The sequence below is a fragment of the [Actinomadura] parvosata subsp. kistnae genome, assembly GCF_900323885.1.
Classification (GTDB): domain Bacteria; phylum Actinomycetota; class Actinomycetes; order Streptosporangiales; family Streptosporangiaceae; genus Nonomuraea; species Nonomuraea composti.
Genome location: NZ_OOHJ01000025.1, coordinates 1 through 43,809 on the forward strand (window position 1 = coordinate 1; position 43,809 = coordinate 43,809).

The window sequence follows — 43,809 nt, forward strand, 5'->3', positions numbered from 1 at the left end:
GGCGCGTCTCCGGCGGCAGCGACTCCAGCAGGTGGAAGGCCACCTCACTGGCCCGGCTCGTCGCGTCCACCCGCGCGATGAGGTGCTCCGCCATCCGCCGATGCAGTGTGAGCCGCTCGGCCGTGGGCACTTCCAGCCGCGCGGTCTCCCGGATCAGATCATGCCCGAACCACAGCCCCGCGCCTTGTGCCGCCCCGCCGACCCTCACCGCCCCGCCGACCCTCACCGGCCCGCCGGCCCTCCGGCAGCCCTCACCGGCCTCACGCCAGCCCCTCCGGCGGCCCCCACCTGCCCGACGGCACCTTCGACGGCCTCACGCGAGCTTGCCGAACTCGCCGAGCCGACCGGAGCGCCGGACGCCCCCGAGCCAGCCGGGCCTACCGGAGCGCCGGACGCACCCGAGCCGGCCGGGCCGATGAAGACCCCAGCCGGACCTGGACCGGTGAAGGGCCCGCTCGCACCCGGGCCGGTGAAGGCCCCAGCCGGACCCGGGCCGGCGAAGACCCCGGTCGCACCCGGGCCGGTGAAGGCCCCAGCCGGACCCGGGCCGGCGAAGACCCCGGTCGCACCCGGGCCGGTGAAGGCCCCAGCCGGACCTGGGGCGGTGAAGGCCCCGATCGCAGCCGGGCCGGTGAGGATTCCCGCCGCCACCGCCTCGTCGAGTGCGTCCAGCACCCGGGTCAGCTCCCATCCGGCCGCCGCTGCCAGGGCGGGCGGGTCCACGGTGGAGCCCAGTACCGCCGCCGCCGACACCACCCTGCCGCACCACGCCGACAGCCGCCCGAGCCGTCCCCGGACGGCGTCGCGGATGCCCTCCGGCAGCTCCGCCGCGTCCCCCTGCTCCCCGCCGAGCAGCCGGGCCAGTTCCGTCACGAAGAACGGGTTGCCCCGCGTCCGCCGCCGCACCGCGCTGATCACCGAGCCGGGCGCCGGCCATCCGGTGACTCCCGCCAGCAGGTCGCCCACCTCCGCCTCGGCCAGCCCGTCCAGTCGCATCCTGGTCACCGACGCCTCCCCCGCCAGTGACGCCAGTGCCCGCCGCAGCGGTTGCCCTGCCTCGGTGTCGCGGTAGATCGCCAGCACCGCCAGCCGCGCTCCGCCCATGCCCCGCGCCAGGTGCACCAGCAGCCGCAGTGACGCCTCGTCCGCCCACTGCAGATCATCCAGGACGACGAGCAGGCCCCCCGGCTCGCCGCCGACCGCCAGCAGCTCGCGCACCTCCTCGAACAGCCGGAACCGCTGCTCGGCCCATCCGCGCCCGCCATCACCGGCCCACCGGCCTCTGGGACGACCACCCCCGCCCCTGCCCGCCACCGACCTCCGCGCCCTGCTCCCCACCGACCTCCGCGCCCTGCTCCCCACCGACCTCCGCGCCGTGTCCACCGCCGACCCCCGCGCCCTGCTCTCCGCCGACCGCCGCGCCGGGTCCGCCGCCGACCCCCGCGCGCCGTTCCGTACCCTGGTCTGCGCCCGCGCCTGGGCCGGCAGTGCCCGGCGGCGGGCCGGCCCGGTCGAGGGCCGACAGGACCTGGCGGAACGGCCAGTACGCCGGGTTGCCCTCCTCGTCGGTGGCCCGCCCCCAGCAGCACCGCATGCCGAGCCGCGCCGCCACCCCCGCGGCCTCCCGGGCCAGCCGGCTCTTGCCCGCCCCCGGCTCCCCGGCCACCAGCACCACCTGCCCGGCCCCGCCGGCGGCCTGCCGGAGCCGGTCGGCGAGCAGCGCGAGCTCACGCTCCCGCCCGACGAACCCAGCCTGCTCCTGTCGCGTCGCCCCTCCACTCCTTCACCGGCCCACTCCATCGGTAATCGTCCGGACCCGGCCCCGCGCAACGCCGCCCCTCCAACAGGCGCCCGACGACGGGGCGCCGGGCGCCCGGTGGCGTCGGCATCGGAGTGTGGGCCGGCGGGCCGCTGCGGAGGGCCGGGTGGCGTCGGCTTCCCGCCGTGAAGGCCGGCGTCACGGAGTGAGGACGACCTTGTTGCACTCGTCCTGCTTGTGCTTGAACAGGTCGAACGCGTGCGGCGCCGCGCTGAGCGGCATCCGGTGCGAGATGACGAAGCTGGGGTCGATCTCGCCCGCGCGGATCCGTTCCAGCAGCGGCTCGGTGTAGCGCTGCACGTGGCACTGGCCGGTGCGGATGGTGAGGGACCGGTTCATGACGGTGCCCATCGGGAACTTGTCGACGAACCCGCCGTAGACGCCGATGACGGACACCACGCCGCCGTTGCGGCAGGCCATGATGGCTTCGCGCAGCGCGTAGGGGCGTTCGGTCTCCAGCCGGGCGGCCTGCTTGGTGCGGTCGTAGGCGTACATGGCCGGGGTCGGGTGGTGGGCCTCCATGCCGACGGCGTCGACGCAGGCGTCGGGGCCGCGCCCGCCGGTCATGTCGCGCAGCGCGTCCAGCACGTTCACCTCCTCGTAGTCGAGGATCTCGGCGCCGGTGCGCCGGGCCCGCTCGAGCCGGTACGGGTAGCGGTCGATGACGATGACCCGGTCGGCGCCGAGCAGGAACGCGCTGGCCGCGGCGAGCTGCCCGACCGGCCCGGCGCCCCAGATCGCGATGGTCTGGCCCGGCTTGATGTCGCACATCTCGGCGCCCATGAAGCCGGTGGGGAAGATGTCGGACAGGAACAGCACCTGCTCGTCGGTCAGGTCGTCGTCGATCTTGACGGGGCCGACGTCGGCGAACGGGACGCGCACGTACTCGGCCTGCCCGCCGGGGAAGCCGCCGAGCATGTGGGAGTAGCCGAAGATGCCGGCGGGCGCGTGGCCCATCAGTTTCTCGGCCATCCCGGCGTTGGGGTTGGAGTTCTCGCACAGCGAGTACAGGCCGTCCTCGCACGCGAAGCAGGCGCCGCAGGCGATCGGGAACGGCACCACGACGCGGTCGCCGGGGCGCAGGTCGCGCACGCCGGGGCCGACCTCGACGACCTCGCCCATGAACTCGTGGCCGAGCACGTCGCCCTTCTTGACGGTGGGGATGTAGCCGTCCACGAGGTGCAGGTCGGAGCCGCAGATCGCGGTGGAGGTGACGCGCACGATCGCGTCGCGGGCGTTGAGGATGCGCGGGTCGGGGACGTCCTGGACCTCGAGGCGGTTGCGGCCCGCCCACACGACGGCCTTCATGCCCGTCCTCCGATCGGTTGTGCGGGACGCTGGCGGAGCTGGCGCAGGGCGCGGTGGCCTTCGGGGCTGCCCTCGGAGCGGACCACCTCGCCGGTCTCCATGACCTGCTTGAAGCGGCGCAGGTCGTCGCGGACCTGCTGCTCGGGGTGCTCGCCGAGTATCCGGGCGACGGCGGCGGCGAGCTTGCGGCCGGGCGCGCCGTACTCCAGGGAGACGTCCACGACGGTGCCGCGCCCGCCGGGGCCGTCGGTGAAGCCGACCAGGCCGGCGGTGGGGACGCCGGTGCCGGGGACGGAGCGCCAGGCGATGAGGTCGCCCGCCTGCTCGTCGATGATCTCGGCCTCCCACTCCAGGTCGGCGATCGGGCCCTTGGCCTTCCAGCGGGAGCGGCGCTGGTCGAGGGTGCGGACCGAGTCCAGGTGGACCATGAAGGAGGGCAGGTTCTCCAGGTCGCGCCAGAAGCGGTAGACCTCCTCGCGCGGCTTGTTGACGGTGATGGTGGCGCGTACCTGCAGCGGGCCCTTGGCCTTGGCGGTGCCGCGCCGGGCGCAGGCGGCGTCGAGCGCGGCGATCCCGGCGACGGCGCCGAGCGCGGCCAGCGCGCGGGCGCGGCGGGCGCCGGTGCGGTGGGCGGCGGCCCGGCCCAGGACGCCGAGGTCCATGGTGTCGCCGGCGACCCTGGTCCACGCCCACGGGGCCGGGTTCTTGGCGCCGAGCAGCAGCGCGGCGTGCAGGAGCTCGCGCCCGCCGACGAGCCGGGCGACGGCCGTGGCCCCGGGCGCGTCGTCGACGCCGCACAGGCGGGTCACGGCCCGTGGTGCCGCCAGTTGCGCCATGCCCAGCGCGAGGCTGGTCCACCCGAGCGCGCGGGCGAGTTTGTCGGTCATCATGCGTCCTAACCGGTGAGGTGTGCGTACGCCGCGGGCGGCCTGCGATCCGCTGACGCCCCGCGTCCCGCGTCCCGCGTCCCTTGCCCGTGACACGACGGATGACACCAGCGGATCCCGGTACCCGGGGGCCGCGCGGAAGGCCCGCCCGGTTCAGGCCGGGCCCGGCTCGTCGCGGGCGAAGTACGGTTCGGCCGCCTCCAGCCGTGGTGCCGCGACGCCCAGCCGGCGGGCTTCGGCCAGGGTGTCCCGGCAGATCTCGCGCGGTTCCTGGGCCTCGGGGTCGGAGTGGGCGGCGAAGTTCGCGCGTACGGGCGTGACGTGGGCGGTCAGCCAGGCGAGGGCGGGCGCCGTCAGGCAGGTGGGCGCGCGGAAGGGCAGCACACTGCCGCGGTGCCGGCTCAGGTCGACGCCGCGCGCCTCGACGAGCGGGAGGAGCTCGCGGGTGGTCCGGAACGCCTCGCGCAGGTCGCCCGTGGCGCCCACCAGGTCGGCCAGCGAGCCGCGCCGCAGGCCCTGCGCGTGCAGGCCGGCGTTCGCCACGAAGTGCAGCCACAGCCAGCCGCGGAAGTCGGGCCGCTCCTTGACCCGGAAGCCGGCCTGGCGGAACGCCTGGCGCGCGGCCCGCTCGCGTCCGGACGGGGGCCGGCCGAGGGTGCCGAAGACGACCGAGGGCAGCAGGGTCCCCCGCAGCACACCGTCGTCGCCGAAACCGCCGCCGGCCTGGGGGGAGCCCCACGCGACCCGGGCGGGCGGGAGGTCGCCGATCGCGGCCAGAGGCTCGGACCAGAGGCTGCCGAAGACCAGCACGGTGGCGTCGCCGAGGCGTGGCGTGAGGAAGGCCACCGCTTCCGGGAGGCGGTGGTGCGGCACGCTCAGCACGATGAGGTCGAAGTCGTGGCCGGGCGGCAGCGTCTCGCGGTAGCGCACCGGCCACGAGCGGGCGACGCGGTGCCCGCGCAGCCGTCGCCGCAGGTCGAGCAGGTCGAGGTCGATCGCGTCGCCGTACGCGGCGGCGCGGCCGGGCCGGACGTAGAACTCGACGTCGTGGCCCGCCTGGTGCAGGGCCCAGCCGTAGATGCCGGCGATGACGCCCCGGCCGAACATGAGGATCTTGATGGTGCACCTCGTGGGGTACGATTCAAGTGGAGATCATCTCCACTTATGCGAAAATATGGAGATTGTCTCCACTTGTCAATATGAGGTGCCTGTGACCGCCGACAAGCCGCTGCGCGCCGACGCCCGGCGCAACCGCGACGCCCTGCTCGCCAAGGCCCGCGAGCTCTTCGACGCCGGAGACTTCTTCGACCTGCGCTTCGACGACTTCGCCCGCCTCGCAGGCGTGGGCGTGGGCACGCTCTACCGCCACTTCCCCACCAGGGAGGCTCTGGCCGAGGCGGTCTACCACGAGGAGGTCGCCGCGCTGTGCGAGCGCGCCCGCCGGCTGCGCGCCACGCTGCCCGCCGAGCAGGCCCTGGCGGCCTTCCTGCGCGGCTTCGTCGACCACGTGCACGCCCACCGGGGCCTCGCCCGGACGCTGGCGACGCTCATGACCACCCGCTCAGGGGCGCTCGCCGAGGGCGGCCGGGCGCTGGAGCAGGCCGTCACCGAGCTGATCGACGCCGCCGTGGCCGACGGCGCCGTCCGCGACGACGTGGGCGCCGGCGCCGTCATGATGGCACTGCACGGCATCGGCGCGGCGCACGACCGCCCCGGCTGGCGAGCCGAGGCCGACGGCGTCATCACCCTCGTGCTGGACGGCCTGCGCCGCCCGCACCCCACCGGCCTCAGACCGTAGGACCTTCCGGCCAGCTACCCCGGGCGACGGGCCAGGACGAGGCGGCCGCGCGCAAGGCCGTCCGCGCGGCGGCCCAGTGCCGTCAGCGGCACCGTGGTCATGGTGAAGCCGGCCGCGGTCAGCTCCTCGCGCAGCGCGCCCAGCCGGCTGGTGCCGTAGTACATGACGAACGGCGGGCGCCACACGGCGTTGCGTACTCGCATGGCCAGGTCGAAGCCGGACAGCGCCCAGTACCAGGCCGACCCGACGGGCGGCGGCGTGCCGAGCGGGAAGGCGAGCAGGCCGCCGGGCCGCAGGGCGCGGTACACGCCGGCGAACAGGGCGGGGCGTTCGGCGGGCAGGAAGTGGCCGAGCGCGCCGAAGGTGACCGCGAGGTCGAAGGACTCGGTGAACGGCCCGGTGCTTGGCAGGGCGCGGGCGTCGGCGCGTACCCACTCGGCGTGCGGGTGCGCCCGGCGCGCCTGCTCCAGCATGCCCGCGCTGAAGTCGACCCCGGTGACCTGCTCGCGGCACAGCGGGCCGAGGACACGCAGGCTGGCGCCGGTGCCGCAGCACACGTCGAGGCCGCGGCCGAACGGGCCGAGCGGGCGCAGCGCTTCTGCGGTCGCGTCGAGCACGGCGGCCGGCGTGCGGAAGGGCGTGTGGTCGAACTTCGGGGCGAGCAGGTCGTAGCCGCGCTCGACCGACGACAGCGCCTGCACGGCCAGCTCCCGCAGCGACGGGCCTTGGGGCGAGAACACCAGCCCAGCGTACGGTCAGTTCTTGATGCCGGTGAGCGTGACCCCCTCGATGAAGTAGCGCTGCAGGAAGAAGAACAGGGCGATGATCGGGGCGATGACGGCGGCGGAGGCGGCCATCAGGTAGCCCCACTGGGTGAGGTAGACGCTCTGGAAGGAGGCCAGGCCGAGGGAGAGGGTGTACTTCTCCTCGTCGCTGAGGTAGAGCAGCGGGCCGAGGAAGTCGTTCCAGGTGCCGATGAAGGTGAAGATGGTGACGACCACGACGGCGGGCTTCGACAGCGGCATGACGATCGTCCAGAACACCCGCCACGGTGAGGCGCCGTCGATGTAGGCGGCCTCGTCCAGCTCGAACGGGATCGTCAGGAAGAACTGCCGCAGCAGGAACACGTTGAACACCCCGCCGCCCGCGCCGGCGAACCAGCTCGGCACGGTGAGCGGGAGGAACGTGTCGAGCGCGCCCAGCTCCTGCCACATGACGAAGGTGGGGATGAGCGTCACCGCGTACGGCAGCATGACGGCGCTGAGCAGCACCGCGAAGGTGAGGTCGCGGCCGCGCCAGCGCAGGCGGGAGAAGCTGAAGGCGGCGATCGAGCAGGTCAGGACGGTGCCCAGCACGCTGATCACCGCGATGACGACGGTGTTGACGAAGTACAGCCAGAACGGCTGGGCGGTGAGCGCCTCGGTGAAGTTCGACCACTGGAAGGGCGAGGGGATCCATTCGGGCGGCGCGACGAACATCTGCGCGTCCCGCATGAGCGCGCTGCGCACCAGCCACACGAATGGCAGCAGCGTCGGCACCGCCCCGGCGGCCAGCGCCAGGTAGACCAGGGCCTTGCCGTAGCGGCGGGGTCTGCGCGAGCCGGCCGCGGGGGCCACCCGTCCCGTGCGCGGCGGCGCCTCGGTCACGGTCATCGCGCACCTGCCATCTCGTAGTAGACCCAGCGGCGGGCGTTCCTGAACAGCAGGAACGTGACCACTACGATGATCATGAACATGACCCAGGCGAGCGCGCTGGCGTAACCCATCTCGCTCTCCCTGAACGCCATCCGGAACAGGTAGTAGACGTAGAACAGCGTGGCGTTGTTCGGCCCGCCCTCGGTCATCACGTACGCCTGGTTGAACACCTGGAACGTGCCGACCACGCCCACCACCAGGTTGTAGAAGATGGTCGGCGTCATCATCGGCAGCGTCACGTGCCAGAAGCGCCGCCACGGGCCGCCGCCGTCGATGGAGACCGCCTCGTACAGGTGCCGCGGCACCCCTTGCAGCCCGGCCAGGAAGATCACCATGGTGTTGCCGAAACCCCAGGTGCTCATCACGATCAGCGAGGGGATGGCCGTCGACTCGTCGTAGATCCACTGCCCGGCGGGGAGCCCGGCCTGGCGCAGCAGCGAGTTGAGCAGCCCGAAGTCGGGGTTGAAGATCCAGATCCAGAGCACCACGTTCGCGATGGCCGGCACGAGCGTCGGCAGGTAGAAGATGGTGCGCCAGACCGCCAGGCCGCGCACCTTCTGGTTGAGCAGCATGGCCACCGCGAACGACACGATCAGCACCAGCGGCACCGCGCCGAGCGTGTAGTAGGTGGTGGCGCTCAGCGACGTCCAGAACAGCTCGTCGCGGGCCAGCTCCGCGTAGTTGCCGAGCCCGATGTACGCGGGCGTGCCGCCTACCTGCCAGTCCGTCAGGCTGAACACGAACGAGGCCACCATGGGCCCCGCCGTGAAGATCACGAAGCCGAGGACGGCCGGGAGCGCCATGAGCAGGCCCCAGCGCCGCTCCATGCGGCGCTGCCCGGACAGTCGGCCCGGCAGCCCGGTCTTGCGGGCGGGCATGTCACGGCTCCTGCGTGTGCTGCCACCCCTGCAGCATGCCGGTGATCTTGGGGGTGACCGCCTTGAGGATCTCGGCGGCGGGCCGCTTGCCGGACTCCAGCTCCTGCAACGCGGGGGTGAGCACGTCGCTGGAGATGGCGGACAGGTTCTTGACGCGGTTGCGCAGGTCGGGGACGCCGTGGTCGCGGCCGTAGTCGACGACCGCGGTGCGGAACTCGGGCGGGTGGGCGTCGTTCTTCGTCCAGGAGTCGATCGCGGCCTGGTCCTCGTAGTACTTCTTCTCCTGCGGCATCCACAACCCCTGCTTGTAGAGGTCGACGTAGCGGGGGTCGATGTGGAAGGCGAACAGCTCCACCGCCTCCTCCACGTGCCTGGTCCCGGCGAACACCGAGGAGGCGCCGGCGACCTGGGAGGTGGTGAACGGCTCGCCGTACTTCGGCAGCACGCCGATGCCGTAGTCGACCTTGCTCTCGTTCATGTCGAGCAGCGCCCAGTGGCCGTCCACCACCATCGCCACCCGCTTGGTCTTGAGCAGGATGTTGGTGCCCGGCACCTCGTCGCCGGTGGCGGCGAGCTGGCCGGGCCGGGGGCGACGCGGTGCTTGTAGATGAGGTCCTGGAGGTTCTGGAACACCTGGACGGCCTCGGGGGTGTCCAGCAGGCACGTCCTGCCGGTCTCGTCGGCGAAGTCGGCGCCGTTGCTGCGCAGGAAGCCGTACCAGGCGGCGGCGTAGGTGATGCTGATCGAGACGCCGAACTGGCGGACCTGCCCGGGGTCGAAGCCCGGCTCGTCAGGGTGCCTGCCGTTCTGGTCCACGGTCAGCTTGTACGCGTTCTCGACGAGCTGGTCCCACGACCAGGCCGAGGCGGCCACCGCCGGGGGCGGCGAGATGCCGGCGGCGGCGATGGCGGACCTGCTGTACCACAGCAGCTCGATCTCGTTGGCGGTGGAGACGCCGTGCAGCTTGTCCTTGCCGTACCAGAGGTAGGCGTCCGGCAGGTAGCCGGCGAGCTGCGGGTACTTCTGGAGGTAGGGGAAGAGGTTGACGAGGTTGCCCTGCTCGGCCAGGCGGAACGACATCGACATCGGCACGTAGCCGAGGTCGGGGGTGCGGCCGCCGGCCACGAGGCTGTTGAGCTTGACCTCGTACTCGTCGGGGGTGAAGACGGGTTTCACCTTGATGTCGGGGTTCTTCTGCTCGAAGGCCCTGAGCATCTTCTCGACCGCGGCCTTCTCGAACGTCGAGCCCCAGTACATGAACTGCAGCGCGGTGGTGCCGGCGGCGCCCGTCCCGCCGCCCGAGCCGCAGGCCGCCCCGGCCGCGCCCAGCGCGGCCAGGCCGCCCATCCTGAACAGGTCTCTTCTCTTCATGGGGGGTTGTTCCTTACTCGAAGGACTCAGGCGTGCTTCGTCAGGCGAGCGGGATCCAGACCCGCATGACGCCGCCGTCGCGGTTGTCCCACTGGTAGTAGGGGACGGCGGTGAGGGTGGCGGGGGCGACCGGGGCCGGGTCCGCGCCGGTCGTGTACGGCAGCCCGTGCGCCGGCGCGGGCGGCAAGCGGACGGCGTCGGCCTCGATGAGCACGGTGGTGCCGATACCCGGCAGGTCGCGCTCGACCGTGCGGAGCGCGGCGCCGGGCATGAGGGCCAGGTCGTCGAGGCCGGCGTCCTGGTCGACCTGCTCGAAGCAGTAGACGAGCGGGCCGCGCTCGATCGCCGCGCAGCCGCGCAGCGCGTCGATCCTGCGGTGCGGGCGGACGATGCGCGGGGTCAGGTCGAGGCCGAGAGTGAACGTGTCCCCCGCCCGCCACTCACGGCGGATCGCGGCATAGCCGTCGGGGCCGGGATCATGCGTGGTGGCGGTGCTCCAGGCGGGGATGCGCAGCTTGAGCGTCCACGGGCCGCCCGGCGCGGAGCGGACGGTGAAGCGCACCCGGCCGTCCCACGGGTAGCCGGTCTCGACGTCGAGGACGACGCCGCCCGCGCGGATCACGCCCGGCACGTACTGGTGCACCGAGACGCCCTCGTCGTCGGTGGTGGCGACGTAGTGGCCGAGCGAGGAGACCAGGCGCATGATGTTCGGCGGGCAGCAGGCGCAGGCGAACCATTCGCGCCGCCGGCCCAGGTAGGCGTCCTCGAACAGGTCGGCGCGGCGCTGCAGCGGGTTGACGTAGAAGAAGCGGGTGCCGTCGGCGCTGGTGGAGGCGGCGAAGGCGTTGTAGAGGGTGCGCTCGATGAGGTCGGCGTAGCGGCCGTGCCCGGTGGCCAGCAGCAGCCGCCAGTTCCAGTGGATGCTGGCGATGGCCGCGCAGCTCTCGTTGTAGGCGCGGTCGGGCGGCAGCTCGTACCGCTCGCCGAACGCCTCGCCGTCGTGGCGCGAGCCGTGGCCGCCGGTGATGGAGGTCTTGGTGGCGACCAGGTCCTCCCAGCGGCGGACGGAGGAGGCGAGCAGGTCCGCGTCGCCGGTCTCGACGGCGACGTCCACGACGCCCGCCTCCAGGTAGAGCTGGCGCACGGCGTGCCCGACGGCGGTGTCGGCCTCGCGGACGGGCAGGTGGTCCTGGGCGTACAGGGGGCCCATGCCGGTGCTCTTGATCAGGCCCTTGCCCCGGTTGTCGATCAGCTTGCGGGCCAGGTCGAGGTAGGGGCGTTCGCCGGTGAGCCGGTACAGCTCGACCAGGGCCGTCTCCACCTCCGCGTGGCCGTCGATGCCGTCGTCGCCGTCCACCAGGAACCGCCGGACGAGCAGGTCGGCGAAGCGGCGGGCGACAGCGAGCAGGTCATCCCCCAGGCCGGCGCGGGCCGCGGCCACGGCCGCCTGGAAGAGGTGGCCGGCGCAGTACATCTCGTGGCTGTACTCCAGCTCGGCGAAGATGCGGTCCGGCTTGACGACCTGGTAGTGCGCGTTCAGGTATCCGTCGGGGCGTTGCGCGCGGGCCAGCAACGCGGCCGACTCCGCCACGAACGCCCGGTGGGCGCCGTCGGGCTCCGGGTGCCGGCAGTGCTCCCAGGCGACCGCCTCGAGCTGCTTGTACAGGTCGGAGTCCTGGAACCGGTAGCCCTGGAAGGACCCCTCGCCCTCCCCCGCCGCCAGCCGCAGGTTGGGCACCGCGCCCGACTTCTCCATCTGCTCGAGGCCGAGCGGGATGCTCGCCTCCCGGTTGATCCGCTGCCACCGCCCGAGGGGGCCTCCGTGGATCTCGACGTCGTCGATGCTCAGTGGCCGCTGGACGGCGGTGGAGGGCGCCAGCGGGCCGCGGACGCGGCCCGTGAGGTCAGACATCGTGCTCCCTGGGATCGGGAATAGGTTTTCCTCGCCCGCAATGTAAGATGTGATACAGCACTCGTCAAGGGACCGGCAGGTGCGCGAACGCCCCGGCAAACGGTTGCCCTCCCTTGCTCCCCCACGACACGCCGGCTCGCACCTCCGCAGGCCGAAAACCTTTTCTTCGTTATCGGAACGTTGCATTGCTGCAAGCCGCGCAGCACGCCCTTGACAGAAGCCGACGGCTGCGTTTTGCTTCCGAAAACCTTTTAGCTCTTTCGCCCTCCCGCCTCCGGGCGGGCCCCGCGCACCCCCTAGCGAAAGGTTTCCGCCATGCGCCGACTGGCCGTCCTGGCCGCCCTCCTCCTCACGTCCTTACTCACCTCCCTGCTCACGGGCCCGTCCGCCCCCGCGTACGCCGCCGGGCCCGCCCAGCTCATCGACATGTTCGGCAGGACCGTCAACTCCTACGGCGTCAAGCTCGTGGACTGGCAGGGCTACCTCGCCAACCCGTACATCGAGCTCACCGTCAAGCCGCCGGCCGACATGCGCTTCCCGCTCACCGTCGACCTGAAGGCCGAGGGCACGTCCCGGCTGATGATGGACCTGCCCAGTCAGCTCACCGCGACCGGCGCCACCAAGACCCTGACGTTCGCCAATGCCTCCGAGCAGAAGAACTTCCGCCTGGCCATCCACTCCAAGCGCGGCCCCGGCGCCGATGAGCAGCACACGCTGCGGCTCTCCATCAGGGACGCGGGCGGCGCGACGTACCAGCACAGCCTGCCCATCTACGTGCAGCAGGACGAGAAGACCGCGCTGCAGCCCACCATCCCGATCACCTTCGACTACCGCTACGACACGATCACCGGCTACTTCTCCGACCCCGGCGTGCGCACCGCCGCCGAGGAGGCCGTCAAGGACTGGTTCCGCTTCTTCGACCTGCAGCCGTTCGACACCGTCGCGGCCGGCGCCGAGCCGAATCACCTGCCGGGCAACGACTGGCAGAACACGATCAACGTGACGAACCAGACCGCCTACACCGGCATGTACGTCTTCTTCCGCGGTATCCAGACCCCGTACTCGACGGGCTACCCGCGAACAACGGCCGCTACAGCACCCGCGGCGGCCAGCAGGTGCCCGGCCCGCTGCACCGCTCGACCGCGATGATCCTCGAGTACGACGAGGCGAACAAGCAGCTGTTCACCTCACTCGCCGACGAGGACTGGTACAAGACCGACATCGCCGGCTCGGTGCTCGACGTGCACGGCCTCGTCATGCACGAGTACGGCCACGCCGTCGCCTTCCACAGCGACTGGGCCGGCATGCGCTCCTACGTCTCCGGCGGCGGCACCGACCCCGACGTGGTCGAGTACCAGGGCCGCGCCGTCCCGCTCGACAGCAGCTACCACATCCCCGGCGACCAGCCGAACTGGGACCGCATCAGCGGCCAGAGCGGCGGCTGGACCCACCTGTTCCCCACCCGCCGGTGGATGCTCACCAAGCTGTCCCTGCTCATCGCCGAGAACGCCGGGTGGAAGCTGAACCGCGAGCTCACCCCGTTCCTCAAGCCGTCCATCACCACCACCTCGCTGCCGCAGGCCACGCCCGGCACCGCCTACCGGCAGACGCTGGCCGCCAGGGGCGGCGTGCCGTTCTACGACTGGCAGGTCACCGGCGGCTCGCTGCCCGCCGGGCTCACCCTCGACCGCTTCACCGGCGCCATCACCGGCACCCCCACGACGGCCGGCACGTCCACCTTCACCGTCCAACTCAGGGACTACGACCGGCTCAGCACCCCCGTGACCAGGACCTTCACCCTCACCGTCGGCGGCGGCACCCCCATCACGAACCTGGCCACCTCCGCCACCCCGTCGGCCTCCTACACCTCCCCCTGGGAGAGCGTCGCGGCACTCAACGACGGCATCGACCCGCCCGCCTCCAACGACACCGTCAACCGCCGCTGGGGCACCTGGCCGCAGACCGGCACCCAGTGGGCCGAGCTGACCTGGCCGTCGGCGCAGACGCTGCGCTCGGCCGAGGTGTACTTCTTCGACGACGACGGCGGGGTGCGGGTGCCGGCGTCGTGGAAGCTGCAGTACTGGAACGGCAGCGCGTACGCGGACGTGCCCGGCACGTACCCGACAGCGCTGAACGCCTACAACCGCGTGACGTTCGGCGCGGTGAGCACCACCAGGCTCAGGGTCTCGCTGCAGAGCGGGGCCGGATCGGTCGGCCTGCTGGAGGTGAAGGCGTACGCCTGACGCCCCGGGAAGGCGGCGTCAGCTCGCGCCGGCGTCGCCGCCCGTTCCTCCGCCGACCGCCGAGGACGGCAGGGGGATGGCGGGGAACGGGTTGTCGGGCAGCAGGATGACCCGGCGCGGCTGCTTGGCCTGGGTGGCGGCGTCGAGGTGGAGCAGGGCGGCGCCGATGCCGGCCGCGCCCACCATGTAGCCGGTGTCGGCCGTCACCTCGCCGGGCCGCAGCCGCCGGTACGCCTGGTACCAGCGGTAGCCGCGGCTGTCGGGGTCGGTGGCGCGGCCGATGAGGTCGGTGGCCAGCGTGCGGGCGTAGTCGAGGTGGGAGCGGTCGCCGGTCGCCGCCCACAGGCCGACGAACAGCTCGACCAGGCCGGCCGCGCCGCAGCACTGGCAGGCGACGTTCCAGTAGCCGGCGGTGCGGTGGCGCGGCACGCCGCTGCGGACGATGCCGTGCGCCAGCCGCTCCACCCACTCCAGGTCGCCGGGGTCGCCCGCCACCCGGTGCAGCTCGTAGAACATCCGGGCCACGCCCGCGGAGCCGGAGCAGAAGCCGAGGTAGTGCAGGCCGCGCGCGTGCGGCACGTGGTGCGGGACGACCGCGCACGCGCCGGTGACGACGCTGATCTCGCGGACGAAGGCGGCGCCGCTGCGGGCGGCGTTCAGGAACTGCTTGTCGCCGCTCACGCCGTACAGGCGGGCCAGCAGGAACGCGGTGCCGGCCGTGCCGGCGAGGAAGCCGGGGGTGACGGCGTCCACGGGCAGGTCGGCGCAGTCGCCGAAGCGGTGACCTGGCACGGGCAGGCGGGCGATGCGCAGCCCCGCCTCGATGGCCGCCTCCTCGTAGGCCGGCGCGCCGAGGTGGGCGGCGGCGCGCAGCAGCCCGAGGATGATGCCGCCCTCACCGCGCTGGGCCGGGTCGCGCGACCACGTCACGCCGTCGCCGCCGGCCCGGCCGCGCGCGACGATCAGGTCGGCGATGGCGGCGGCCTCGGCCTCGAACCCGGCCTCGCCGAGTGTCCAGCCGGCCTCCATGAGGGCGATCATCACGCCGGTCAGCCCGTGGTAGAGCGACAGGTCGTCCTGCTCGCGCCAGGTGGCGGCCAGGCGGCGGGCGCCCGCCCTGGCATCCTCCAGGTACGCCTCGTGCCCGGTGGCGGCGGCCAGCTCCAGGAAGAACAGCACGACGCCGGCCGCGCCCGAGTAGAGGGACCAGGGCTCGGCGGTGACCGCCGACGTGCCGCGCGCGTCGGGGTTGGCCTGCCATCGGCGTCCGTGCTCGTCGTCGATCGCCGCCGATCGGATCCACCGGCCGGCCAGGATGGCGGCGGTCAGCGGGGAGTCGGCACGCGCGCTCGACGCGCGCATCTCGTCCAGGCTCATGCCGCCATTTTCCCATACGTTTGGTAGGAATACTCTGAATTTGCCACATCAAATCCGCTGAATTTCCGCCGTTCCAGTATGACGGCATCGCGAGCCCCAGGGGGCGTGGCAGGCGCGGCACGATTCCGTACGCTGTGCCGGTGATCACCATGGTGGAGTGGACCCGGCTGGAGCCCTGGCGGGTGGCCCGCGCCCGCACCGACCGGGGCGAGAGCGTGATCGTCAAGTGGGCGGGGCCGCACCCCGACCGCCGGTACAGCGAGGAGTGGCGGCTGCGCACGGAGGTGGCCGCGCTCCGCTTCCTCGCGGACGACCTGGGGGTGCGGCTGGCGCCCCGGGTGCTGGCCGAGGACCTGGCCGCGGGACAGGTGGTGCTGGAGGACCTCGCGCCGCGCACCGCGCTCGACGGGCTGCTGCGCCGCGACGGCGCCGCCGCGCACCTGGCGCGGCTGACCGCGTTCGCCCGGATCCGGGGCGAGCTGGGCGCGGTCACGGCGGGGCACGCGAGCCGGTACGAGCGGCGGCGCCGCGCGCTCGGCCCCGTTGACGCCGCCGCCGACCTGCTCGGGCACGCCGCGCCGATCCGCACGTCAGGCGTGCCCGAGGCCGGACGGCTCGGGGTGCCGCTCCGGGGCGGGGCCGAGCGGGAGCTGGCGACCGCGCTGGACGAGCTGGCCGATCCCGGGCCGTTCCTCGTGCTCAGCAACGGCGACCCGGAGGCCAACAACGTCCTCGTGCACGAACGCGGGCCGGTCGACGCGCGCTTGATCGACTTCGAGTTCGCCGCGTTCCGGCACGCCCTGCACGACGCGGTCCCCCTGCACGTGCCGGGGCCGGCGTGGATGTGGGTCACGGCGGACGCGCTCGGCGAGCTCGGGGACGTCTACCGGCGGGCGCTGGCCGCCGGGGTGCCGCAGGCCGAGGACGAGCGGCGGTACGGCCTCGGGCTGACGGCCGCGTGCGTGGCCTGGGCGCTGACCCGGCTGCGGCGGCTGCCCGCGCTCGACACCCGCCCCGCCGGCGACACCAGCCGGGCCCAGCTCGTGGCCACCCTGGAGGCGGCGGCGCGCACCGCCGACGCCTGCCGGGCGCTGCCCCGGCTGGCCGGATGGTGCCGCCACCTCGCCGACGCCCTGCGCCTGCGCTGGCCGGACGCCGACCTCGACGTGACCGCCCTGGCCCCGTACACACCCCGCCGCCCCTGACCGCCCCGCCCCTGACTCCGCCACCCAGGACCGGAACGGCGGGGACTAGGGACATCCCCTGGTCCGTCCCGGACGAGAGCGGGCCCCCGCCGTACCTATCCTGCGGCCGTGAGCGCAGAATCCGACGCGGCCGACATCAGCGAGCTCGGCCGGATCGTCATGCGCTACGAGCTCGCCGACCTCAAGGACCTGGCGGACTTCGACCGGTACGTCCGCGCGGAAGGCCGCCTGGAGAACCACCTCATGCGGGTCGCCGAGCGGCTGAGCAGCTTCTACGACATCGAGGGCGCCTGCCGGCTGCTGGACCAGGTGCTGGCGTTCAACCAGACGCTGCGCAGGAAGATCGACGACGCGCTGCCGCTGCACGAGGACGACCGGCGCGCCAGGGCCGAGCTCGGCGGGTGGCGGGACGAGGCCGACGGGGTCATCCTGCTCATCGAGGGCATGAAGGCGATGTTCCGGGCCCAGGAGCACACGCTGAAGGGCCACGTACGCGACGCCGAGCGGCTCCTGTCCGGCGCCCGCGCCAACTTCGAGCGGCTGCGCACCCGGGGGCCGGGCCCGCTGGCGGAGGCGGGCGCGTTCCGGCACGCGCTGGCCGGCGCGCACCTGCAGCTCAGCAAGGGCGTCGCCAAGCTCCAGTCGGGCGACACCACCGACGCGACCGAGCGGTTCGCGCGGGCGCACATCGGCTTCGCCCGGCTGCTGGACGACCCCGAGCGGGCGGCCGCCCACGGCGACGTGCGGGAGCTGCACGACCTGGCCGACCGTGCCCGCGCGCTGCAACGGCACACGGAGTTCCTGCGGGAGACCAAGGCCGGCGAGTACGCCCTGGCCATCCGCACCGGCGAGGAGGCGGTCAAGTACTACGAGCGGCTGGCCGCCGCCGCGCGGGCCCCCGGCGTGCCGAAGGTGGTGCGCAACCTGCGCGGCATGGAGCACAAGTACGTGCTCGGGCTGCTCATGTGGTGCCGGGCCGAGAAGGCCGTCGAGGACCGGGACTGGCGGCTGTGCGACGAGCTGATCGCCGAGGCGCACCGCACGTGGCGCGAGTCGGTGTACGACAGCCTGCTCAACGAGGACGTCGGCGCGGCGTCCCTGCGCCCGCAGCTCGACACCCTCGACATGATGCTGCAGGGCACCCGGCGCCGGCGCGACAGCGAGGAACGCCACCAGAAGCAGATCGCCCGGCTCGAGGAGGAGCTGGGCCGGCTCAGGCAGACCCACATCTGGACCCAAGGAGGCACGGCGATGGCCGGCGGAGACCACCACGAGACCATCAACGTCAACGGCCCCGTGACCGGGGTGACCGGGATCGGCAGCCACGCCAGGGCGTCGGCGGAGACCGTCAACATCGCCCAGCCCTCGACCGGCTCGCTCGACCTGGCCGCCGTCCGCGCCGAGCTGGCCGACCTGCGCGAGGCGCTGGCCGACCTGGCCAGGACGCCCGCCCAGCAGGCGGTCGTGGCGGAGGTCGCGCGGGCGGAGGAGGCGGCCCAGGTGGAGGACGAGTCGCGGGTGCGCCGGCACCTGGCGGCGGCGGGCGAGTGGGCGCTGGAGACGGCGCGGCTGCTCGGCCAGACGGCGGTGGAGGCCGTCATCAAAACCGGCCTCGGCGCCTGATCCCGGCGACCGCCCTCCTACCCGCCGCAAAACCCGACGACCGCCCTCCCGCCCGCCGTAACACCCGGCGACCGCCCTCCCGTCCACCGCAGGACCCGGCGACCGCCCTCAGGCCGCGCGCCGCCTGCGACGGTGATCGTCCTTCCCGGTCGTCACTCCACGACCGGGTGGACGGTGAAGGGCGGGGCGGAGGCGTCGCCGTGCACCCACAGCCGGGTGCCGGGCTCGGGCGCGTTGTCGATGATCCACCGCGTGAGCGGCGTGCGCACCCACCTCTCCAGCAGCGGGCTGCGGATCTGCCGGGCGCCGAGCACCGCCCCGTCCTTCATGACGGCGGCCACCACCTCGCGCTTGATCAGCCCGCGCTGGAACACCACGTCGAACCCCTTGCGCCGCGCCGAGTCGGCGAGCTGGTCGAGGAACTTGTCGACGATCTCCCCGATCATCTCGGGCCGCAGGATGTCGAAGACGACGACGCCGTTGCCGAGCCGCCCGAGCAGCTCGGGCCGGCGCAGCTCGCGCGTCAGGTAGGTCTCCACAGCCTCCCGGAAGTGCGCCTCGACCTGCTGGTACGAGGGCTGCGCCGCCGGGGCGGGCCCCACGATGCCGGGCCGCAGGTCGCCGGCGCCCACGTTCGAGGTGAAGATCACGATCGAGTGGGAGAAGTACGCCGTGCGCCCCTGCCCGTCGGTCAGCCGCCCGTCGTCGATGATCTGCAGGAACTTGTCGAAGATCTTCGGGTTGGCCTTCTCGATCTCGTCGAACAGGATCACGCTGAACGGCCGCTCCCGCACCCAGTTCGTCAGCACGCCGCCCTGCTCGTGCCCCACGTAGCCGGGCGGCGCGCCGGTCAGCCGCTCGCTGGCGTGCTCCTGGCTGAACTCGCTCATGTCGAAGCGCCGCAGCGCGGCCTCGTCGTCGAACACGAGCGAGGCCAGCGCCTTGGCCAGCTCCGTCTTGCCGACCCCGGTGGGCCCGACGAAGAAGAACACGCCGGTGGGCCGGGTGGCGGGCGAGTCCTCGTCGGTGAAGCCGATGCCGACGCGGGCGTTGCACAGGACGTCGGCGACGGCCCGGACGGCGGCGGGCTGGCCGATGACGCGCGCCCCGAGTATCTTCTCCGCGCCGGCCACCTTGTCCTGGTCGAGCCGCTCCCACGGGTCCTCGCGCAGGCCGAACCGGTGCCGGACGATGAGCTCCTTCGCCGAGGAGACGGGCAGCCGGGCGGTCAGCGAGGTGGCGCGCAGCGCGTCGATCTCGGTGATCGACATGCCTTCGGTGAGGTTGCCGATCGTGGCGGCGACGCCGTGCAGCACCTCCGGGGCCAGCGTGTCGCCGCCGTGGAAGCGCGGCAGCGTCTTGACGAGGTAGTTCACCCGTTCGGCCGAGTCGGGCAGGCCGACCTGGACGGCGGCGACGTGCGGGTTGCGGTGGCACAGCGCCTCCGGCAGCGTCACGATGTCGTGGCAGACCAGGATCACGGTGTTGTGCAGCTCCTCGCCCGTGACGGCCGTGGCCATGGCGGCCTCGGCGAACAGCCGGCGAAGGTGCGCCAGATGCGAGCGGTACTCGTCGCCCGCGGGCAGGCCGGTGCCGATGACGAGGTCGGCGGCGTGCATGACGAGCGCGGTGGCGGCCTCGTGCTGGGTCAGCATGGGCAGGGCGACGGCCAGCATCTCGGCGGGGGCGCGGACCCGGACGTCCTGGGCGTTCTGCACGCGGCGGCGCAGCCGGTCCACCGAGCCGCCCGCGCGGCTGCCCCTGGGCGGGTCGGGCACGTCCTGGGCGGCGGGGTCGGCCCGGCCGCCGAGGTGCCTGCGCAGGAGCTGCTCGCTGCGGGGGTCGGGGAAGGTGAGGCCGTCGACCAGGTCGTACTCGCCGACGGCCAGGAATCCGGCGGTGACCAGCAGCGCGCGGACGGCGTGGCGGAACGGGACGTGGTCGTTGTCCCACAGGATGCGGTCCTCGACGTTGCCGTAGAGGATGAGGTGCCGGCGGCGGTGGATCTCCATGTAGGCGCGCGCCAGCCAGGGCGCGGCGCTGAAGGCCGCCTCCTGGTCGGCCTGCCCTAGAGAATCTTCGGCCGGGTGACCGCTCGGGTGCTCGCTCGGGTGTGCTGTCATGGCGCGTTCCTGCCTCGTTTGCGGTCGGCCTGCGCCCATTGGGTGACCGGCCGGCGCGTCTCGGCGCTGCCCTCCCAGTCGACCTCGCCGATGGTGAAGCCCTCCTGCCGCATGGAGTCGCCGGCCAGCTCGGCCACCTCCAGCAGCGCGGCGCAGGCGGCGCTCTGTCGGGCCTGGCCGCCCTGCTCCTGGGCCCGCCGCATGTCGTCGGACAGGTAGAGGATGCGGTGCTCGCCCTCCTCGTCGTCCTCCAGGACGACGGTGACGTCGCTGCCGGTCAGCCGGTGGACCTGGAGGGTGAGCGTGCCGTCGGGCGACTCGTCGAGCGAGCCGGCGTCCATCACGAGGCCCAGCTCGGGCAGGATGTCCACCACGGCGGCCAGCATCTGGCGGCGCTCGGTGAAGCGGTCGATGTCGGCGTCCAGCTCGCGTTCCATGTCGTCGAGCTTGGCGTCGACCTGCCCGCACAGCACCCGCACGTCGCCGTACCGCCCGGCCAGCGACTCGCGGCTGATCATCTCGAGCGCCACGTGGGCGAGCGGGGCGTCCTTGAGCGGCACCTGGGCCAGCTCGGCCTCCGCCTCCAGGGCGGCGAGGCGGGCGGTGACGTCGGCGGCGGCGAGCACGGCCGCCGCCCGGTCGCGCTCGTGCCGGGCCCTGGCCAGGGTCACCTTCTCGACGTGGGCGCGGATGGCGGTGGCGGCCTCGTGCGCGTGGGCGCGTACGTACGCGTCGTCGCCGGCGCTCAGCTCGGCCAGCAGCGCCGAGACGAGCTGGGCGCCGGGCTCGTCGAAGCGCAGGCGGTCGCGCAGGTCGGGCTCGGCGGCCAGCGCGCGCAGGGCCGCCACCACCTCGTGGGCCCGCGGGCGGCCGGTGGCCAGGTGCGCGGCGGTGTCGAGGTAGCGGCGCGCCAGCTCGTCGAGCTCTTCGGCGAGCCGGTCCACGTGCCTGCCGGTGGTGGCCGCGGCCAGCTCGGCGTTCAGGGCGTCGAGCGCGTCCTGGGACCGGGAGGTGTCGGGGCGGAGCGGGAGTGCGGCGTAGCGGTGGCGCAGGTCGGCGAGGCGGCGCTGCTCGGCGTGCCGGACCGTCTCCAGCGCGGCCATCCGCCGCCGCCCGGCCTCCTCCTGCCGGTGCCGGCGGCGTTCCTCCTGCTCGGCCTCGCGCTGCCGCCTGGCCTCGTCGCCCGCGCGGCCCCAGGCGAACTTCGGCGACTTGCTCATTCCCGCCGCCCTTCCGCCGGCCGCTCGGAGAAGACCCGGGAGAAGGCCCGGGAGAAAGCGGGGCCGAAGCCGGGGACGGGCGGCACGCCGAGCCAGTGGACGCGCCGGTCCGGCGTGATCTCGATGCGCAGGCCGGCGCTCTCGTCCGGGCCGGGCAGGTCGCGGTGCCGGTCGGTGAGCCGGTGCAGGCGCTGGTTGGCCGACCCGCGCCAGCGCAGCGCGGCGTGCCGCCCGGCGACGTACGGGCCGTCCACGAGCAGGTCGAGCAGGGACAGCAGGCGCCGCTGGTGCTCGTCGCCGTGGCGGCGCAGCCACTCCAGGGTGTGGCCGCTGTAGCTCATCACCGACAGGTCGCGGCGGGCGCGGACGCGGGTGACCAGCTCGGCCAAGGCTTGCGCCTGCGCGAACGGCTCCCCGCCCGACAGGGTGAGCCCGTCGGCGGCGGTGCGGACGATCTCGTCGGCGAGATCGGCGACAGGCACGGCCGTCCCGCCCTCGAACGGGATCCACTCCGGGCTGACGCAGCCCCCGCAGCGCAGCGGGCAGCCCTGCACCCACACGCAGTACCGCACGCCCGGCCCCAGCACCTCGCAGGCCGGATGGGTGTCGGCGACCATGACGACGGACGCGCTCACAGGCTCATCACCGCCGGAAGGGACGGACGCGCTCATCCGCTCATCACCGCCAGGATGATCGCCACGGCGAGCACCAGCAGCAGGGCGATCGCGACGACCCGGGCGGCGCCGATGCCCGCCTGCTCGGGCAGGGCCTGCGCCGGCACGCCCGCCGGCTGCTGCGGCACCGGGGCCGCCGGGCCCGGCGGCACCAGCGGCGTCCTGGGCGGATACTCGTCCAGGAGCCCGCCGGCGATCCTGGCGCACCACACGCACGACGGCAGGCTCGCGCTGTAGAAGTGCATGGGGTTCTCCCGGCAGCCCATGAGCCGGTACTGGGCCCGGTTGAGCGCGGCCACCCACTCGCCGGGGCGTGGGCGGGCGGCGGGGTCGTGGTGGCCCTCGGCGAAGCACCGCCGGGCCAGGGCCAGGATCTCGGGCGGCAGCACCTCGACGGGCAGCTCGCCCTCCATGGGCACGAACCGGTCCGGCCACAGCAGCCGGTTGTTCTGGGAGATGACGTTCTGCTGCACGTCGTCGGGCAGGGAGGCGTCGGTGAGCACGCCGGCGAACGGGTTCTGGCCCTCCATGAGCAGCCAGCAGATCATGATCGCCAGGCCGAAGCTGTCCTGGGCGGGGGTGGAAGGCCGGTGCACGAGCTGGTCGGCCTCCGGCGGAGCGTACTCGGGGGTGAACTTCGGCGTGCGGAACAGCCGCCCGCCGGGCGCAGTGAACTGCACCGTGTCGCAGTCGACGAGCGTGACGTGCCCCGTCGGCGTGACCATGACGTTCTTCAGGCTGACGTCGCCGACGACGACGCCCACGTCGTGCAGCATGTCGAACAGGTGCGCCACCCGCGCCGCGATGACCAGCAGCTCCCGCCAGGTCGGCTCCAGCAGCGCCTGGTGCCGGCCGCGCGCGTCGCCCAGCATCTCCAGGGGCAGGCCGGCGATGCGCGGCATGACGAACCCGCACGGCCGGCCCCGCTCGTCCACCAGCGGCGCCTGCGGCCAGGCCACGTGGAAGTGGGCCGGGTGGTCGCCGTCCCATCGCGCGGGCGGGAGCCCGACGAGCGCCGCGACCCGGTCGATCACGTCGTCGTGCGGGGAGGTGTAGATCTTGGCGCAGACGGCGCTGTTGTCGGCGATGGGATAGACCTCCCCTTCCATCCCGTCGCCGAGCAGCTCGTCCTTGACGATCTCGACGGCGCGCCTGCCGGGAATGCGATATCCGTTCACCTCAACCTGACCGCCAGTGCCATCGTCTTGTCGTCGCCGGACGTGCCCGCGAAGTCCTCCGAGCCGAGCTGCTTGGCGAGCTGCTCCGGCGGCACGGCCGGGTCGGCGAAGTAGCTGAAGTAGGCGCCCAGCGTGTCGGGGGCGTCGTAGCCGGCGCTGCCGTCGCCGGCCAGCAGCGCCTCGGTGAGCCCGTCGGTGCACAGCGCCACCCCGTTGACCCGCCCGTCCAGGACCACGCCCACCTCCAGCGCCTCCGCGCGCCGCAGCGAGGTGGCGAACACCGTCTCGCCCGCGTCGGAGCGGTTCGTCGGCGGCGGCAGGACGAGCTGCGCGCCGCCCCCGGCCCGCTCGACGATCAGGAACCCGTCCCCGATGTTCAGGTAGCTCACGAACGGGGGCGCGATCACGGCGGCCAGCAGCGTGGCGGCGAACTGCGAGCGCAGCACCACCGGGTCGCCCCGCCCGCGCGCCGGCAGCTCCCTGACCCGCCGGGCCAGCCAGTCGTCGAAGCGGCGCAGGCAGTCCCCCGCCAGCACCCGCATCAGCCGCTTCCACTCGTGCGGCGTCGCCGGATGCCCCTGGCCGAGCTGCGCCCTGGCCGCCGCGTACGCCGACTTGACGAGCTGCTGCGCGCCCTCCCGCGACCGGGGCCGCGACCCGGCGCCGTCGGCCACCGCCAGGAAGTGCGCGCGCCCGTCGATGCCGGCCGACAGCGCCGCGTCCTGGTTGGGCCGCCCCTCCAGGACGTGGCTGGGGCCCGTGACGCTCGCCGTCAGGAACCGCCAGGCCGGCTCACCCATGGTGGCCCAGCCACTCGCGCATCTGCATGTGCTGGTCCACCTGCTGGTAGATCTCGCTGGCGCCCTGGTTGCGCGCCGTGCCCGCGGCCACCTTCTCCGTGCTGGCCGACACGAGCTGCAACACCTTGGAGAACTCCATCTCGCCCAGGTTGTAGGCCGACTCGGGAGCCAGGCCGCGCAGCACCTCGTGGTCGGCCTCGCGCACCCCGAGGGCGAAGAACAGCAGGTGCCGGCCCTCCTCCTGCTTGCGCAGCACCGGCGCGAGGTCCCGCCACCGGTCGGTGAGCCGCCCCTGGTCGTCGGTGGGCGCCCCGTCGGTGATCAGGTACATCAGCGGCCGGTTCGCCAGCGGGATGCCGGACGAGCGCAGCTGCTGCTTGCGGGTGCCCAGGATGTCCAGCGCCTGCTGGATGCCCTCCACCATCGGCGTCACGCCGCCGGCCTCCAGCCGGGGCGGGTCGAAGTCGGTCATCGGCACGAACGGCTGCCCCACCGCGCCGCTCTCCTTGCCACGCGGATCGATCACCCGCACGTGCCCGTTGCCGAACGTGACCAGCGCGATCTCCCCCATGCGCATCACGTGCGTGTAGGCGGAGATCTGGCGGCGCCAGCCGTGCAGGGCCGCGTTCAGCTCGTCGATGCGGCCGAGATGGCTCATGGAGCTGGAGGTGTCGACGACGAGCGTGATGAGGATGCGGCTCTTGGCCGGTTGTGCCGGGGGCAGGGCGTCCACGGGGCCGCTCATGGGTCACACCTTTCGTTCGCGGGTCGTTCGCGGGTCGGGGAGCCGGGCAGCACGCGCAACGCCTCGCCGTCGGTGTCGAGCCCGACGACGCGGACGGTCTGGCCCCGGTGGACGCCGTCGCTCGCGGCGCCCGCCAGCCGGGCCCACACGATCGCGTCGTCCAGCTCGACGTAGCCGCCGTCGGGGCCGAACCGGGTGCGCACGGTCGCGGTGCCGCCGTCCGCCTGCCGGGCCGCGACCGCCTGGAGCGTTCCGGGGGCGGGCCGCTCCAGCGTGCGGCACTCGTCCAGCACCTGGGCGGGCGGGGTTTCTGCGGGATGCTTGTAGCCGGGGTTCGGGAGCTCCGGGGATTGGGCGCGCAAGCGCCGCACGGCAGCCGCCGCGTACTGGGCGCCCGGGTGGTCGGTGGCCGCCTCGCGCCTGCGCAGGGCGAGCCGGACCGCGTAGATCAGCGCCACCGGGAGCAGCAGCAGGGCGACGGTGAACGCCACCCCACTGCGGAAGTCCCGCTCCATCTCGACGGTACGCACGGCGTCCGGCTCCTTGTCCAGATCCGGGTAGGCGAAGAGGGTCCGCAGCAGCCGGTCCGCCTGCTGCGGGTCGACCCGGATGACCTCCCTGCGCGTGTCGACCTCGTCGCAGAGCCGGCCCAGCTGGGCGTGGCAGTCCGGGCTCGTGTCGACGACGACGATCAGGTCGCGGTCGCCCAGGTTCCGGGCGTTCATCCTCTTGCCCAGCTCGGCGGGGGTCGTCTCGGTGGCGTGCCTCAGGTCGAAGACGTGCGCGCGGGCGGTGTCCGGCGTGAGCAGGCCGCCCGCCAGCAGCGGCAGGAACGCGAGTGCGAGGAGCAGGCCGGCGAGGATGAGCAGACGTTGCGTCATGGCGGGGACGTCCGGGGGTCAGGGGGTTGGCCGCGCCCAAGCTAGCCGCGCGTGCGGCAGGCCCGCATCGGGGTACGACCTAGGGAAGTCCCTATTCGGCCGGCCGCTTTCCGGCGTTCCCAGGGTGCAGGCGGCGGAAGTCGGCCAGGCTCTGGCGGAAGAAGGCCAGGTCGCTCTCCAGTTTCGCCCGGGTGAAACGGCCCGGCTCGGCATCGCGGGCCGAGCGGCCCATCTCCGTCCAGAACGCCTCCCGCGGCAGCTCCCCGGCCCCGTCCGGCAGGAACTTCAGCGCCTCGGCCACCGCGTCGGCGGCGAGGCTCCACTCCGCGACCACGGCGCGGAACCGCTCCGGGTCCGGCGACAGGTCCGCCGTGTAGTACAGGCCGCTCTCCAGGGCCCTGCTCGCGTACGTGGCGCCGACCAGCACCCATTGGCCGGCGTCCAGCAGCTCGGACACGCCCGCCCCGAACGTCGTGCCCGCCTGCTCCGCCTCGTCCGGGACCAGCACCTCCACCCCGCCGGCCCGCACCACCCGCCCGCCCGGCACCTCGTCCACCGACGCCTGCGCCGACCCGCCCGGGACGACCAGGTCGAGGTAGACGCGCGCCTCCGCGAGCGAACGCGCGCGGACGCTCTCAGGCATGCCGCGCCGCGAGGTCCCGGTAGCTGTCGCGGACGATGAGCAGCCGGTCGAGCTGGAACCGGCCGGGCTCGGCCGCGCGCATCTCGCGGCCCCGCTGCGACCAGAACCCGTGGTCGGGCACCTCGTCGGCGCCCGGCGGGATGAACTTCACGACCTCCTCCACGGCCGCCGTCGCCACCGACAGCGTGCGGTGCGCCTCGGCCGCGTCGTCCGCCGGCACGTTGCCCGCCGTCAGGTCGGCCACCCACAGCCACTCCCCCGCGTCGAGCAGCTGCGACGGCTCCGCGCCGCCGAACGTCGGGTAGCCCGCCGGCATGACCGGCCGCTCCGGCAGCCCGAACAGGTATTCGCGCGGCCTGCCGCAGCTCTCGCAGGTGCCCGAGTAGCGGTTGGCCAGGCCGCCGCCGGCGCTGACCAGGCCGCTGTCCCAGGTGGTCTCCACCGAGCCGCACGCGCAGGGGTGCAGGTCGAGGTAGAGATGCGCCTCATCCCTCGTCCGTGCTACCGCGAATGTCATGACCGTCCTCTCCTCCGGAAGTTCCTATCATGCCTGGAACACGGGCCGGCCCGCGTCCGCCGACGGGTCGCGGCCGGGGCCCGCGGCGCGGCGGCGGCCGCAGACGCACGGCCCGTCCTCGGGGCACCCGCACTCCTCGTCGTCCTCGGGCGGCTGCCAGCCGGTGCCGTCGGCGAGCTTGCGGGCGCGGGTCCAGTGCGCGTGCCAGCGGCCCGGCCTCGGCTCGGCCAGCAGCCTGGACAGGTCGGCGGCCAGCGGGGCGGGGACGAGCCGGCGGGGGACGGCGGCGGCCACGTCGTACAGGACCGCGAGGCGGGCGGGGTGCTGCGCGGGCGTGGCGGCGCGGACCTGGCGGACGGCCTCGAACAGGCCGGCGACGGCCGCGTGCTCGGCGGGCGGCAGGCCGAGCGCCGCCGCCAGCCCGGCCGCGGCGGTGGCGGCGGCGGCCCGCTCGTTCGCGCCGATCGTGCGCGTCTCGTCCACCTGGTACGTCAGCATCCCCCCATCCGGCTGCCCCGTCCGGTGGGCGGGGCGGATCTCGACCGGGATGGGCGGGCGGCCCGGGAGCTCGATGTCGAGCAGGCCAGGCCCGTACGTGCGGGCGCGCGCCCCCATGAGGGCGGCCGTGCGGGCGACGGCGTCGGCGGCGGCCACCTCGGGCAGCGCGGGCCTGCCGCGCAGGGCGGCGACGTGCTCGGGCGCCAGCTCGCCCGCCCGGGCCAGCGCCACGATCTTCGCCGCCGCGCCCGGCCGGCCGGGCGCGAGCCCCGCCTTCTCGGCCTCGGCCCGGATGGCGGCGGTGAGGTCCCGGGTGCCGACGGACCCGCCGTTGAGCGCCGCGGCCAGCGATCCCGGCGCGGCCGCGTGCCCGTTGACGGCCGGCCTCGGTGCGGCCCCGTCCCCGTTGAGCGCGTCGGCGAGCGAGCCCGGAGCCGGCGCGCCGCCGTTGAGCGCCTGGGCGAGCGACGGGCCGGACGGGCGGGCGGACAGCGCGTCGATGAGGCCGCGCAGCCGGGCGACCGTCGCCGGATCCGGCAGGCCGGGCATGGACCGGGCGGCCGGTGCGGGCGCGGGTGACGCGGGTGGGCGGGCGTGCCAGGGCGGCGCCGGCGGGGTGTGGCCGCGGCGGGTGATGTCGGCGGCGACGGCGTCGATGGCCGCCGCGATCCGCTCCCGCGCCCGCGGGTCCGTGCTGGCCCGCCACTTGCGCGCCAGGTGGGCGTGCTCGTCCAGGCGGGGCGTGAGGCAGTGGTCGGTCCCTTCCCTGATCGGCGAGAGCGACTCTCTGACCAGGCCCTGCCGCACCCCGGCCGCCTGCGCGGCGTGCTCCTGGGCGATGTGCGAGATCTCGTGCACCAGCACGGACGACACGACGTGCGGGTCCACGCGCGGCCCGATCCGCATGACGTGCGGGTTCTCCGGGGTGCCGGCCTTCAGCTCGGTGCGGCCGACGAGCCCGGCGCCCGGGTCCTCCGGCAGGACCCGCACGTGCTGGTCGGCCGCTCCCGGGAGCTGGATGACGAGCCGGTCGTCGCCGCTCCAGCGCAGGTTCGCGACGGCGCCGCCGAAGTCGGCGGGCGACACGTCCTGGGCGCGCAGCTCGTCCGTCGTCAGGTCGGGCATGCCGTCGGGACGGGCGGCGGCGGCGAGCGGGCTGCCGGGCAGCTCGGGGGCGGTCACCGACGGCGCGCCGGAGCCCTGGCCGGTCGCCGGGCCGGTGCCCTGCCCGGTGCCGGGGCCCGTCCCCTGGAAGGTGCTGCTGCCGGGGGAGGCGTTCGCCGCGCTCTCCTCGGCCACCTGCCAGATCGGCTCCTGCGGCGGCGGGAGGGCGTTCCTGTCCTCCAGCTCGGCGGCGACCTGCTGGGTGAAGGTGCCGGCGACGGGGGAGTTCATGAAGATGTCGCGCAGGTTCAGGTCGTGCTGGTCGGCCGCCTCCAGGATGGGGGGCGGCAGCGTGGCGAGCGCCTGGGCGAAGCCGCCGTCGGGGGTCACGCTGTGCACGAACCCGTCGGGGGTGGCCAGGTAGCGGTGCAGGACGGGCTCGCCGTTCGGCCCCTCCTCGTACACGTGGAACCGGGCGACCTCGCGGCGCTCGCGGGCGGCGACGCGGGCGTCCTGCATGACCTGGACGAAGCTGCTGCGGCCCGGCTGGGGGTGGAAGGCGAAGGTGGGCAGGCCCTCCAGGGGCGGCGCGATGTGCACGCCCGCCTCCATCCTGGCGTGCAGCTCCTCCAGCTCCTCGCCGAACAGCGCGATCATGGCCGTGCCGCCGCTCGCGCCCGGCACGCGCACGACCTCCTTGCGGGGGCGGACGTCGCCGCCGCGGTGCCGCTTCACCCGTTCGAAGGTCAGGTCGTAGTCCACCCTGACGCGCACGGTGTAGAGCTTGCCGGTCTCGAACATGCTGCGCTCGCGCCGCGCGCCCTGGTGGGCTCCGGCGCTCTGCGACGACTGCGCGCCGAACCACGAGCTGAAGCTGAACCCGAGCGCCTTGAACCCGGAGCCGGCGGACATGCCGACGGGCTGGACGTGCCCGCGCGAGACGGACAGGTTCTGGGCGTCGGCCCGCCGGTCCACCTCGCCCTTCTCACCCTCGTACGGCCCGGCCACGACCGTGAGGTCCGACATGCGGGCCTTGACGGTGACGTCCACGCCCTGGTTGCGGAACGCCGGCTGGACGGTGTGCGGCACGACGTCGCCGTCACGCCCGGCCGACCGCTCCAGGCCGGTGATGAGCCCGGAGTGCGACAGCCACGCCGACAGCGCCCCGGCCCGCTCGGCGACCGCGGCGTGGCCGATCATCCTGGACAGCTGCCGGCTGATGGCGTCGAACAGGGTGGGCCTGGTCTCGTCCTCGATCAGCACCTCGGGGAAGTGGCCCGGCTCGAACTCCGCCTGGCGCGGGTCGGTCACGGCGGGCACGGGGCCCGGGTCCTCGGCGGCGCTGCGCACCATGTCGCCGGGCAGGCCGCGGCGCAGCTTGACGTCGTACTCGCGGGTGACCGCCGGCGTGCGCCTGCGCCGCATCCACGCGGTGGCCGACCTGACCTTGGCGGCGGCCCCGGGGACCCGCCGCTCGAACGGCACCGGCCGGACCCGGGCGGGCCTGGTCTCGATCTCGATGACGAGCCGCATGTCCTGCTCGACCGTGCTCTCGCCCTTGAACCTGGCCATGCGCTGCAGCCGCATCCGGTTCTCGTTGACGCTGCTGGAGAAGGAGCGGGTGCGCTTGGTGGACAGGCCGCCCTTGGTCTCCTCGCCGCTGTCGTCGCTGAAGTCGAGGCCGGCGGAGTACGCGCCCGAGTACGACTCGGTGTGCGAGGCCTCCTTGGCGCGGTAGCGCTGGATGATGACGCCGTTCTCGTCGGTGTGGTCGACCAGCCTGGCCCGGCGCGGGTCGGCGCCGGGGGCGTGCTCCAGCCGCACCCGGACGGTGACCACCTGGACGGAGTCCACGTCCGGCCCGGTCTGCACGTCGTACTCGCGCTCGAGCCCGCGCCGCGACCACATCTCGTCGATGTGGACCTGCGGCCGGGTGCCGTTGAGGTCGGCCCTGATCTGGCGGCGCAGGTTCGGGGTGCCGTCCTCGGCGCCCGGCACGGCGGTGTCGATCGCGCTGAGCACCTCCTCCATGACGTCGACCTCGTTGCCCTGGCCGTCGGTCACGACGAACGACTGCGGCATGCTCGTGCCCATGCCGTGCTCGTACTGGGGGGCGATCACGACGTCGTTGAGCTGCTCGTTCAGGGTCGTGGCCGCGTCGAGCGCCTCGTCGAGGCGCGCTCCGGCGGTGTCGGGGGCGGCCGTGGCGGCGGCGACGGCGGGCGCGACGGCCGGGCCGAGGTCGGCGACCTCGCCGAGCGCCTGGAGCAGCTTGTCGGGGGTGTGCTCCCGGCCGATGCCGACGTTCTCGCCGCGGGCCAGCGCCTCGGCGCGGGCCTGGACGTAACGCATGACCAGCGGCACCGCGAGGGTCCTGTGCAGCTTCATGGCGCCGTTGAGGAAACGCTCGACCGCGTCGGCCACCACGGGCACGGGCAGGGTCACGTCGCCCTCGGCGTACAGGCGCAGCGCGTCGTGCTCGGGGACGGTGAACAGCCCGTTGCCGTGGCTGCGCAGCTGGCCGCCCTTCCACCCGTCGAGCTGCTGCCCGATCGGGGTGGCGCGGCTGGCGCGCAGCTTCACGAGGACGTCCACGGGCACCTGGAAGCGGTACTTCCGCGCGACCGCGATGCCCAGGAACTCGGTGCCCCAGATGGCCAGCAGCGCGGTCGCCAGGGCCCGGACGCGGGAGCGGGAGGGCAGCGAGAGCGAGCCGGAGTCGCTGGTGGTGCCGCCGTCGTCGGCGTCGGCGAGGCTGTTCATCAGCCCGAACGCGATGTTGTTCGACCCGCCCCAGGAGATGCCCGCGCTGCGCAGGGCCAGCATGATGCGGCCGGTCACCGAGTCCACGACGTCGACGAAGGTGGCCTCGCCGAGCTCGCCGCGCACCTCCAGCGAGGTGCGCGCGGGCACCGGGCCGTTGGGGTCGAGCACGAGGTCGTGCGTGATCGGGCCCTCGAACAGGTGGGAGGCGAGGAAGTGGCGGCTCAGCACGGGCCAGAGCTGCACCAGCGGGGCCACCTTGCCGCGCAGGGAGCGCGGCAGCAGCCGCCAGATGCCCTTGATGTCGCCCAGCTCGCGGCCGCCGTCGAAGTGCTCCAGCGTGGCGGCCTCCATGAGCCGCTTCGACGGCCTGCCCATCGGGCCGGTGAAGTCGGGCCCGCCGTCGCGCGGCAGCATGTCGCCGGGCACCATCATCAGCACCCTGACGGAGCGCGGCTTGACGAGCTGCTGGACCTTGCCGTTGTGCACCAGGTTGACCTCGACCGTGGCCTTGGTCTCCAGGCCGGCGGTGAGCTTCTCCTTGCCGTCCTCCTCCATGCCGACCTTGTTGACCATGCTGGAGGTGCTGGTGCCGGCCGAGTACGTCCGGTCGCCGCCGGCGTTCGGGCCCGCCTTGTGCGAGACGCCGTCGTGCCCCTCCCCCGGGCCGTCGGTCTTGACGGCCGAGCCGCCGCCGCCGTACGTCCTGGACCGGTTGATGCCCCGGCCTGAGGTGTCGCTGGCGATGTCGAGGTGCGTGCGCACCTTGTTGGTCAGGCCCTTGGGGGTGCCCCGGCCGCTGAAGTCCTGCCGGACGACGATCTGCAGGGCGTACACGTCGGGGGTGGCGTTGACGCCGTGCATCTGGAGCGGGATGAGGACGCCGCTCTGCGCCATCTGGTCGAGGCCGCTGCGGATCGCGCTCTCGACCAGGTGCGCCTCGACCTCTTCCTCGTTGAAGAGCTGGGCGGCGTGGATGAGCGGGTTGCGGGAGTACCGGCGCACCCCGTCCACGCTCTTGGCGACCAGCCCGTGGTGGGCCAGCTGGTCGAGGACGTGCTCCTTGAGCCCCTCCAGCCCCGTGACCTCGCGCACGTCGGTCGGGCCGGCGCCGCGCATCTGCTGGGCGCCGTCGCCGAGCCACTGCGGCAGCTCCATCTTGCGCCCCTTGATCGGCTTGCGCCGGGGGACGTCGTTCAGCACGGGGTTGCCGTCGGCGTCGAGCTTCGGCTTGCCGTTCACCAGGACCAGCGCGCTCTTCGGCACGGGGTCGCCGGCGTGGAAGGCGTCGAGCAGCTGCTGGCGCAGCAGCAGCTCGGTGTCGAACGGCCCCAGCTTCTTCGGCTTCTTGCCCGGCCGCTCCACCGTGAAGGTGACCTTGGCCACCTTCTGGTACGCCTGCGACAGCCCGGTCCGCTTGTCCACCTGCGGGTGCACGGCCGCCTCGTTGGCCGTGGACGACGACGACTGCGCCACCGGCCTGCTGCCCTTGACCTCGGGCCGGACGCTGTCGGGGTGGTAGTCGCCCAGGGGGCCGAAGATGTCGGCGCCCTGCAGCGACTCGACGTTGAAGCCGGCCGACACCTTGCCCTCGATCGACCCGCCGTGCTCGGTCCTGCTGGGCGAGGTGGCGGTCTCGGTGAGCACCTCCTCCTCCAGCGCCTCGGGCGTCACGGCGCCCACCATCCTGGTCTCGCCGTGCACGATCTCGCTGGTGGCGGTGATCCGCACGTCGGGCTCGCCGTCCACGGCCAGGGTGACCGGCAGGCCGTCCTCCAGCGTCCGCCGGAAGCGCGCCTGCACCTCGTGGGTGACGAACTTGCGCAGGTCCCGTCGGGCGTTGGTGCCGATCCGGGTGTAGTCGCCGCCGAGCTCGGCGGCGATCGCGTCGAGCGCCTCCTCCAGGCCGGTCATGCTGATGACCTCCTGGTTGGGCGGCTTCGGGCTCTCCTTGCCCGCGTCGATCCGGATCGGGTCGCGCGAGGCCCGGTCGGCGTAGGAGTGCCACACCCAGATCCGCTGCGTGGCGGTGTCGCCGGGGCTGCCGGAGTCCACGGTGGCGACGTGCTGCCACTGCCCCGCCTTCCCGGTGCGCAGCTCCACCGTCCACGTGGCGGTGGCGTCGAACAGCAGCGACTCGCTGCGGTTGTCGGCGACCGAGCCGCCCTGCTCGAACATGCTGGACCCGCCGGAGGCCGACCAGGAACGCCCGGCGCTCGCGCCGACCCCGACCGCGACCGTGTCGGCCGCCGCCCTGGCCCAGGTGCCGTCCGGCACGAGCGGCGCCAGCACGCCGCTGTTGAAGTCGCCGGAGGTGCCGGCACTGCCCGACTGCGTCGCCGTGTACGTCTGCCCGGTCTGGTAGAACATGCCGACCGTGACCTGGGACGCCTTCACCGCCGGGTCGGCCACCTCGACCAGGTCGGCGAGGGTGAGCTTGAGCCGCAGCTCGGCCGCGGTCTTGCCGTGGCCGACGTTCAGCACCAGGCCGTCGCCGGAGACGACCTTGTGGAAGTCGCCGCGGATGAAGTTCTCCAGCTCGTCCGGGGTGAACCGCTTGGCGACGTTCTTGCCCTTCAGGGCCTCGTTGACCGCGTCGGTGAGCCTGTCCAGGTGGGCCAGGCGGCCCGTCGGCATCGACTCGGGCAGGGAGAACGTGTCGGGCAGCGCCCTGTCCAGCGCCTCCAGGTACTGGCGGTGCGCGGCGGCCGCCTCGTCCGCGGCCCGCTCGGCGAGGGCGGCCACGGCGAGCTGGCCGGGCGGGGCCTGCGCGGGAGCCTGCGGCAGCGCCGCCAGCAGCCGCGCGTACCGCTCGTGCGCCTGCCTCGCCTGCGACGCCGCCTTGTGGGCGGCCGCGTACGCGGCGGCGATCCTCTTGTGCCTGGCCTGCTTGTCCCGCAGGCTGCGGGCCTTCGCCTCGGCCGCGTCGGCGCGCAGCGCGGCGCCGCTGTCGTGCTCCTTGCCCGCCTTCTCGGCCTCCTTCCTGGCCTCGCGGGCCTCCTTGCCGGCCTGCTTCGCGCTCGCCCTCTTGCTGTCCGCCAGCTTCTTCAGAGCCTTCTGCGCGGCTTCGAGCCGCCTGGCGAGCTCCCGCGCGTCCTCGGGGCTCGGGTCCTGGCCGAGCGCGACCGTCCGCAGGCCGGTCCGCTCGCTCTGCGGGCCGTTCGCCCAGGGCGGTGGCGGCGGCGTGGCGCCGCGGGCGCGCAGGTCGTGCAGCACGCCGTCGATGTCCAGGGCGAGCAGGCGCTGCTCCGGCACCGTCTGAGCCTGCTCCCACTTGTCCGTCAGGTACGCCAGCTCGTTCAGGCGGGCGGGCACGCACTCGTCGCCGGTCGGGTGGGTGGTGCCGCCGGGCAGCATCCGGCGCAGCACGCCCTGCCTGCGGCCCCGGCCCTCGGCCGCCCGGTGCTGCATCGTGTCGGTGATCTCGTGCAGCCAGACCCTCGGGAGCTGGTCGGTGGCGATGCGGGGGGCGAAGCTCACCTCGTGCGGCTCGGTGGACGTGCCCGCCTTGAGCGTCGTCTCCGCCATCACCTTCTGGCCGCGGTCGCCCAGGACGGGGCGGAAGTGGTGGCTGCCGTTCTCGGTGGCGACCGTCAGCACGTCACCGGCCCAGGACAGCGCCACCACCCGCTCGCCGGCGTGCTGGAAGTGGTCGGTGAGCAGGTCGGCCGTGGCCTGCTTGATCTCGTCCAGGGTGAGGTCGGTGGGGCGGCCGCTGTCGGTGACGTACCGGGTGCCGGCGATCGGCGGGGAGGTGACGGTGCCCGGCTTGCTGGTGTGCGCGGCCGGGGGCTCCGTCATGGGGGCGTCGGACGACAGCGTGTCGTCCGAGGCGGCGAGCAGCAGCAGCGCGGACGCGTCCACCACCAGCTCCGGCTGGGCGTCGGTCTGGGCGGCGCGGGCGTCCAGCGTGCGGCGGATGCGGGTCATGGTGGCGTTCGACAGGACGCGGTGGCCGCCGGGGCGCGGGATGAGCACCTCTCCGGTGGGGCTGATCACGGCGTTGGGGAAGGTCGTGCCGAGCGCCTCCAGCAGCGCGGCGCGCGCCCTGAGCGGCGCCGGGCCCGTGGCCGCCGTGACCACCGACGTGGTCGGGGACGGGGCGGCGTCCTGGGTGCTCGTGGTCTGGGCGGGCTCGGTGGTGGTGTCGGCGGTGGTGTCGGCGGTGGGGCTGGGCGCCTGGTTCCGCGTGTCGTTTCCGGCCTGCGGCGTCGCGTCGCTCTGGGTCGTCTCGCCCTGAGCCGGATCGCCCTGGGGCGCGTCATTCTGCGTCGCGTCACCCTGCGGCGTCGTGTCGCCCCGAGACGCGTCGTTCTGCGGCGCGTTGTCCTGGGTCGCGTTGTCCTGGGTCGCGTTGTCCTGAGCCGCGTTGTCCTGAGCCGCGTTGCCCTGAGCCGCGTTGCCCTGCGGCGTGTCGCCCTGCGGCGCGGTGGCGGCTTGCGGCTGCGCGGCCTGGTCGGACTGGTCGGGCTGGTCGGACTGGTCGGACTGCGGCTGCGGCTGGGCGGCGGTCGTGTCCTGGTCGCCGGAGTCCGGGAGCTGCGCCGTCGTGCCGTCCTCGTCCGTCCGGGCGGCGGTGGTGTCTGCCGGGGCCGGGCGGGTGGACGGCGCGGCCGGGTCGGGGCCGGTGGCGGCGGCGGCGGGCCGGGCGGCCGGGGTCTCCTCGTCCTGGGTCCTGTCCTGGTCCTGGTCCGATGTGGTGGCGGGCTGGTCCGGGGAGGAGGTGCGGCGGCGGGTGGACAGGTCGCCGTCCGGCAGCCCGCCGGGACGGCCGGACGCGCTCTGCGAGCCGGCGCCCGCGAGCGCCGGGGTGCCGGACGTGCGCGGCGACGGGATGATCACCCGGTCGGGGGTGCGGACCCCGGTGCCGGGCTGGTTGCCGTCCGGGCCGGTGGGCGAGCCGTCCGGCGTGGCGGGCCCGGCGGGCCCCGTGGACGGGCCGGAGCCGCCGGCGCGGCCGCGTCGGAGCGGGCGGCGGCGTCGTGCGCGGCGGCGAGCGTGCTCAGCGGATGCGCCAGCGCCGAGACCACCTCGGGGTTGAACGGGCTGATGCTCCCGGTACGCCCCACGCCGCCCATGAAGGCGCCCATCATGGACTCGGCCGTGAACGGGTTCTGCCACTGCCCGTACACCAGGCCGTTGCCGAGGAAGCTGCCCGCCGGGGAGGCGAACACGTTCGTCAGGCCCGTCGTCAGCGCGCGGCCGGTGAAGCCGGGCACGACGCGGGTGACCCGCGAGACGGGCCCGGCCAGCACGGTGCCGGCGCCCGCGCCGCCGGCGGCCCCGATGCTCGTGGCGGCGAGCTGCCGCCAGTCGAAGTCCTCGCGGGTGCCCATGTCCTTCTGCTGCTTCTGCGCCCAGAAGTCGATGAAGAACTCCTCACCGATCTCCTCGACGAGCTCCCGGCCGAACGGGGAGGCCATCAGCCGCACGAGCAGGCCGCGCCCGGTGGCGCCGCTCAGCGCGGCGACCCTGGCCAGCCGGGCCGCGCCCATCTCCCGGCCGGCCAGCGTGGCGAGCCGGACGAGGATGCGGCTGATGGCGGTGCGGGCCCCGGCGGCGTACGGGCCGATGAGCGCGGCGGAGGCGCCGGCGCTGAAGAACGCGACGATGATGGCGATCGCGATGGCGACGACGGTCACCCAGAACGCCACGTTGATGGAGAGCTTGGAGTACTGCGTCTCCACGGCGAAGGTGTTGGCCTGCTGCGCGTAGGCCCTGGCGTTCCTGCTGACGCCGACGATGCCGCTTTCGGTGCCGTAGAGCTGGCGGGCCCGGTTGACGAATTCGGTGGTGGCGGGGGCGGCCCAGCCGGCCACGATGACGCGGGCGGCCGACCCGGCGGGCTCGGCGGACTTGATGCAGTCGTCGCACAGCACGGCGTACGCGCGGGCCAGCCCGGACATGCCGCTCTCGCTGGCGTCCGGCCACTTCTGCCCGGCCGACAGCATGGGGATCAGCCAGTAGACGACCCAGTCGGGCAGCGCCTCGGTCTCCCAGACGGGCTGCACGTCGCTGTCGATGACGACGACTTCCTGCTGCGCCGACACCGCGACGTTCGTACGGACGCCGATGTCCCCCGAATGCGCCATGGGCCCGTTCTCAGACCTCGCGCGTCATGCGCGCGACGTCGTAACTGATGTCGGCGTCGGTCTGCCGGGTGTTGTCGATGGCCTTGCGCAGCCGGTCGCCGGCGTCCACGATCTCCTCGGCCAGCCGCTTGCACTGGTTGATCATCTCGGTGGGCCCGCCTTCGCGGAAGTGCGCCTGGTAGAAGGCCTGGCCCTCCGCGCCGCCGCCCCAGGGCGCCGCGGCCAGGTGCGTCTCGACCTCGCCGGCCAGCCGGGGCAGCGTCCTGCTGACCTCGTCGGCGGTCGCCGACCACGCGGACATGCCGCGGTCGACGATCGTGTGCGCGACGTACGTGCCGTCCCAGGGCTCCTTCACCGGCCGCCTCCCATGTCGTCGGCGAGCCGGGCCAGGACGGTCTCGACGTCACCGTCCAGGTGCGCCTTGAACTGGTCGGCGGGGATCACCGGCTCCAAGATCCGCATGACGTTCTCCTGTGCCTTCGCGGCGGCCTTGCGCGCGGTCTCCGCGATGGTGTCGGCCAGGGCCCGGGCGTCGGGGCGGCGGTAGATGCGCGGGTCGAGGTCGAGGCGGATCAGCTCGCCGCGCGCCCCCACGGTGACGGAGACCAGGCCGTCGGGCGAGGTCTCGGTGACCTGGACGGCCTTCGCCTTGGCGTGCAGCTCCAGCCCCTCGTCCTGCAGCCGGTTGAACATCTGGCGCAGCTCGTCCGCGTACGCCCGCATCGCCGCCACGTCTGGACGCTCCGTTGCCCCCATAACCCCCTCGCGACATTCGCGTCTTGTTACGCCACATGGGCCTTACGGGCCAGTTTCCGTCACATGAACACCAGGAAACAAGGTCTTGGCCTAAAAGTGATGATTTTCGGCAGTGATGGGCACGGCCTCCTCCCGGAGTTCCGCCACCTCCCCCCTGGGCGCCCAGGCCCGCCACACGCCGCGTTCCACGCGCTCCAGCCCCAGCTCGCGGGCGGTGTGCACGGACGCGCCGAGGTATTCGAGCAGCAGCAGGCCGTCCCGCTCGGCGTGCACCTGGAACGGCTCGCCGCGCCAGCGGCACACGACGGTCACGAACCGCAGCCACTCGCACTCGGTCACCGGGACGGTCCGGACGTGGCAGCCGGGCTCGACCTCCTCGAAGCCGTCCAGCGGCGCGGCGGAGCGCAGCCGTACCCACAGCTCCAGGGCGTGCGGCTCGGGGCTGGCGGAATAGTCGGCGCCGCGCCAGCGGGCACGGTAGGAGTGCCAGGAGGAGTGCCAGGAGGTCATGGCCGCCTCCCGACGAGCAGCCAGCGGCGCAGGTCGCCGTGGTACATGGCGCGGCGGTGCTCGGTGCCCTCGATCGTCAGCTCCCAGATCTCGGCGCCGTGGGGCAGGCCGACCCCGTACACCTTGTACTCGCGGATGATGTTGTCGACGCTGGGCACCAGGCCCATGCCGACGAACGGCGGCTCCTCGACCACCCATCCGGCCACGGCCGCCCGGCCCTCCTCGTCGGCGCCCCCGTACGGCGTGCGGTAGAGCTCCAGCCCGACGGGACGCCAGCGCAGGATGTTCAGCGACCCGCTCTCGGTCAGCAGCTCGCGCTGGTTCAGGACGGCGGCGAGCACCGCCGGGGTGGCGATGTGCGAGACGTCGAGCGCGTGGTGGCAGTAGCCGGACACCCTCGGCTCGCTCGCCGACAGCAGCTCCGGCAGGTCTGCGGCGGCGATCAGCTTCTGCACCACCGGCACGCCCGAGCCGGGCGCGATCTTGAGGTCCTGCACCATGGTCGGCACGGCCAGCCGCGCCACCGTGCCGGGCTCCAGCAGGAACGACACCCGCAGCCCCGGGTTGACCGCCAGCCCCCATCGCAGGTCGGGCCAGCCGGCGGCCAGCTCGGTCAGGGAGGCGACCCGGCAGTGCGTCGCGGCCCCGCCGGAGGCCAGCGTCATGGCCTCGACCGAGGTGAAGGCCAGCAGCCAGGTACGCCCGTCGCCGTCGGCGGTCGCCCACGCGGGCGGCTCCAGACCGGCCGCCGCGGCGGCGCTGATCGGCAGCGCCAGGTCGGCCTCACGCAGCAGGCTCAGGCACAACGCCTGCCGCCCCTCCTCGTGCGCGGCCCACAGCCGCTCCTCGAACGGGCCGGCCGGTGGTTGATCATCGGCAGTCATCCGCCCATTTTGTCCCCTTCGTCAGGTACGTTGCGACTTCACCAAGTACGCAGCGACGCGAAGGGGTTGCTCCCCGTTCCCATCGGGCCGACGATGGAGGCCACATGACCGGACGAAGCGACCCCGCCCGGCGCCTCACCATCTCGATCGGGCTGCACGGAAGCCTGCTCGTGGCCCACGCCAGCGGCGACCTCGACTACCGGTGCGCCGACCTGCTGCACCGGCAGATCGGCGACGTCTGGCAGAACGTCCCCACCGTGGGAGTGGTGCTCGACCTGGGCGGGCTCACGTTCTGCGACTCCATGGGCGTCGGCGCGCTCGTGCTCCTCCTGCACCAGAGCCGCGCCCAGCGCTCCCCGCTCGTCCTGTCGAGCCTGCCCGCCCGGGTCGAGCGCATCCTGGCGATCACCGGGCTGCGCGGGTTCTTCCACGTCGAGCCGTCCGTGGAGGCGGCCATCCAGGCGGCCGGGCCCGGTCACGTCACCGGCATGGGGTGACGCTCCTCCCGGGTGGCGGCGGCGCGCAGGGCCCGGTAGAGCAGCCGGGCATCGCCCAGCCGGTGACGCAGCAGCCGCTCCAGGCCGCCGATCGGGACGAGGTTCTGCGGGGCTCGCGGGTCCTTGTAGTCGACTCCCGCCAGCGGCGGAAGGGCGTGCGTGACCGAGTCCGCCAGGCGTACCAGCGCGTCGAGCCCAAGGTCGGCGCCCGCCTCGCAGCGCACGACCCCCGCCCACGGCACGCCGGACGGCGCGGGCAGCCGCACGTACCAGGCGTGGCGGCGCCAGCTCGTCCCCATGAGGAACACCGGCGTGCGCTGGCCGGGCCGCAGCCCCGCCACCGTCGCCGCCTGCGCGGCCGGGAGGTAGGCCGTGTGGTGCGTCTTGATGTAGCCGACCGTGCGCGGCAGATGCGTCCGCCCCCGCAACGGGCCGTCCACCAGCAGCAGCTCCTCCTCGCCCGCCTCGGCCCGGTGCCGGATCGCCAGGTCCACCTCCAGCTGGGTGAGGTGGCTCTGCAGGGCCAGCACCAGATCGTCCATGCCCGAGCGCGGGGCTCTGCGGGCGCGGTAGCGGGCGGCGGTCGTCAGGATGTCCGTCGCGTACGGGTTCGCGGTGACCAGGGAACGGCTCACGTCCACGGCGACGACCTCGGCGGGGGCGCCCTGCACGCAGCGCACGATGCCGGCGGCGCAGGACGCGGCGATCCCCGGCACCGCCTCCCCACCCGCGCTCGGCTCATACGTCCACAGGCGGGCCTCGACGCGGCGCACGCCGTCGCTGATCAGCAGCACCTTGGGCGGTGCGGTGGCCGGGTCGGGCGTGATCGGGCGCCAGGCGGCGGCGGGCAGCTCGACGTCCAGGTCGAGCTGGGCGCTCGTGGCGTCCAGCTCGGCCAGCGCCTCCGCGTTCAGGGCCGCCGTGTAACCCGGGTCCCACGGATCAACGGTGAAAGGAGTTGTCATGCCGTCGCCCTGTGCAAGTGTGATCCCTTCGCGTCGCGCCGGACCTCGAATCGGACCGGGATGCGGTCGGCCAGCGCGGGCACGTGCGTGACCACGCCCACCATGCGCTCGCGCCCGCCGGCCAGGCGTTCGAGCGTGGTGGCGACCGTGTCCAGGGTGGCCGGGTCGAGGCTGCCGAAGCCCTCGTCCAGGAAGAGCGAGTCGAGGCTGCGCGCCGCCGTCGCCGACAGCCCCGCCACCTGGTCCGACAGGGCCAGGGCGAGGGCCAGCGCGGCCTGGAACGTCTCGCCGCCCGACAGCGTGCGGGCGTTGCGGCGCAGGCCCGCCTCGGCGTGGTCGATGACCTCGATCTCGTTCCTCGCGCCGAGTGCCAGCTCGTACTGGCCGTCGGACAGCTCCCTCAGGGTCTCGGAGGCGGCGGTGACGAGCAGGTCGAGTGCCTCGGTGCACAGCCAGCGCTCGAACGCGTCCGCGCGCAGGCACTGGGCCAGCTCCTTCGCCACCCTGGCCCGCTCCTCCTCGGCCCTGGCCCGCTCGTCCACCTCCCTGGCGGCGGCCCGGTTCTCCCGCACCCTCGCGAGGTACGCCTGCGCCTGCGCGACGGCCGCCACCACCGCCTCCCCGAGCCGCGCGACCGCCGCCTCATCAGGAGCCCCACCGCTCACCGCCTCGCCGAGGCCGCTCGCGCCCTCGCTTGAGAGGCCGGGCACGCCCTCGCTTGAGAGGCCGGTCGCGCCCTCGCCTGAGCGCCCGCGCGGGGCAGCGGTACCGCCGTGCGCCGGGCCGGCCGGGTGGGCGGTCGTTTCCGGGATCGGGACACCGTGGTCCGCCAGGCGGGCGACCACCTCCGACCACTGGGCGCGGGCCTGGCGTTCGGCCTCGGCGACGCGACCGGCCCGCTCCTCCAGCGCCGCCCGCTCCCGGACGGCGGCCTCGTCACGCCAGGCGAGCAGGCTCGTCCAGGCATCGTGGAGGTCGTCGCGATCCAGGGGCGGCGCACCGAGCGGCACCACCGTGTCCCGCGCCGCCTCCAGGTCGCGCCAGAGCCGATCGGCCTTCCCGGCCAGCTCCTCGGCACGCCGCGTGGCGGCGGCAAGCCGCGCCCGCGCGTCCCGAGCCGCCTGCCGCAGCTCGGCCGCCCGCCGCTCGGCCGCCCGCACGCCCGCGAGCCGCCCTTCCAGGTCGTCACGCTCAACCCCAGGAGACGGAACGTCCCGGCCACTCGCATCATCATCCGCGAACGCCGCCCCAACCCGCCGCCCGGCATCCGCAAACGCGTCGGGCCCCGCAGCCTCGGCCGGCGCGGCCGGCCCAGTGGACGCGGCCGCCCCGCCAGACGCCGGCGTGGGCTGCGTGGCAGGCGCGGGCGGCCCAGCAGGCGCAGGCGGCGTGGCAGGCGTGGCAGGCGTGGCAGGCGCGGGCGGTGTGGCAGGCGCGGCCGGAGCCGGCTGCTCGTCCGGCTCAGGCGCGGCCGGAGCCGGCTGCTCGTCCGGCACGGGCGGGGTCGCGCTCGTCGAGGTGCCGGTGACGAGCGGCGTGGCCTGGGCGGCCAAGTCGTGGGCGGTGCGGGTGACGCGTTCGGCCAGGTCCTCGGCCGTGCGTTCGAGGTGGCGGAGCTCGGTCTCGGCCTCCGTGCGGCGGGCGCGGGCCTGGTCGGCCTCGGCCCGGCAGGTCTTCACGTGCCGCTCGGCGGCCCGCAGGTCGGCCGTGGCCGGGTGGTGGGGCAGCCGTTCGACGGGGCGCAGGCAGGTGGGGCAGTCCTGGCCGACCACCAGGCGGCGGCCCAGGTCGGCGCCGGCGTGGGCGTCGCGCAGCCGGTCCCTGGCCTGCTCGGCCTCGGCGAGCGCGGCTTCGGCGGCGCGGGCGCGTTCGGCGAGCGGCGGGAGGCCGGCGCGCGCCCGGGCGGCCCGTTCCTCGACGGCCCGCAGGTCGGCGGCGGCGCGTTCGTGGTCGTCGAGGGTGCTGAGCAGGCTCATCAGCAGGCCGGGATCGTCGAGGGCGGCCAGCGTGTCCTCGGCCCGCCGCTCCTCCGCCTCGGCGCGTTCGGCGTCGGCGGCGTGCTCGCGCACCTGCGACGCCGCCGCGCGGACGGTCTCGGCGAGGGTGGGCACCTCGGGCGGCAGGGCGAGCGCGGCCAGCGCGGCGACGCGTTCGCGGGCGGTCTCCCGTTCGGCGGCGAGGCGGCGGATCTCGCCGGCCGCGTTCCTGAGGGTGTCGAGGGAGCCTCTGACCTGGTCGTCGAGGGCGCGCAGCGAGGAGAGGCGGGCCTTGGCGGCCTGCTGGGCGGGCTCGTCGGCGTCGGTGAGGCGGGCCAGCCGTTCCCGGGCGAACGCGGCGGCCTGCGTGGCGGCGCTCTCCTCCTGGACGGCGCGCTGCCGGACGCGTTCGTAGACGTCGGCGTCGAGGAGCTGCACCAGCAGGTCCTGCCGTTCGCGCGGCTGGGCGTGCAGGAACTCGGCGAAGCGGCCCTGCGGCAGCACCACGCACTGGGTGAAGAACTTGTATTCGAGGCCGGTGATCCGCTGGATCTCGGCGGTGACGGCGGCGCCTTCGGCGAGGGGCCGGGCGACGGCGCTCATCAGCTCGTCGAGGCCGGCCGTCGCCGGTACGGAGGTCAGCAGCTCCTCCAGGCGGGCCTCGGCGGTGTGCACCTTGCCCTTGGCGTCCCGTTTGAGCGCGCGGACGACGGCGTAGCGGCGGCCGGCGGTCTCGAAGACGAGCGCCACCTTGGCGGCGACGGCGGACGGGGCGAGGGCGTGGGCGATGACGTTCTCCTTGCCCCAGCGCGGCACGGTGCCGTAGAGGGCGAAGCAGATGGCGTCGATGAGCGTGCTCTGCCGGCGC

The 43,809-nt window shown here is 74.0% G+C and carries 34 protein-coding genes and 1 pseudogene; 6 read left to right on the forward strand and 29 right to left on the reverse strand.

The features are described 5' to 3' along the window. Nucleotides 1-222 precede the first annotated feature (222 nt). The 5 genes and pseudogenes from KIS93_RS54435 to KIS93_RS54455 form a co-directional block, all read right to left on the reverse strand. The gene (locus KIS93_RS54435; protein WP_335673942.1) at nt 223-1,383 is read right to left on the reverse strand and encodes an AAA family ATPase; all 1,161 of its coding nucleotides are present in this window, start codon (nt 1,381-1,383) and stop codon (nt 223-225) included. After that, nucleotides 1,265-1,735: pseudogene (locus KIS93_RS54440) on the reverse strand (ATP-binding protein); the annotation flags it as partial. The gene KIS93_RS54435 and the pseudogene KIS93_RS54440, both read right to left, overlap by 119 nt. A 222-nt stretch (nt 1,736-1,957) precedes the next feature. Further along, nucleotides 1,958-3,127, reverse strand: coding sequence for a zinc-dependent alcohol dehydrogenase (locus tag KIS93_RS54445; protein WP_080039037.1), 1,170 nt, complete (start codon nt 3,125-3,127; stop codon nt 1,958-1,960). Continuing rightward, nucleotides 3,124-4,017, reverse strand: coding sequence for an SRPBCC family protein (locus tag KIS93_RS54450; protein WP_080039038.1), 894 nt, complete (start codon nt 4,015-4,017; stop codon nt 3,124-3,126). The genes KIS93_RS54445 and KIS93_RS54450 overlap by 4 nt, the downstream gene beginning before the upstream one ends. 150 nt (nt 4,018-4,167) lie before the next feature. After that, on the reverse strand, nt 4,168-5,121 hold the full coding sequence (locus KIS93_RS54455) for a ketopantoate reductase family protein (RefSeq protein ID WP_222108016.1): 954 nt from the start codon (nt 5,119-5,121) through the stop codon (nt 4,168-4,170). A 103-nt stretch (nt 5,122-5,224) separates the two neighbouring features. Between KIS93_RS54455 and KIS93_RS54460 the strand changes: the two genes are divergently transcribed. Further along, on the forward strand, nt 5,225-5,812 hold the full coding sequence (locus tag KIS93_RS54460) for a TetR/AcrR family transcriptional regulator (RefSeq protein ID WP_080039040.1): 588 nt from the start codon (nt 5,225-5,227) through the stop codon (nt 5,810-5,812). Between the two features lie 14 nt (nt 5,813-5,826). On the opposite strand, the gene KIS93_RS54465 is transcribed toward KIS93_RS54460, so the two are convergent. The 6 genes from KIS93_RS54465 to KIS93_RS54485 are packed head-to-tail and all read right to left on the reverse strand — an operon-like array spanning nt 5,827 to nt 11,667. Then, on the reverse strand, nt 5,827-6,552 hold the full coding sequence (locus KIS93_RS54465; RefSeq protein WP_080039041.1) for a class I SAM-dependent DNA methyltransferase: 726 nt from the start codon (nt 6,550-6,552) through the stop codon (nt 5,827-5,829). Between the two features lie 15 nt (nt 6,553-6,567). After that, nucleotides 6,568-7,464 carry a carbohydrate ABC transporter permease gene (locus tag KIS93_RS54470; RefSeq protein WP_080039042.1) on the reverse strand — a complete coding sequence of 299 codons (897 nt, stop codon included), beginning with the start codon at nt 7,462-7,464 and terminating at the stop codon, nt 6,568-6,570. Next, complete coding sequence (locus KIS93_RS54475; protein ID WP_080039043.1) at nt 7,461-8,384, reverse strand: carbohydrate ABC transporter permease; 924 nt, start codon at nt 8,382-8,384, stop codon at nt 7,461-7,463. Before KIS93_RS54475 ends, KIS93_RS54470 begins: the two co-directional genes overlap by 4 nt. 1 nt (nt 8,385) lies before the next feature. Continuing rightward, nucleotides 8,386-8,937: a type 2 periplasmic-binding domain-containing protein gene (locus tag KIS93_RS64000; RefSeq protein ID WP_222108017.1), complete on the reverse strand. Its 552-nt coding sequence runs from the start codon at nt 8,935-8,937 to the stop codon at nt 8,386-8,388. Continuing rightward, nucleotides 8,859-9,755: an extracellular solute-binding protein gene (locus tag KIS93_RS54480; RefSeq protein WP_222108018.1), complete on the reverse strand. Its 897-nt coding sequence runs from the start codon at nt 9,753-9,755 to the stop codon at nt 8,859-8,861. Before KIS93_RS54480 ends, KIS93_RS64000 begins: the two co-directional genes overlap by 79 nt. Before the next feature lie 40 nt (nt 9,756-9,795). After that, entirely contained in the window at nt 9,796-11,667 is a 1,872-nt protein-coding gene (locus tag KIS93_RS54485) for a glycoside hydrolase family 127 protein (protein WP_080039044.1), read from the reverse strand. A gap of 315 nt (nt 11,668-11,982) precedes the next feature. On the opposite strand from KIS93_RS54485, the gene KIS93_RS64005 reads away from it, so the two are divergent. Further along, nucleotides 11,983-12,816, forward strand: a complete 834-nt coding sequence (locus tag KIS93_RS64005) for a hypothetical protein (RefSeq protein WP_222108019.1) — start codon at nt 11,983-11,985, stop codon at nt 12,814-12,816. Beyond that, the gene (locus tag KIS93_RS66715; protein WP_246005514.1) at nt 12,783-13,910 is read left to right on the forward strand and encodes an Ig domain-containing protein; all 1,128 of its coding nucleotides are present in this window, start codon (nt 12,783-12,785) and stop codon (nt 13,908-13,910) included. The genes KIS93_RS64005 and KIS93_RS66715 overlap by 34 nt, the downstream gene beginning before the upstream one ends. An 18-nt stretch (nt 13,911-13,928) precedes the next feature. Here the strand turns inward: KIS93_RS66715 and KIS93_RS54495 are convergent, their stop codons facing one another. Continuing rightward, entirely contained in the window at nt 13,929-15,287 is a 1,359-nt protein-coding gene (locus KIS93_RS54495) for a lanthionine synthetase LanC family protein (RefSeq protein ID WP_080039046.1), read from the reverse strand. 140 nt (nt 15,288-15,427) lie between these two features. Here KIS93_RS54495 and KIS93_RS54500 point away from each other — a divergent pair, with 140 nt between their 5' ends. Both KIS93_RS54500 and KIS93_RS54505 read left to right on the forward strand, forming a co-directional pair. Further along, nucleotides 15,428-16,492, forward strand: a complete 1,065-nt coding sequence (locus tag KIS93_RS54500) for a phosphotransferase family protein (protein ID WP_222108020.1) — start codon at nt 15,428-15,430, stop codon at nt 16,490-16,492. A 108-nt stretch (nt 16,493-16,600) separates the two neighbouring features. Then, a complete protein-coding gene (locus KIS93_RS54505; protein ID WP_080039048.1) occupies nt 16,601-18,115 on the forward strand; it encodes a hypothetical protein in 1,515 nt (504 codons plus the stop codon). Between the two features lie 152 nt (nt 18,116-18,267). On the opposite strand, the gene KIS93_RS54510 is transcribed toward KIS93_RS54505, so the two are convergent. From KIS93_RS54510 to KIS93_RS54580, 15 genes are all read right to left on the reverse strand, one after another. Next, nucleotides 18,268-20,238 carry an AAA family ATPase gene (locus KIS93_RS54510; protein WP_080039049.1) on the reverse strand — a complete coding sequence of 657 codons (1,971 nt, stop codon included), beginning with the start codon at nt 20,236-20,238 and terminating at the stop codon, nt 18,268-18,270. Continuing rightward, entirely contained in the window at nt 20,235-21,458 is a 1,224-nt protein-coding gene (locus KIS93_RS54515; RefSeq protein WP_080039050.1) for a hypothetical protein, read from the reverse strand. The genes KIS93_RS54510 and KIS93_RS54515 overlap by 4 nt, the downstream gene beginning before the upstream one ends. Next, nucleotides 21,455-22,093 (reverse strand): 4Fe-4S single cluster domain-containing protein, encoded by a 639-nt coding sequence (locus tag KIS93_RS54520; protein ID WP_222108021.1) that lies wholly within the window; start codon nt 22,091-22,093, stop codon nt 21,455-21,457. The genes KIS93_RS54515 and KIS93_RS54520 overlap by 4 nt, the downstream gene beginning before the upstream one ends. A gap of 32 nt (nt 22,094-22,125) precedes the next feature. Further along, nucleotides 22,126-23,310 carry a protein kinase domain-containing protein gene (locus tag KIS93_RS54525; protein ID WP_080039052.1) on the reverse strand — a complete coding sequence of 395 codons (1,185 nt, stop codon included), beginning with the start codon at nt 23,308-23,310 and terminating at the stop codon, nt 22,126-22,128. Further along, nucleotides 23,307-24,110, reverse strand: coding sequence for a PP2C family serine/threonine-protein phosphatase (locus tag KIS93_RS54530; protein ID WP_080039053.1), 804 nt, complete (start codon nt 24,108-24,110; stop codon nt 23,307-23,309). The genes KIS93_RS54525 and KIS93_RS54530 overlap by 4 nt, the downstream gene beginning before the upstream one ends. Then, the gene (locus KIS93_RS54535) at nt 24,103-24,855 is read right to left on the reverse strand and encodes a vWA domain-containing protein (RefSeq protein WP_080039054.1); all 753 of its coding nucleotides are present in this window, start codon (nt 24,853-24,855) and stop codon (nt 24,103-24,105) included. The genes KIS93_RS54530 and KIS93_RS54535 overlap by 8 nt, the downstream gene beginning before the upstream one ends. Next, on the reverse strand, nt 24,852-25,736 hold the full coding sequence (locus KIS93_RS54540; RefSeq protein WP_080039055.1) for an NfeD family protein: 885 nt from the start codon (nt 25,734-25,736) through the stop codon (nt 24,852-24,854). Before KIS93_RS54540 ends, KIS93_RS54535 begins: the two co-directional genes overlap by 4 nt. A 91-nt stretch (nt 25,737-25,827) precedes the next feature. After that, nucleotides 25,828-26,379 (reverse strand): hypothetical protein, encoded by a 552-nt coding sequence (locus tag KIS93_RS54545; RefSeq protein WP_080039056.1) that lies wholly within the window; start codon nt 26,377-26,379, stop codon nt 25,828-25,830. Beyond that, nucleotides 26,372-26,896 carry a hypothetical protein gene (locus KIS93_RS54550; protein WP_080039057.1) on the reverse strand — a complete coding sequence of 175 codons (525 nt, stop codon included), beginning with the start codon at nt 26,894-26,896 and terminating at the stop codon, nt 26,372-26,374. The genes KIS93_RS54545 and KIS93_RS54550 overlap by 8 nt, the downstream gene beginning before the upstream one ends. A gap of 27 nt (nt 26,897-26,923) precedes the next feature. Next, nucleotides 26,924-36,103 carry a hypothetical protein gene (locus KIS93_RS54555; RefSeq protein ID WP_186405011.1) on the reverse strand — a complete coding sequence of 3,060 codons (9,180 nt, stop codon included), beginning with the start codon at nt 36,101-36,103 and terminating at the stop codon, nt 26,924-26,926. Further along, nucleotides 36,100-37,353 (reverse strand): WXG100-like domain-containing protein, encoded by a 1,254-nt coding sequence (locus KIS93_RS54560; protein ID WP_186405012.1) that lies wholly within the window; start codon nt 37,351-37,353, stop codon nt 36,100-36,102. The genes KIS93_RS54555 and KIS93_RS54560 overlap by 4 nt, the downstream gene beginning before the upstream one ends. 10 nt (nt 37,354-37,363) lie before the next feature. Beyond that, complete coding sequence (locus KIS93_RS54565) at nt 37,364-37,708, reverse strand: hypothetical protein (protein WP_080039059.1); 345 nt, start codon at nt 37,706-37,708, stop codon at nt 37,364-37,366. Beyond that, entirely contained in the window at nt 37,705-38,076 is a 372-nt protein-coding gene (locus KIS93_RS54570) for a YbaB/EbfC family nucleoid-associated protein (RefSeq protein ID WP_230466489.1), read from the reverse strand. Before KIS93_RS54570 ends, KIS93_RS54565 begins: the two co-directional genes overlap by 4 nt. Before the next feature lie 123 nt (nt 38,077-38,199). Continuing rightward, complete coding sequence (locus KIS93_RS54575; protein WP_080039061.1) at nt 38,200-38,619, reverse strand: hypothetical protein; 420 nt, start codon at nt 38,617-38,619, stop codon at nt 38,200-38,202. Then, nucleotides 38,616-39,503: an SseB family protein gene (locus tag KIS93_RS54580; RefSeq protein WP_080039062.1), complete on the reverse strand. Its 888-nt coding sequence runs from the start codon at nt 39,501-39,503 to the stop codon at nt 38,616-38,618. Before KIS93_RS54580 ends, KIS93_RS54575 begins: the two co-directional genes overlap by 4 nt. A gap of 104 nt (nt 39,504-39,607) precedes the next feature. Between KIS93_RS54580 and KIS93_RS54585 the strand changes: the two genes are divergently transcribed. Beyond that, complete coding sequence (locus KIS93_RS54585) at nt 39,608-40,000, forward strand: anti-sigma factor antagonist (RefSeq protein ID WP_080039063.1); 393 nt, start codon at nt 39,608-39,610, stop codon at nt 39,998-40,000. Here the strand turns inward: KIS93_RS54585 and KIS93_RS54590 are convergent. Together KIS93_RS54590 and KIS93_RS54595 are read right to left on the reverse strand one after the other, a co-directional pair. After that, entirely contained in the window at nt 39,979-40,965 is a 987-nt protein-coding gene (locus KIS93_RS54590) for a hypothetical protein (RefSeq protein ID WP_080039064.1), read from the reverse strand. The two genes, KIS93_RS54585 and KIS93_RS54590, sit on opposite strands and share 22 nt — an antisense overlap. Further along, nucleotides 40,962-43,809: SbcC/MukB-like Walker B domain-containing protein (locus KIS93_RS54595; protein WP_186405013.1), on the reverse strand; the 2,848-nt coding region annotated here is incomplete at its 5' end. The genes KIS93_RS54595 and KIS93_RS54590, both read right to left, overlap by 4 nt.

Coding starts and splice junctions, on each gene's coding strand:
- KIS93_RS54475 (WP_080039043.1), bottom strand. CDS start 8,384: ATGCCCGCCCGCAAGACCGGGCTGCCGGGCCGACTGTCCGGGCAGCGC.
- KIS93_RS54515 (WP_080039050.1), bottom strand. CDS start 21,458: ATGAGCAAGTCGCCGAAGTTCGCCTGGGGCCGCGCGGGCGACGAGGCC.
- KIS93_RS54560 (WP_186405012.1), bottom strand. CDS start 37,353: ATGGCGCATTCGGGGGACATCGGCGTCCGTACGAACGTCGCGGTGTCG.
- KIS93_RS54535 (WP_080039054.1), bottom strand. CDS start 24,855: ATGAGCGGCCCCGTGGACGCCCTGCCCCCGGCACAACCGGCCAAGAGC.
- KIS93_RS54580 (WP_080039062.1), bottom strand. CDS start 39,503: ATGACTGCCGATGATCAACCACCGGCCGGCCCGTTCGAGGAGCGGCTG.
- KIS93_RS54485 (WP_080039044.1), bottom strand. CDS start 11,667: ATGTCTGACCTCACGGGCCGCGTCCGCGGCCCGCTGGCGCCCTCCACC.
- KIS93_RS54540 (WP_080039055.1), bottom strand. CDS start 25,736: ATGACGCAACGTCTGCTCATCCTCGCCGGCCTGCTCCTCGCACTCGCG.
- KIS93_RS54470 (WP_080039042.1), bottom strand. CDS start 7,464: ATGACCGTGACCGAGGCGCCGCCGCGCACGGGACGGGTGGCCCCCGCG.
- KIS93_RS54450 (WP_080039038.1), bottom strand. CDS start 4,017: ATGATGACCGACAAACTCGCCCGCGCGCTCGGGTGGACCAGCCTCGCG.
- KIS93_RS54495 (WP_080039046.1), bottom strand. CDS start 15,287: ATGAGCCTGGACGAGATGCGCGCGTCGAGCGCGCGTGCCGACTCCCCG.
- KIS93_RS54455 (WP_222108016.1), bottom strand. CDS start 5,121: ATGTTCGGCCGGGGCGTCATCGCCGGCATCTACGGCTGGGCCCTGCAC.
- KIS93_RS54545 (WP_080039056.1), bottom strand. CDS start 26,379: ATGCCTGAGAGCGTCCGCGCGCGTTCGCTCGCGGAGGCGCGCGTCTAC.
- KIS93_RS54550 (WP_080039057.1), bottom strand. CDS start 26,896: ATGACATTCGCGGTAGCACGGACGAGGGATGAGGCGCATCTCTACCTC.
- KIS93_RS54590 (WP_080039064.1), bottom strand. CDS start 40,965: ATGACAACTCCTTTCACCGTTGATCCGTGGGACCCGGGTTACACGGCG.
- KIS93_RS54585 (WP_080039063.1), top strand. CDS start 39,608: ATGACCGGACGAAGCGACCCCGCCCGGCGCCTCACCATCTCGATCGGG.
- KIS93_RS54480 (WP_222108018.1), bottom strand. CDS start 9,755: ATGAAGAGAAGAGACCTGTTCAGGATGGGCGGCCTGGCCGCGCTGGGC.
- KIS93_RS54570 (WP_230466489.1), bottom strand. CDS start 38,076: ATGCGGGCGTACGCGGACGAGCTGCGCCAGATGTTCAACCGGCTGCAG.
- KIS93_RS54510 (WP_080039049.1), bottom strand. CDS start 20,238: ATGACAGCACACCCGAGCGAGCACCCGAGCGGTCACCCGGCCGAAGAT.
- KIS93_RS54575 (WP_080039061.1), bottom strand. CDS start 38,619: ATGACCTCCTGGCACTCCTCCTGGCACTCCTACCGTGCCCGCTGGCGC.
- KIS93_RS54530 (WP_080039053.1), bottom strand. CDS start 24,110: ATGGGTGAGCCGGCCTGGCGGTTCCTGACGGCGAGCGTCACGGGCCCC.
- KIS93_RS54445 (WP_080039037.1), bottom strand. CDS start 3,127: ATGAAGGCCGTCGTGTGGGCGGGCCGCAACCGCCTCGAGGTCCAGGAC.
- KIS93_RS64005 (WP_222108019.1), top strand. CDS start 11,983: ATGCGCCGACTGGCCGTCCTGGCCGCCCTCCTCCTCACGTCCTTACTC.